The sequence below is a fragment of the Chroococcidiopsis sp. CCALA 051 genome (assembly GCF_003015105.1).
GTDB classification, from domain to species: domain Bacteria; phylum Cyanobacteriota; class Cyanobacteriia; order Cyanobacteriales; family Chroococcidiopsidaceae; genus Chroococcidiopsis; species Chroococcidiopsis thermalis.
This window is the reverse complement of record NZ_PYCI01000014.1, coordinates 1-57,671: the sequence shown is the minus strand read 5'-3', so window position 1 is coordinate 57,671 and position 57,671 is coordinate 1. Positions and strand designations below refer to the sequence as shown.

Below are 57,671 nucleotides of genomic sequence, written 5' to 3'. Positions count from 1 at the left end.
AAGTTGACTAAATTCTTGACTAGCGAAGGATTAGCTACCGCAGCACCATTCGCTCCTACACCGCTCTCAATCACTGTTTCTTCAGTTGTCTCCCCAGACATGAGAGAGGTAGAGACAGAGCCTAATAACCCAACGACCTTCATCCGAAAAGCGATTTGTTGGATGGATTCCAATGGTTGTTGCAACTGCTTGGCGATCGCTTCAATTGAAGTTTTACCATTAACGAGTTCCCATACTTGCCTTTCTTGGGCATCGAGTTGGAATCGTGGCTTAGCAACAACATTCTTATTTAAAATGTCAGATGGGGTTGGCAGTTTTGCCGTAAATGGCTTCCAGTCTCGCAATACCCGCAAACCTAATAAAGTTGCCTCTGCTACTGGTAAGCTCAAACCCGTCATTTCGATTTTCGGTAAAGTCGCTTGCGAATTAAAGCTAAAATGACCCCGCGATAATTTAAATAAAGCGCAGACAGGCTGAATGACTTGAGCGTGAAACAAAACCTGTAATTGTTCGGCATTCAACTGTCCATTTGTTTTCAACTCAACTCCCAGAGGATGTTCTATGCCATTTGGCTCAGACAAGATATTGAGTAATTCTGGTGCAATCCAGCCCCGCTTATCGATCATTGAGAGCAAGTGCTGGTTATCGAGTTGCTCGACTATTGCAACAATACCACCTGCTTGAAACCAGAGATAGCAGCTTTTTCCTAGTTGAGAGTCGTCACTTGGTTCAGGCTGAAGCGAGAGCAAGCCCGTTTGGTGAAATTGCTCGATGAAATGAAAAATATTCAGTAAGGAAAATTCTAATAATTGTCCGGTAATTTCCATAATTGGCTGTTCTCGATTTGATTCCCACCCTTGCCAAGTCTTGTGATGTTATTTACATCTTCACTGCTATGAATGCTGCTAGATAAAAAGAGCTAAAACTTTTATCTAAAAATAGTACAAGCCATTTATAACAACTGTAGTTGTCGAAAATATCCGTGAAATTATTGATATTTGCGATCGCGCTTGGCAGGCTTACGCAGATTGTCCACAATAATATGGCAAAAAAAACAAGCTAGCCGTAATGTGACTAGCTGTGCATAAAAGTAGAAATGAATTCGACGGAAACAGGGAGTAGTCTTACCATCAACGCATAGTGACGAATTCTTCAGCGGTAGAAGGATGAATGCCAACAGTAGCATCGAAATCTTTTTTGGTTGCGCCCATAGTTACGGCGATCGCCACTCCTTGAATAATTTCCGCCGAGTATTCTCCTACCATATGCGCTCCCAAGACTCGTTCGGTCTGAGCATCGACAACTAATTTCATCAGCGTCTTATCAGCAGCACCAGTCAAGCTGTGAAATAGGGGACGAAAACGGGCGCGATAGATTTTGACTCCATCTTCACTCAGTTGGGCGATCGCGTCATCTTCTGTCATGCCGACAGTGGCGGCTTCGGGAGTAGAAAATACGGCTGAAGCGACGATTTCATGGTTAAAAGCGCGGCGTAGATTACCAAATTCTGTATCCGCGAAAGCACGACCTTCACCAATGGCGACAGGAGTGAGGTTAATCCGGTCGGTACAATCACCGACAGCAAAGATGTGTGGCTGTGAAGTTTGACTAAATTCGTTCACCGCGATCGCCTTAGTGGTACTGTAGCCTGGACCTTCTAGGGAACTGGGAACTAAATCTATACCTGCATTTTCTAAGCCAAGTCCTTCAACATAAGGAGTACGACCAGTTGCAGCTAAAACCACATCGGCAACAACTGGTTCTCGATCTTGGTCAGAGAGTGTTAGCTTTAATCCTTTGGGGACGCGATCGATCGCCTTGACAACATTATCAGTGATGACTTGAATTCCGTGATGAATCATGCCTTGCTGAATTTCATTACGGATGTCGCGATCGAATCCTCGTAAAATCAAATCTTTGCGAATAATTTGGGTAACTTCGCAACCCAGACCGCGCATAATACAGGCAAATTCCACCCCAATGTAACCAGCTCCAATAATCGCTATGTGTTTGGGTTTTTCGGGCAGGTGAAACATTTCATTCGAGGTAATGACATGTTCCATACCCGGAATGTCTGGTTTAATCGGACGACCGCCAACGGCAATTAAGATTTTTTCAGCCGTGACTTTGCGCCCATCTACTTCGATCGTGTGGGGATCTATCAAAGCGGCGCGACTGGGAATTAACTCGACTCCAGCTTTTGCTAAAAAGTTGATATGCAACTGAGAAAGACGGTTCACTTCGTTATCAATAACAGTGATGAAGTGTTGCCAATCTAAACTCGTCTCGCCAACGTGCCAGCCATAACCCGCAGCATCGTGAAACAAAGCCGGAAAGCGAGAACCGTAAACCATGAGTTTTTTCGGAATACAGCCTCGGACGACACAAGTACCACCAACGAGACTTTCTTCTGCGATCGCTACTTTTGCACCGTAGCTAGCTGCCCGTTTAGAAGCTGCTAGCCCTCCAGATCCAGCGCCAATAACAAATAAATCGTAGTCGAATGTCATGAGTCAATATGTTCCTATGGTAGTTGGTAGTTGGTAGTTGGCAGTTGGTAGAAAAATTATCTATCACCTATCAACTGATTTGGTCGCGATCTTCAAGTTTGTGGTGAGATATGTTGGAATAGGAGGGGATTTAACAGGCGTACTGTACGGGTTTAAATTTAATCTAACAAGAAGAATTCCTCTCCGGTGGTTGGATGGATGCCAAGGTTTGCGTCAATATCTTGTTTAGCAATGCCTTTTTGGATCGCAACTGCCAGACTTTGAATAATCTCAGCAGCATTTTCGCCTACCATATGAGCGCCTAACACGCGATCGCTGCGCCGATCTACTACTAATTTCATCATCGCTTGCTCGGAGCGATCTGTCATGCTGTAAAACAGGGGTTCAAATTGGGTGCGGTAGCATTGCACGGCATCGCCGAATTTTTCCCGTGCTTGCGCTTCTGTCAATCCTACAGCAGCAGCTTCAGGACGGGCAACGACAGCGGTAGGAACGAGAGTGTAATCAATTTGTGGCGATTGCTTGTCAAAAATTGTTCGCGCTACTGCCCGACCTTCTGTTCGGGCAACTGGAGTCAATTGCTTGCGATTGGTACAATCACCTACAGCAAAGATATGCGCTTGGTTCGTGCGACTATAAGCATCAACCGCGATCGCGCCTTTTTCATCCAATTCTACCCCAGCATTTTCTAAACCTAGATTTTCAGTGTTGGGGCTTCTACCTGTGGCAAAGAGTACGGTGTCGGCTGCGATCGTCTGAGGATCGTTGCCTTCTAAAACAACCTGCAATCCTGTAGCATCTTGTTTGATTTCTTTTGCCGTTGTGTTGCCGAGAAATTCAATTCCTCTTTGACTCAACCCCTGCTGTACGGCAGTACGAACATCGTCATCAAATCCCGATAAAATTGTTTCATCGCGATCCATTAATGTCACTTCAACGCCGAAAGCATTCATCATGCTAGAGAATTCTACGCCAATATAGCCGCCACCAACAATTGCTAAACGTTGCGGTAGTTGGGGAAGTTCAAGCATTTGACGGGATGTAATTGCATATTCTATCCCTAGAATTTTTGATGGTTTAATGGATTTGCCACCCACAGCAATGATAATTTTGTCAGCCGTGACTTTGCGTCCGTCGATTTCTACGGTGTGTGGATCGATAAAAGTTGCTTGACCCCGAATGACATCAATGCCCGCCTGTTGAAACTTTTTAAAAAAAGATTGGCGGCGCTGTTCGATTTGTTGATGGACGGAGGCGATAAAATACGACCAGTCAAACTGACGATCGCATTTACTCCAGCCGTAACTTGCAGCTGCGCGATCGTGTAAGGCAAAATCAGCAGCGTAGACGATAAACTTTTTAGGGATACAACCACGATTGACACAAGTACCACCAACTGCCTCTCGTTCGGCAATTCCAACGCGGACATCGTAAGTTTTAGCTTGTCTTGCAGCGGCTACTCCCCCAGGACCAGCGCCAATGATAAACAAGTCATAATCGAAAGCCATAGTGAATTTGAGGAAAAATTTAAGCACAAAGCTCTAAACTTATCGGATTTTCGGCTTTATTTCCTCTCTCTGCGGTCTGCTTTTCCTACCTATGCCAACTTGACAGATTTGCCACAACCGTAGTTATAGCGGTTTTCAATCAAGGAAAACACACGATCTGTAGGGGCGCACAGCTGTGCGCCCCTACAAATGTCACCCATCCAATTGAAAATTGCTATTACCAGCGGCAGAAACGGTAAATAGTTAATTATTGAGCGATCGCATCTCTCATATCTTATCCCACGAACCCCTGTGGAGTCTAAGTAGCGATCGCCTAAAATCTCGGTATAACAGTAAAGTGACTTTTCGGCATATTTAAGCATTTTTACGTAAACTCACTATTTTGATATATTTGTTTTTACATAAACCAAACAAAATTTAAAGATTGAGTAAAATTACAAATTGTTGAGTAGCCTTTTTAACTTACTTAAACTACGATTGTGGCTGACTATAGCTAACTTATCTCTACATGATCGGCTACTTATCTAAGTTTTTTTATATCCTTGCAGGCAAGAGAAGACAACTATTTTTCCTAATATTCTTCTTTCTCTTGACTTCTCTGATGGAAGCAATAGGAATTGGACTAGTTGGACCATTTATTGCCTTGGCAAGTAATCCGCAGGCAATCTATCAAAATTCCTGGCTGCATTGGTTTTATACTCAGTCTGGATTTCAAAACGACAAACAATTTTTATATTTACTGAGTGCAGCAACTATCGGAATTTTATACTTCAAGTCTGTCCTAAGCTTTTACGGTCAGAAGTATGTGTTCAAATTTTCCTTCAAGCAGCAAGGTGAACTCTCAGCCAAGTTACTCCACTCCTATTTAGCAGCACCCTACACTTTTCATTTGAATCGCAATTCAGCCTTATTAATTCAGAATGTTGTCAACGAAACCGATAAATTCTGCACTCATTTTATGCTGCCTTTCCTTACATCTTTAGCCAATATCACAGTGATATTGGCTTTGATTTTTTTGCTATCAAAAACGAACTTAATAGCAACACTAAGCGTAGCAGCAATTCTTTTACCAGCCTTTGGGTTAATTTACTTTTTTAGATATAAAATTTCGCAATGGGGACAAGAAGCTTCGGAATCTAATACAGAAATGATTCGGATTATCAATCATGGACTAGGAGGACTGAAAGAGACACGCATTATTGGCTGTGAATCTTATTTTGAGAATCAAATGAAAGCCCAGATTGATAAATTTGCTTTTGCACTTAGCTCCTTTCAAGCATTCTCAATTTTACCGCGTATCTTACTAGAAGCTATTCTAGTAACTTTTTTAGTTGGATTTACAATTATATTTTTACTATCTAATCAGAATGCAGAAAACTTAACTTCTGTTTTGGGTGTGTTTGCAATGGCTTCAATTCGCCTGCTGCCATCAGTAAGTAATACAATCTATGCTTTTGGCATCATGAGAAATAGTACTTATTCAGTTGATAAAGTTTATTACGATTTAAAAGAAATAGAAAATCTAGAAGTCGAGCGGGGTCAAAAAATACTAGACGAGCGAAGCTTACGTAAGTTATTTGATTCAAAAAGCTATAGCAAATGCTGTCTGCCATTCGAGCAAGAAATTATTTTAGACAAAATTACTTATCGCTATCCTAGCGCCACAGAAACCAATCTCAAAGAAATTTCTTTACACATCAAGAAAGGTCAGTCTATTGGGATAATTGGTAAATCTGGAGCAGGTAAGACAACATTAATTGATGTCATCTTGGGACTTTTAGCACCGGAAACAGGAAATATTAGAGTTGATGGTAAAACAATTTACAACGATCTGCGCTCCTGGCAAAATTTAATTGGCTACATTCCGCAATCTATTTTTCTGATAGACGACACAATTGAGAAAAATATTACTTTTGGTGTTCCAGACGATCTGATTGACAAGCCAAGATTAGAGAAAGCCATTCAGTCGGCTCAGTTAGAGGAATTGATCGAGCAACTTCCCGATGGAATCAATACAGTTGTTGGCGAACGGGGAGTACGCCTCTCGGGAGGACAACGCCAGCGAATCGGAATTGCTCGCGTCCTCTATCACGAACGGGAGATTTTGGTGCTAGATGAAGCGACTGCTGCACTGGATAACGAAACTGAAAGTCTTGTCAGCGAGGCTATTCGCTCTCTCAGCGGGACTAAAACCATGATTATCATAGCTCACCGTCTTTCTACTCTCGAACATTGCGATCGCGTCTACTCGATTGAAAAAGGTCGAGTCGTTAAATCGGGTAGTTATCAAGAAGTTGTTGCGTGCGTGTAGATTATGAAAAGAGCCAGCGATCGAGCATTTGTCTTAAAATAGGAGATCTTTATAAAGCAAATAAAGAGAGACTTTTGGAGAGATGACGATCGTGGCACAGGCTAGAAATGTTCTCGGTAGCGAACTGAAAACTTGTTGCAGCGCTCCTATGACTGGGTATTACCGCGACGGTAAATGTAATACTGGTGCAGGCGATTATGGAGCGCATGTCGTTTGCGCAGAACTAACGGCAGATTTCTTGAATTTTACCAAGTCGCGGGGAAACGATCTCAGCACACCCGTACCTGAGTTTAACTTTCCTGGCTTAAAACCAGGCGATCGCTGGTGCTTGTGCGCTTCTCGTTGGCAAGAAGCTCTAGATGCTGGTGTCGCACCGCCAATAATTTTACAGTCAACTCACGCATCGGCACTAGAATACGTTTCTCTGAGCGAACTCAGGCAACACGCTCTCGATCGCGATACAACTGAATAAAACGTCAATCTATTCTCTACTCTTTTGCAATGCGCCACTCACCAGTCACAGAAGTTGGGGTAGGACAAGTCTTTTGATTAAAATCACACTTGTAGATGAATGGTTCTTGCCAGTGTAAAGGAATTTCTAGCAAGTCTCGCGTCCCAGTCATCCCCTGTCCGATAAAGAGTAATAGCGCGAGCGAATTTAAAATAGCATGGACGATCCGCCAGCGATGGGAGCGATCCTGATAGATATCTTGCATAATCGCTAAGGAAAAAATCATCAGCATTGCTGCCGTCAATCCGATATAGAAATGAGATACAAACCATTCGTTATCGCGACGGAAGACACCTTCTTGGAAACCCAGAATCACTAAACCCATTCCTGTCAAAGTGGCAAACACTCCCCGCCAAAGTTTTTGTTTGGCTTGATAAAGCAACACCAAAGAGGCGATGGTTGCACCAAACATCAAGGTGATAAAGATAACTTGAAAAGGGTTTTTACTCCAGACTTGGTTAGTTGCAATGTGGTAAAAAATGGGACGGGCAAGCCCTACAAGTGCTAATCCTACTACGCCTCCAGCCAACCACTTGCCAAATTTATTATGTTCCACGCCAACTGTCGGGGGAATTTTACTTTTCTCACCCCCTTTAGCTTGCAATCGGCGCTGGCGCGTCTGCCATGCGAAGTTAGCCACGATCCCAATCAAAGGGAAGATGAAAGTAACGGCGATCGCGGGATGCAAAAGTCTCCAAGCATCGAGTAAGTCTACCATACAAAACCTCTGCAACAATAATGGGTTTAATCTGCTAGTCCACTAAATTACGTAAATTTCAATTTATCTGGATGCTGGTGGCAAACAGGCAATGAGTTAAATTTACAACAACCTTCTCTAAATCAGAAGTACGCAGATAATTGCTAGTTACCACCCCCTCAGTTATGCGATCGCTTCAAGAATTCGACGTTCTCAGCCAGCATTGACTTATATCCCTTTAAATCCCATATTACTTTCGATTTCTTGCTGTTTTTGAATCGAAGCGTTCCGTGTAGCAGCACGAATTGATGCTTTTTGCCGGATGCCGATTTGACTCAGAAAAACTCCAATAACTATGACACTGCCACCTATATACTGCGCCAGTGTTGGAACTTCTCCTAAAATGAAATAAGCTGCGAGAATCCCTGCAATGGGAGTAAAAGAGCTAACTAAAGAAGCTTCAGATATAGAAGTAGCTCTTAAACCAGTCATCCAGAAAGTCTGACCGAGTACGACAATAATAGAACCATAAACTAACATCCATTCCCACAAGAAAGGAGAAAATACATCCATAAAATGTCCCCTGCCGTAGAGTAGTAAAGCAGCGAAAAAGAAAATAACTGTTCCCCAAGCGGTGCGAAAAATGCTGTAAATTCCTAAAGAAACCCGAGAGAGGGTTAGCTTACCAAGAATTGTGGCTGTTGCTAAAGCTATGGCAGCAGCAATAGTGAAAATTTCACCCATGCCTAGCATTAAGCTTATATTATTTACTCCTTGTAGAATTGGAAACAAAAAAATAATCGAAATTACTCCCGTAAAGGCAATAGATGCACCCAAAATTTCCCAAAAATTAACTCTTTCAGACAATAGCCAGACAGACAATAGCAAAGTTAAGGGTGGCTCTAATCTTCCCAAAAACACTACAGTATTGACATTAGTAACAGCTAGTGCCTGAAAAATTAAACTCGGCGCGATCGCTCCTGCTAAAGTTGATACGACTATCAATCCCAACCACTCTCGTCGAGAAAGTCGCTTTAACATAGCTGGTTGTATTTGCCGTCGATAAATAATTAGCAGTACCAACAAAGCGCAGAGATTGCCAACAAATAAAACATTGCACAGAGAAATGGGATTGCGATCGCCCTGAAAATGTCTCGCACCAATTTCGGTCAGCTTGCGCGTGACTGAGTTAGCTGCACCAAAAATAGAAATAGCTAGCCATAGATAAATCTGTGGCTTAACTTTAAAAAGTAATAATCGGCATATCCCAATCTGTAACAAAGCTTTTCCTCATGCGATCGCGACTAGAATGACTTGACTATTACTTCACTTCACTCGGCTCAAACTTCGTCACTCTGCCTTTTCTCAATGCCACGACCACATCGTAGGTAGCACAGTAAGCAAATGTATAATCGTTAGCTTTGTTATAAAGTAGTACGACCATACCCGCACCACCAGGCTGCACCGCTACTGGCAGCAGATCGCCAAAGAAATAGCGTCGTAGTTCGTCACCACCACCTAACTGTCCCTTGTGTGCGGTAATTAATTCAATTTTCTTTTGGATCGGTATATCAGTTGGACCTTTCATTTGCATCTCTTGGGCAGATGCTTGACCTAACTGAGGATCGATCGCTCTCAGCGGCACTTCTGCAACTGCTACTAATCCGAATAAAGCAAAGCCAGCTAAAACAGACGTGAGTTTCACTTGATTCACTCCTAAGAATTTGAGAATAAACAACAATTCGACAATTTCAGCATCTATCGCTTACCTAAGTTACGACTGATGAATTTATGAGTTTTTCCTGAGAACAACGTAAGAATTAGCTCTTAATTCGGCTTTGAGTTCGTGCGTCGAGAAATTACAATAGGCGAAATACGATCGGGCAGTTGTTGATGATGCCTGTCGAGCCAAACTCGGAACCATTAGGACCAGTGAGGAAACCAGATTCAACTAGACCCAGGATGTGGAATTCTTCTCGTAGCTGGGTGCGATCGCCGTTGTTTACTGCATCCTGCGTCCACTCGTAAAGGTTGATATCCCAAAGTGGGCTATAGTCATTCGCGATCGTCGGGATACCTCCTAAAACGTTATTAGGGCGATAACCGTCAGTTAAAGCCGCGTACAGCCCTTGGCGTTGTGGATTCTTACAACCATTTTGCGACGGTCCATTTATGGCAATAAAAATCCGCTCGACAGCACTACTAAAACTATCGTCACCACCTACTTCTATCTTCTGTAAAGCAGGGGCAGAAGTTGCACCTTCAATTGCAGCCACCGTTGGATCGCTGGAATCCATTGAAACGTACCACACCGGACGACCGAAACTGAAACCGTTGACCAAGTTTAAAGTGACAGTCATTTTCTCAGTATCGATCGCCACAACTTCATCGTGTACTAGCTTGTAGTTGGGGTTGCCTTGAGGAAAATTAATCTTATCGGCAGGCACGTTAAAAGCAACTATCGGTGCATTGTAGACCCGACCCCCAGAGTTAAGTATTCTCACTAAAGGACTGTAATCCTTGTCTCCAACCGAGCCAGGTTGGGCGCTAGCGACTGGGAAAGGACGTTCTTTAGACCCTGGCTGTACTTGTCTTTCTGGGCTGAAATCAACTTTCCCCTGGTCGAAAATAATTTCTCCCTGAGAGTTGAAGTTGCCAGTCCGCGCCCCTGGAGTTGAGTAGGATAGTTTGGACGAAAAGTTAAAACCGAGTGCTTCAGCATTTGCCTCGTCGTCTGTGTCGGTGATGACGTACCAAACAGTTTCGCCCGATTTTAAATAACCTTTATACAAGGGTAGAGTCACAGTACCAGGAAAAGAATTGCGATCGAAACTAACCGTTCCCGATCGCAGTGTTTGCACTGGACCAACCAGGCTGGGATCGGTTGGAGGAGGTCCAAAATAAGTTTGGTCAACACGAGTACCTATCGATGCCGATGCAGGGAAAAAATTGCATCCAGGTCCAGATCCGAGGGGTCCAGGTCCAGGTCCAGACTCTGCCAAAGCTGCTAGAGGTAAAACAAGGGTTGCAGCTATTGTTGTGGAAATTGTTTGTACCACTTTCAAGGCAGAGTGTAACCACCGATTTGTATACATCACGTCACATCCTTCAACTAAAATTTTTTTCAGGCAACTAAAATTTTGCAAAGCGATCGCTCGCTAGATATCATCAGATCCAGCGAGAACAGATCGAAGAAGTAAAATTTGTAGGTCACTTCAAGTGCGAGCGCCCTTACTGCACGGTGTAGCCACCATCCACAGCTAAAGTGTGTCCGGTAACAAAAGAAGCTGCATTGGAGGTCAACCAAAGTACCGCAGCAGCGATTTCTTCAGGTCTACCGACTCGTCCGATTGGGTGTCGATCGCCAAAAGCCGCGATCGCTTCTTGACTTCCGCCGACAAAGCGATCGAGCATAGGAGTGTGAATCACAGCTGGAGCCACGGCGTTGACTCGAATTCCAGCTCTAGCACATTCCAGCGCCGCAGCTTTGGTTAGTCCTACTACACCATGCTTGCTAGCTGTATAAGTAGCGACATTGGGCATGGCAATTAGTCCTACCACCGAAGCATTGTTGACAATTGCTCCGCCGCCGTTTTTCAACATGTGGGCAATCTCGTATTTCATCGACAGCCAAACGCTTTTCATATTGGCATCAATCACGCTGTGCCAATTGTCTTCTGTTTCATCAACGATCGCACCCAGTTTTCCTTCGATGCCTGCATTGTTGAAGGCGCAATCTAATCGACCGTAAATCGATACAGTCTTATCCACTAATGCCTCAACTTCACTAGCTTGCGTCACGTCAGTTTTGATAAAGACAGCATCACCACCAGCTGCTTTAATTTGGCTAACCGTTTTCTCTCCTGCTGCTGGAGTGCGACTGGCGATCGCAACTTTGGCTCCAGCTTGAGCAAATGCGATCGCGGTTGCTTGACCAATTCCCGTACTACCACCTGTAACCAAAGCAACTTTATCTTTCAGCTCGTTCATTGGTATTTCTTTTTGAGTAACGATTAGAAAAATAAAGAATTTGGCTAACTGCTGTCTTGTGAATTCTTGCCCTAAATTATGGAAATCTTGCCATTACAACCCTGCTCTGTATTTTTTAGGTGTGACTCCCACAATATGACGGAATTTAGCCGTGAAGCAGCTTTGATCGTGAAATCCGACTTGTCGAGAGATGACTGCAATCGATAAATCTTGCCAGTGCAACAGTTGTTTTGCTTTCTCAATCCGGCATTGGAGTAAATATTGATAAGGTGTGACTCCGAAGGCTTGCTTGAACGATCGCGCAAAGTAAAAGGTACTCATTTGTACCACAGCAGCTAGTTCGGCTAGACTCACATTTTGCTCTAGGTGCGAGTGCATGTAATCGATGACTGGTTGGAATCTGCGGCGAGATAGCGTACCTTGTTTGTACAAACTATGTTTTTGTGCCGAATAGTGTCTGAGTAGATGAGCGGCAAGCATTGTTGCTGCTGACTCGACATAAAGTAGACTGCTCGATTCACCTACTTCGAGTTCTGCTTTGAGTGCCAAACCGATTTGGTGGACGAGCGGATCGGACGTGGCAAAATGTGGTACGAGTTCGATGCGATCGCTATTAACAGATTCATGGGCAATTTGAGCTACGTATGCAGGATCGAGAAAAAGCAAGGTAAATTCAATTTGCTGCCTCCAAGCTGCTTTTTGTGGCACTTTTGCCGGAGTAATCTCAACATACCCGTCGATGACTTGCTCGTTCCGCGTTCTTCCGTCCAGCATCCGTTCTGCTTGCATTGGCTGCTGGCAGTGATGAATTACGATGGAATGGTGGCTCAGAGAATGCTCTATCGCCTCCCAAGGCGGCTGTCGGTGACGATCGACGCGAACTCCGCTCCATCCTATGTCGTGGCTTGTTTGGAAGGGAAAGTAAGGGAGAAGTCGAGTACCTATGTAGCTCTCGTGGGAGGGATCGAAAATAAAAGGGTTGAATTCTGTCATAGACGATTTTTCTCAATCCACAACTGCGGTAAAATTCGTCAGGAGAGAGCCTAGCGCGATCGCGATTTGGAGAAAATGATTAGAATCAATTCTTGTGTTAAAATTTACACGTTAATATATTTAGTTACACGATCTAAAAAATAAGATTAAAACATAACTACAAATTTTTGTTTGAATTTAAAATAGGGAGCCTTAGGAGCATAGTAGGCGATCGCACCTTAAGTTTTTATAATCTCTATAGTTAAAAACTTCTCCGTAGCGAGCATCAAACCCTGAGTTATCAATTTTGACTTTTGATTTTTAACATTTGACTTTCACTCAGTCATTTAAAGTAATTCTTCTCCTCACACGAGTAATTAACCGCTCATTTTGTAGTTGCGTCAGCGTCCGAGAGAAAACTTCAGGGCTAATGCCGATATCTCCAGCAATTTGTTTTAAAGGACGGTTTAAACTGACCGTTTTTTTGTTGGGAGGAGTCATGACGCGCAGGTAATGCAATACTCGTTCGCGGGCAGAACGAATTCCTCGCAGTTCCAACAATAATTTTGTATAGTGCAATCGGCGTGCTAGCTGCTCGATAAAAGCTGTTGATAGATCTGGATCTTGCGCTAGCGCGGTTAAGAACACTTGCTTTGGAAAAGAGACGATCCGCGAGGGAATTTCAGCAATTACTGTACAAACATAAATTTCATTAAACAGGGCAACTTCAGCAAAGTACTCTCCAGTCATCACGGAATAGTGATTGACAGTCTTTCCTGCTTCAGTGTAGTGGATCAAACTAACTCGCCCAGACTCAACCGCAAAAATAGCTGTTGCTGGATCGTTTTGATGAAAAAGAATTTCTCCAGCCGCTAGATCCTGGTAAGTCATTGCATTTGTGAGGTTAGCAGGCAAAATATCGAAGTTGAAAGCAGTCATACGATCGCGTGCAAAACTTCCACTGTCGCTCAAATGTATGTGGGTTGGAGTATACTCCCATTACTCAAGCCAATCCTTGATTGTAATCAAGTTTGAGATGATTCTTGATGCAGCGTAATTTGCTACTGCTGTGTGACGTATGTAGGGAGATCGGACAATATACTCTACCCGTGGGGGAACTTCAGCTATTGCTCTACGGTCATAGAACTATCTGAATATCTGTTTTAGTCTGCTTCTACAGCAATACATCACGCTATTGCTGGCAGATTTCTATTGGGACAGTTAGGAGCAAACAAAATTTCAACTACTAGCTAAAAGTTGACATAATAAACGATAATAAAAATTATAATTATTTTACAATTGTGTTACCTAACATGGATTGCTAACAAAAATCCAGTGTATTTGTTAGGAAAATTATTGGGTAGTAGGAATGACAGTTTCTCAGATTAAAAGTCAGGGGATAGAGCAGAGAGAACTCAGGCGCGTGAGGCGATCGCGTCTCGCTACGCTAGTTATGCTGAGTATCGTGGCATTTTCTAGCCTGATAGTTGGGGGATGGTTTGCCGGAGAAGGCAGAATTAATTCGATTTTTTTACAAATACAAAATTTTCAAAATAATCCTCCTTTCTGGTTAGAAGTACCAATGTTGTCAGGAGGATATTTACTAGCTCCCACAATTGTTTTACTACTAATTGTGATGCTAGTCATGCGAATTTCTCCCCAACCGAAACGATGGTCGCGACAAATTGTAGTAGCAATATTACTGCTTTTGACTATTCGTTATATTATTTGGCGATCGCTAACTACGCTCAATCTTGCTACTCCCCTCAATGGTGTGTTTAGTCTGGGATTATTGTTCTTAGAATTTCTGGTGTTAACTAGCAGTACAATTCAATTATTTTTAATGTTGAATGTCAAAGACCGCAGCCGCGAAGCCGACCGCTTTGCTGTAGCCGTGCTTGACGGTAGCTTTACCCCGAATGTTGATATTTTAATTCCTACTTATAACGAGCCTACTTTTATCCTCAAACGGACTATTATCGGTTGCCAAGCACTGGAATATTCACATAAAAAAATTTACTTACTTGATGATACGAGCCGAGCAGAAGTTAAAGATTTAGCTATAGAATTGGGTTGTAAATACTTAACTCGTCCCGATAATAAGCACGCTAAAGCAGGTAATTTAAATCACGCGATTGCCAAAACGCAAGGTGAGTTAGTCGTTGTTTTTGATGCAGATTTTGTCCCAACCAGAAATTTTCTAAATCGAACTGTTGGCTTTTTTCAAAACGAAAAAATTGCTTTAGTTCAAACACCTCAAAGTTTTTATAACGCCGATCCAATCGCCCGTAATTTAGGGCTGGAAGATGCGGTTACTCCTGAAGAAGAAGTTTTTTATCGTCAAATTCAGCCCATTAGAGATGGAGCTGATAGCGTCATTTGTGCTGGTACTTCTTTTGTCGTCAGACGCAAAGCACTACAAGCTGCTGGCGGTTTTGTCACAGATTCTTTGAGTGAAGATTACTTTACTGGAATTCGTTTATCGGCGCAGGGTTATCGATTAATTTATTTAGATGAAAAACTCAGTGCAGGTTTAGCAGCCGAAAACATCGCCGCTCATGCTACACAGCGGATCAGATGGGCGCAAGGGACGTTACAAGCATTTTTTATCGACGCAAACCCTTTAACTATCAAAGGATTGCGACCTTTACAAAGAATTGCACATTTAGAAGGATTATTGCATTGGTTCACTAGTATTTCCCGTGTTGGATTTTTAGTTATGCCGCTTGCCTATTCATTTTTAGGAGTGATTCCACTCAGGGCAACAGCAACCGAATTGTTATATTTCTTTTTGCCTTACTATTTAGTTCAACTCTCAGTATTTGCTTGGTTGAATCACCGCTCTCGCTCGGCTTTACTATCAGATATATATTCTTTAGTTCTATGCTTTCCCTTGGCTTTGACAGTAATTCAAGTCATGTTAAGACCGTTCGCCAAAGGATTTAAAGTTACTCCAAAAGGACAACAACGCGATCGCTTTTCATTCAATTGGAAACTAGCTTCACCTTTAATTATTATGTTTAGTGTCACAGCTATCAGTCTGTGGCGCAACTTAGGAATGTCTATGGCGAAAGCAGAATGGGCAACAACAGTACCATTAGAGATTGCTCAACAAATTAGAGGCATTGGTTTGGGTTGGCTATGGAGCGGCTACAACTTAATTATGTTGGGTATTGCAATTTTAATTCTGCTCGACGCTCCCAAACCAGATGTTTACGATTGGTTTGCCCTTCGGCGAACAGTAAGGTGCAATATTCAAGGGGAAAATTATTGGGGAGTCACGACGATGATTTCTGAAGTTGGCGCGGAAATTGCTTTGACACAAAAAGCAATAATTTCAGCAGCAGAAATGCAGCCAGTCACGTTAGAAATTATGGAGGAAGGAGTAGAATTAACTGGTCAAGTGATTCGGACTGGATTTCAAAATGAATTTCCTACAGTCAGGATTGTGTTTCAGCAACTCAGTCTCAGTCAACATCGCTGCTTAGTGGAAATGTTATTTTGTCGCCCTGGACAATGGAAGCGCCACAACACGCCAGGGGAATTTAAATCGATTTTACTGATTTTGAAAATTCTATTCCGACCGCGAATCATATTCGATCGCAATATAGATGTCAATGCGACCGCTGTGTCTCAAGGGTAAAAGAGTTATTGATCATTCGTCATTCGTCATTTGTCGCGCACCACTCTCCACTGATAACTGATAACCGATAACTGAATAGCTACCATTTCAGAAAAGCCGCCTCAAGTCCTTGTTCGCGTCTAATCTTGCCATCTTTCTCAAACCAGGCTACCACTTGCTCTGCGGTTAAATCTTCCATCTTTACGCCGTAGTCTTCGGCTATATGTTTCAACAGCCGTAGCGATGAAACTGTCAGTCTGGTTAAAAACTTTTCTGGAGAAGAAAGCAAGGCTGCATCTACCTTGGCTGACTCTTCCGCCGAGAGAAATTGCATTGAAGGTTGTTGGTCTAGATTCATAAAACTAGTTTGGTAATGGGTAATTGGTAATAGGTAGTTGGTAATAGATTTTTATTTTTGACTTTTAACTTTTGTACTGGCGGGTTCACCAGACAACTCTGATGCCGACGAAGATTTTAGATAAACCCGTCCCTACGACTTACCTCTAACCCCTAACCTCTAGCTCTGACTAAATAACCACAACGGTGTTCGCCGTCAATAATCCAGTGGGTACGCTCGACTTGACAATCGGGTAAAACTGTGGCAAACATTTCTAATTCGTGTCCGCAAACTACAGGAAAGGACTCAGCAACGTTGGCAATGGCGCAATTATGTTCGGTAATGATAAATCCCCTAGCCGAATTCTCTTCGTTGACAAAATACCACTCTGCCATGTAGCCTTCAGCTTTCCTCAATTCTACCAAGTTGGCGACTCGCTCTTGCAGCGAACCCTCACCAACGCGATCGCGGTATTCTAGAGCTTTACGCTCCCATTGCATTCGTAAAATCGTCCCCATTTGTTCTCGCCCCACTGTTTGAGCGAGGGTGTCGAGCAGGGAAACGGCAAATTGCCCATGACTGTCTCCCCCTCCATCATTAATAGTACGACGTAGGCGATCGCGCCCGCGATCGCTTAGTTTATATACGTGCTGCGGTCGCCCCATGCCCAGATGAACTGCTTGATATACAATAAGTTCCTCTGCCTCTAAATCCTTTAAATGGCGACGAATCGCTTGTGGACTGACATCAAGCTCTGTGGCTAGCTCCTGCGCCGTGGCTTGCCCCTGCTTCATTAAATATTGCAGAATATCCTGCTTGGTCGAGGGCTGCTGCGTTGTCACCATTGTCATTCCAAAGTTTTCAGCTGAAAATTTTACTTTGACAACATACCTGTTGTTAATGTAGCGTAAAATGGAGACAGGTTAAACAACAAGCGTGTTGTTTTAGTTACGATTTTTACAATGAGGAAGGTGGGAAGGGGTTAGACCACCCGTCTTTCATCCTTAAAGAGCTACTTCAAGCATTTCAGCCCAACCGAGAGAACACTACCAATGAGTGCAACTGTCAAAACCATCGTCAACCAGCCTTACAAGTACGGCTTTATTACCGACATCGAGGCAGATATCATTCCTCGCGGTCTGAGTGAAGACGTTATCCGCCTGATCTCTGCTAAGAAAGAAGAACCAGAGTTCATGTTGGAATTTCGTCTGAGAGCTTACCGTCAATGGCTGAAGATGACAGAACCTACTTGGCACAGTGTCCAGTATCCTCCCATCAACTATCAAGATATTATCTACTATTCCGCGCCGAAAAAGAAACCAAAGCAACTGAATAGCTTGGAGGAAGTCGATCCGGCATTGCTGGAAACCTTTGAAAAGCTTGGTATTCCCATATCAGAACAGAAGCGTCTATCTAATGTCGCAGTAGATGCCATTTTTGACAGCGTTTCTGTAGCGACTACCTTCAAGGAAAAGCTAGCCAAAGAAGGTGTAATTTTCTGCTCGATTTCCGAAGCTTTACGGGAATATCCAGAGTTGGTACAGAAATATCTGGGTAGTGTCGTCCCAACAGCAGATAATTACTTCGCGGCACTCAATTCCGCTGTATTCAGTGATGGTTCCTTCGTTTATATTCCCAAAAACACCAAATGCCCGATGGAACTGTCTACTTATTTCCGCATCAACAGCGGCGATACAGGACAGTTCGAGCGGACTTTGATTGTAGCCGAGGAAGGGAGCTACGTTTCCTATCTAGAAGGCTGCACCGCACCAATGTACGACACCAACCAGCTGCACGCAGCGGTGGTAGAACTTATCGCTCTAGACAATGCCGAAATTAAATACTCTACCGTGCAAAACTGGTACGCTGGCGACGAGAAGGGGAAAGGTGGAATTTACAACTTCGTCACCAAGCGCGGTTTGTGCCAAGGAGTTAATTCTAAAATTTCTTGGACGCAAGTAGAAACAGGTTCGGCAATTACCTGGAAGTATCCTAGTTGCGTGTTAGTCGGCGATAACTCTGTCGGTGAGTTTTATTCTGTGGCGCTGACAAATAACATGCAGCAAGCCGATACAGGAACGAAGATGATCCATGTTGGCAAGAACACCCGCAGCACGATTATTTCCAAGGGAATTTCTGCCGGAAATTCTAGCAACAGCTACCGTGGTTTGGTGAAAGTTAACCCGAAAGCACAAGGAGCGCGGAATTATTCTCAATGCGATTCCATGTTGATTGGAGACAATGCACGGGCGAATACATTCCCCTACATTCAGGTACAAAATAACACTGCCAAGATCGAGCATGAGGCTTCGACTTCTAAGATTGGTGAAGATCAGTTATTCTACTTCGCACAACGAGGTATTTCTTCAGAAGATGCAATCTCGATGATGATTAGCGGTTTCTGTAAGGATGTGTTTAACCAACTACCAATGGAATTTGCTGTAGAAGCCGATCGCCTGCTGAGTCTGAAACTGGAAGGTAGTGTGGGTTAATAAAATAGGGTGGGCAATGCTCACCCTCAATCAAGCAATTCGCAAGTGAATAGAGAGAGTGCAGAGGACGTAGAGAGTAATGATTATTGAAAATAGTGAAATTTTGCTGTCGGTGAAAGACCTGACAGCTGAAGTTGATGGGAATCCAATTTTAAAGGGAGTGAATTTAGAGGTTCGCGCTGGAGAAATCCATGCGATTATGGGACCGAATGGCTCTGGTAAAAGCACTTTTTCTAAAGCCTTAGCAGGACACCCAGCTTATGAGGTGACAGGTGGTGAAGCAATTTTTCAAGGTAAAGATTTGCTGGAGATGGAAGCGGAAGAACGAGCTAGAGCTGGAGTTTTTCTGGCATTTCAGTATCCCTTAGAAATTCCTGGCGTAAGTAATTTGGATTTCTTGCGAGTTGCCTATAATTCTCGCCGAAAAGAGCAAGGTTTAGAAGAATTGGATGCATTCGATTTTGACGATTTGATCCAAGAAAAATTGGATGTTGTCAAGATGGATGCGGCTTTCTTAAACCGCAGCGTGAATGAAGGGTTTTCTGGCGGCGAGAAGAAGCGGAACGAAATTTTGCAAATGGCACTGTTGGAACCAAAAATTGCAATTTTGGATGAAACAGATTCAGGATTAGATATCGACGCGCTGAAGATTGTCGCTAATGGCGTGAATCAATTAGCCAGCCCTGAAAATGCCACAATTCTAATTACTCACTATCAGAGATTGCTCAACTACATCGTCCCAGATTACGTCCATGTTATGGCTGGGGGACGGATTATTAAGAGTGGTGGTAAGGAGTTAGCACTGGAATTAGAGTCTCGCGGTTACGATTGGGTGTTGGAGCAAGCTGCGACTGAGGTAGGAGTGTAATGAATATTCAAGTTTCTCCGACAGTGACGAATGGCAGTCATGGTAGCGTGTCGGGTGGGGATAACTACCTGATAGAGTTGCTGCAACAGTGTCAAAAGGGTGTAGAAATATCCCACAACGTAGTAGAGACGTTACATGTAACGTCTCTACAAGAAATTCGCGATCGCGCTTCTTCCATTATCCGTCAATCTACTCTCCCTACTACCAAAATTGAAGAGTGGCGGTTTACCGATTTATCTGCTTTAAAACAGTTTAACTTTCAAGTGGCGGCTCCCACCGGATTACCAGCAGCACTGGTGACACCACTCACCTTCTCAGAAGCAGCAAATAGTCGTTTGGTATTTATCAACGGGGTGTATACGCCAGAACATTCTGCAATCGGTGATTTACCGAAAGGTGTAGTAGTTAGCAATTTATCAGGATTACCAGCAGAATACCGCGATCGCCTTGACAACTACCTGGCAAAATCTGAGGGAAGAGAAGAAATCTTCACAGCTCTCAATACGGCTGGAATCATGGATGTTGCTGTCGTCTGGATTCCTAAGAATGTTGTAGTAGAAACTCCAATTCACCTGCTATTTATTGCTAATTCCTTCAGAACGCCGACGATTCAACAGCTGCGCTGCTTGGTGGTAGCGGAAACTGGTAGTAGCGTCACGTTGGTGGAAGACTACTTAAATCAATTTAATATTGAAGATCCTGAAGAAGGCGAAGCCGAAGTTGGAGAGACGGTATACTTTACCAACGCTGTTACGGAAATCTGGCTGGGAGAAAATGCCCAAGTTCGCCATACTAGAGTTGAGCGGGAAAGCGTAGAAGCATTCCATATTGGTAAAACTGCGATTACTCAAGCACGAGATAGCCGCTACACCTGCAATGCGATTACTTTAGGGGCGAAACTGTCGCGCCACAATTTAGAAATCTTCCAGACAGGAGAACAGACAGAAACAAATCTCAACGGCTTAACTATGATAGCAGGGCAACAAACAGCTGATACCCATAGCGCGATCGCACTAAATTATCCTTATAGTATGAGCCGTCAACTCCATAAATGCATTGTCGCCGATAAAGCCCACACTGTATTTAATGGTAGAGTCTTTGTTGCTAAAGCCGCTCAACTGACGGATGCAGGACAACTCAACCGTAACTTACTCCTCTCTCCTAAAGCCAGAGTAGACACCAAGCCTCAACTGGAAATTATTGCCGATAACGTCAAGTGCAGTCACGGTGCTACTGTCAGCCAGTTGGAAGACGATGAGATTTTCTACCTGCAAAGTCGCGGAATTAATGCTGCTGACGCTCAAAATTTGTTAGTTAACGCCTTTGCTGCTGAGATTATTAACCAACTACCAATTCCCTCTTTACAACAAACTCTGCTCAAAGCTGTTACCCGCGAAGCTACAACATTAAATCTGGCTGATTGACCGAAAGTGAGGACGGGTTTACCAATATATTTGGTTACAAGTAGAGAACTCTGGTGAACCCGCCCCTACAACATTTGCGTTCTGTTCCTTCTCTCGACTTGAACCATGACTTTTACCCAAGCAAGAACCCTCGCCGATATCGTCCGCGCTGACTTCCCAATCCTGCATCAAGAAGTCAATGGCAAACCATTGGTGTACCTCGACAACGCTGCCACCTCCCAAAAACCTTTACTCGTCCTCAACACCCTACGGGATTATTACGAGCAATATAACTCCAACGTTCATCGCGGCGTGCATACCCTAGCGGCTAAAGCAACCGAAGCTTACGAAGGGGCGCGGGATAAGGTGGCTGCGTTTGTCAATGCGGCGCAGCGAGAAGAAATTGTTTTTACCCGCAATGCTACCGAAGCAATTAACTTAGTCGCTTATAGCTGGGGTAATAGCAATATCCAACGGGGAGATGAAATCATCCTTTCCGTGATGGAACACCACAGCAACTTAGTACCTTGGCAACTCCTAGCCCAAAGAACGGGTGCAGTATTGAAGTTTGTCGAACTAACTCCAGAGGAAGAGTTCGATTTAGCACAATATAAGTCTTTAATTTCCGATAAAACAAAACTTGTGGCTGTGGTTCACGTCTCTAATACTTTGGGATGCATTAACCCAGTACAAGAGATAATTGCGATCGCCCATCAACACGGTGCGAAAGTTTTGATCGATGCTTGCCAAAGCGTACCACATATGCCTGTCAACGTACAGCAAATGGACTGCGATTGGTTGGTAGCTTCCGGTCATAAAATGTGCGCTCCTACGGGAATTGGCTTTTTGTATGGAAAACTAGAATTATTGCGATCGATGCCACCGTTTTTGGGTGGTGGTGAAATGATCGCCGACGTGTATTTAGACCGTTCTACCTACGCCGATTTACCGCACAAATTTGAAGCAGGTACGCCAGCAATCGGAGAAGCGATCGCCCTCGGTGCAGCTGTAGACTATTTAGGGGCGATCGGCATGGATAAAATTTATGCATACGAATCGGAATTGACGCAATATCTGTTCGAGCAACTGAGTCAAATTGCTGAAGTCCGCACCTATGGTCCATTACCTAAAGTAGCAGGTGTGGGTAGAGCTGCATTAGCTTCATTCACGGCTGGCGATGTCCATCCTCACGATTTATCTACTCTACTAGATCAAGCTGGGGTTGCTATTCGCGCCGGACACCACTGTACGCAGCCTTTACATCGTTACATCCACGCTCAATCTACCGCACGGGCAAGTTTATCTTTTTACAATACCCGTGAAGAGATTGACATATTTATTGTTGCTTTGAAGGAAGCAGTAGAATTTTTTGGTAGCATCTTCGGTTAAGGTAAAAGGGTGGGCTTAGCTCACCCAATTGACTCTAAAGCCAGTGGATATGATTACTTATTCAACTCCAGCAGAGTCTAGAGTAGTGCTACATAACATTAGCTGGGAAACCTTTGAAACTTTACTCAAAGAAACAGGTGAAAACAGAGGTTCCCGCTTTGCTTATGACCGTGGCACGTTGGAAATTATGACTCCACTTTTTGAACATGAAAGCTACAAAAGCAATTTAGGTAATTTTATAATTGCCCTAGCTGAAGAACTCAACATTGAAGCTAGAAGCGCTGGTTCAACAACTCTAAAACGCCAAGTAGCTAATCGCAGTATAGAACCAGATTGTTGTTTTTATATTCAAAATGAGTTAGCAGTTAGAGGCAAGCTCAAGTTAAATTTAGAAACCGCTCCACCGCCTGACTTAGCAATTGAAATTGATATTACTAGTAGTTCTGTAAATAAACTTGGTATTTATTCTGCTTTAGGTGTTCCTGAACTTTGGAAATACGACGGAAAAAAATTAAAATTTTATCGACTAGAAGTAGAGGAATATAGAGAGCGTGATGTGAGTCTTGCTTTTCCTCTTATATCTGTTGAAGATATGAGTAATTTTATGCAGCAGATTCCCATACAGGGAGAAGTAGCTTTACTCAAATCTTTTCGAGCTTGGGTAAGGGATAAGATCGTATATTTGAGTAATGAATAGAAAGTCTATCAACATACATGTAAATTTATCGACGATCGCCTAATTTCTATCCTGCCTCAACGACTCAAATTAATGGCGAATAGCATTCCTCCACCATAAAATTGTGCATAACTCGGTGCGATTGTGGCTAATAAACTTTAGCGTGATTCAGCAAGCGCACGCAATAGCCGCGAGGAATGCATTATGAGAGAGCATACAAACGATTGGCAACTAGATAACTCAAAGGAAACGGGTAAGCGATCGCTCGTACAGAAATATTTACAAAATCCTTTTTCTGTTACTTGGTCAAAACTAGCAGATCTACTTTATCCAGAAATTTCGCTCGGCGAATCTGCTGAAGAAGTACAGCCGGACAATTCATCCCAATCGCAGGAATCCAATTCTATTTGCGATCGCAATTTATATCCTCGGTTTACAGATCGGGTCGATCCTTCCCTTTACTACACAGTTTTCTTCCCTCACCAACGATACTGATTTATAAACGGTAGGCAATGCTTACCTTACTCTCATGTCAAATGCCTAAATACCATTTTAAGAATATCTGGTTGGCTAAAAGGCTTAGTTAAGTAACCTGAAGCACCGACAACTCTAGCTTTGACTCGGTTAATAATTCCTGTATTTGCCGTCACCATAATAATCGGCGTATCTTTAAATAGAGAATGATTGCGAAGCAAACGACACAATTCATAACCGTCAATTCCTGCCATATTTACATCTAATAAGATGAGATTTGGCTTGACTTTAATAATCTGCATTAAAGCTTTAACAGGATTGTCAATTGTAAAAACTGAAAATAAGTCGTCTTCTAAAAACTTTTTCAGTTCCTGCAACATTGCTGGGCTATCGTCCACACAAACAATTTTATATTTATTTCTCGGAGCCGGGGCATCGGGAATAACAGTTGGTGGGGATGTAGGAGTCTCTACATGCGTGGGAGGAACTGGGGGTGTCGTCCGCGTAATCGGGAAATTAACTGGCGGTTGAGAGCTATGTTTGACTGGCTCTGAGTGTGGCTGTGGAGACTGTATGGGAAGAGATTTTTCTTGTGTCGTGGGAAGTTGCGTCTCTCTTGCTGGTTCGCGCTCGAAAGCTTTTGGAGTTGCAGCCAGACGGCGATCGCTAATGTGGCGATCGCGGATATCATCTAGCGGTAAGGGGACTTTTTCCGGTATGACAATTGGTGTTGTTGATGGCGATGCAGTCTGTTCAAAAGTTCTTGGTAATTGGTCAAATGGCGCATAGGGGTCTTGCAACAAAATTGTTCCTGCTGCAATATACTGGTGTAGGTTCTGCGCCAATTCGAGTTCGTCTTGATTTAATAGAATTGCCAGATGACGAAAACTGAAACCTTTGAGAATCGTACTAAACTTTTGCTGAATTTCCTGCGGAATTTGCTGTTCTAATTTGTGACGGTTAGAAAAATAAAGCCGCTGGTAGGGTGAGAAAATTTCTGGTGCTAGAGCTTGCCACTTTTGCAGGCGCTTTTGACATAGATCGACAATCGGTTGTAGTTCGAGCCGACAAAAAATTTGCTCTAAGTTTGAGTTGCTGCTAAAGTCGTACTGCCCCGATTTAACTAATAAAAACGACTCGATCGTTTCTCCAACCAATTCTGCAACTAATTCTGCTGCTTGTTCGGCATTTAAATATTGATGGTTAACTAACCAACCAATTGCTTGATATTCGGGATTAGTATCTGACCGCTGTTCTGCTTCAGTTTCAAAAATCAAACTTAATTGCGCTCTAGTTTCACTTGTCAGCGTCGGGACTTTATAACTGAGGCGATGCAAATGACAGTCGAGGCGATCGAAGGCAGCAATTGAATGGGAAGCATAAGTAATCTTTCCCTCTTCAAGATAGACCGACCATGTAACAGCACCGCTAGTCACCTTTAACAAGGCACTATCATAACAACTAGACAAGTGCGCCAATAAACTCAGCGGACTTAACTTCTGAAAGGTTCCACAGCTAGCCATTTAGCACTTAAACCTTTTTCCAAGCGAGCGAATACTTTAACTGACAATGCCTATTTAGCAAAGCCTTAATTTCGAGCAATTTGAGTGTTTTTGTCTGAATCAATTGAGGTAAGAGGATTGAGATAACCTAGTTAAGTTTATTAAAATATTGTAAGCTGTATCTGCTCTTACACCGCTAGAACCCCTGCAAATCATAAAAAATTGACGAAAGGCTAACAGTTTCTATTGACTATAGCGCAATCTATAAAAATTAACCATCCAGTTTACAGTTTTTAGCTATTGGCGTATGACAAAGGATTTGGACATATAGAAAAACAATCTGTGGGAAAGTTAAGTAATTTGTCGCCTTGGTCTTGTATGCGTAGTTAACTGCAACGATTGTCTGAATTTGCTCCTGATTTTTCCCTAGTGAAATGAATGGGAGTAAAATACCGGACTGATGCAGCTGAAACTACAGAGATAAAAGAACTAGTAAAGTCAAAGCTGAACTATCATAGATAAATTGTTGTCAATGCCAGCAGCCCATCTACTCAGTCCACTAGTGAGTAAAAGCTACCACATATGTCAAGTAGCTAAGTCTCCCACCTAAATTGTTAAGTATGTCTGACCAATTAAGACTTGATGAAGCGGTAGAGTTTGCTGAAAATCCAGAACCTCGCTGTCCTTGCGTATTACTTCTAGATACTTCAGGTTCGATGCAAGGAGCAGCAATAGATGCTTTAAATGAAGGGCTGCGGGCATTGCAAACAGATTTATTACAAAACTCTCTCGCTTCCCGACGTGTTGAGGTGGCGCTCGTGGTTTTTGATAGTGATGTCAGAGTTATACAGGATTTTGTCACTCCCGACCAACTCGATCTACCAGAGCTGACAGCGCAAGGCTTAACCTGTATGGGAACTGGAATTCATCGCGCCCTAGACATGATCCAGTCTCGCAAAGCTACATACCGCGCTCACGGGGTAGCTTATTATCGTCCCTGGATATTTTTAATTACAGATGGAGAACCCCAAGGAGAATCAGAGCAATTAATCGAGCAGGCAAGGCAGCGAATTGAGACAGATGAAGTTAACAAGCATGTAGCTTTTTTCTCTGTAGGTGTAGAAAATGCTAATCTGGAGCGGCTCAAGTACATATCTGTCCGCACTCCACTCAGACTTCAAGGGCTGAGGTTTACGGAAATGTTTCTCTGGTTGTCTGCTAGCATCACAGCCGTTTCCCATTCTCGTCTCGACGAACAAGTAGCATTACCACCTGTGGGGTGGGGAGCCACTTGAATTCGGAATTCGGAATTCGGAATTCGGAATTGAATATTTACCTCTTTCCCTTACCCCTTATCCCTAAGTACATAATGAAAGTGTAAAGAGATGAATGAGTAAATTGACGGAACCGTACACATTACCGTATACAAAAGGAGGATTTGTCGAGCGATGCGATCGCTCTGATTGTCCGTTCACCTAAGATAGGCTAGGAATCAGTAAGGAATCACGATGAATGCGTAACGATGCCCACGATGAGCTATATACAACAGGACAGTTAGATGCTCCTGCTAAGATCCGGCAATGGCGAGTTGCATCCGCTTCAGTTCGAGGTACGAGCCACGAAAAGGTCGGACAGCTTTGTCAAGACGCTCATCATTGGGAAAAGTTGCCCACGGGGGTTTTGGTAGCAGCAGTAGCTGACGGGGCAGGAAGTGCAGCTTTAGGCAAAGTCGGGGCAATTGTCGCCGCGCAAACGGCGGTAGAGACGATTTGTGCTGAAGGCTCTAGGCTGCATTTGGTTGACGACGAGCAGGGATGGCAGCGAATTCTGACTCAAGCTCTGGCAGCAGCAAAGACAGCAGTAGAAGCAGAAGCAGCCGTCTGTGGCAAGCAGGCGCGGGAGTTAGCGACGACGTTGATTTTAGCAGTTGCTACCCCAGAATTAGTCGCCGCGGTGCAGGTAGGTGATGGCTTGGCAGTAGCGAGCGATCGCGACGGTCAGATTTTTGCTCTGACTGCCGCTCAAAAAGGAGAATATATTAATGAAACAACTTTTCTAGTTTCCCCCCAAGCCTTGGAGACAGTCCAAGTCAACGTTTGGCGGGGAACGACGACAAATATTGCCGTGTTTTCAGATGGGTTGCAGATGCTAGCTGTGAACATGGGCGATGGTTCACCCTACAAACCATTTTTTTCTCCCCTGTTTCAATTTATGGCAGGTGTGGAGGATGAGAGTGAAGCTAAAGAACAACTGGCGGCGTTTTTGCGATCGCCAAGAATTACGGAACGGACGGATGACGACTTGACTTTACTATTGGCGACGCTTGTGAGTTAATTTTGCCATGCGGTTGCAACGAAGCTCCAACAACCAAATTATCACGTTGGACCCCAACTCTAGCCTCGGACATGGGGGAGAAGCCCGTGTCTTTACTGTACCGCAGAACGAGGCACTAGTAGCAAAGGTTTATCACAAGCCTAGAGAGATTCAGGCATCTAAGCTCACAGCCATGCTTGCTAACCCGCCAGATAACCCGATGGCGGGGCAGGGACATATTTCGATCGCTTGGCCTGAAGAGTTGCTGAGGTCAACTGATGGCAGCAATCGGGTCGTCGGCTTTCTGATGCCGCGAGTCAAAGGGATGCACTCCCTACTCGATTTTTACAATCCCAAAACGCGACGGCAAAAATGCCCGTTCTTTAACTACCTCTATCTCCATCGAACTGCCCGTAATATTGCCGCTGCCATGGGAGCGCTGCACGCACGCGGGTATTGCGTTGGAGATGTGAACGAATCTAACATCTTAGTCAGCGATACTGCTCTCGTCACCCTCGTAGATACGGATTCGTTTCAAGTCCGCGACCTACAAACAGCAGCTATTTATCGCTGCGGTGTCGGCAAGCCAGAATTTACGCCGCCAGAACTGCAAGGAAAGAATTTCGGACAGATCGATCGCGCCCCAGAACACGACTTATTTGGGCTAGCAGTCCTGATCTTCCAACTGCTAATGGAAGGAACTCATCCTTTTTCAGGAATTTATCAAGGTAGTGGCGATCCCCCACCCTATGCAGCACGGATAGCGGCAGGACATTTCACCTATGGCAGCAAGCCAGTACCGTACAAGCCTACGCCGATTGCACCAAACTGGGAGATTTTACACCCTAGTTTGAGGCAGTTATTTGTCAAGTGTTTTGATGCAGGTCATTCTCAACCCAATCTCCGTCCCAACGCCCAAACCTGGCAAGCTGCCCTCAAAGAAGCAGAAAACGCTTTGACAACCTGTAGCGCCAACAATCAGCATCGCTACAGCGATCACCTGCAAAGCTGTCCTTGGTGCGAGCGGGCAGTAAAATTAGGCGGGCGCGACCCGTTTCCGTCCTTGGAGGCAGTCAGACAGAAAAAACACCTCCAACCTTTGCCACCTAAGCGTACTCCTCCTGTATATCGACAGTATCGAGCGCTCGATCGCTCCGCCGCTTATTATTCATCTGCCACGCTCAGCAAACACGCACCACTATTTTTGACACTGCCAAGAAGTAGAAGGCTAAGCCGCAGAAAGTTCAACCTGATGATGATGGGTACGTTTAGTCTAGGAGCTGTGAGCTTGATCCTGTTGATGCAGGTGTTAAGTGACGTGCAACTGCCCTTTGACAGCCGTTTTAGCGTTACCTCGATCCCCGAACCACCAAGTGACGGCAAAGTAGCAGCAAAAAGCGGCAATAATTTTGTTGCCTACTACAAGCAGGGCGATGCTTATTACAAAGTAGGAGACTATGAAGGGGCAATTGATAATTACGATCGCGCCATCAAGCTCAATCCCAAGGATGCTCAAGTCTATTTAAACCGGGGTAACGCCCTCTACGAAGTTGCCCAGCATAGCGGCGACCCCGACCGTACCTATCGCCGAGCGATTGAAGACTTCAATCGTACTCTGGGACTCAAACCCAACCAAGCCGAAGCCTATCTCAGTCGTGGCATGGTACGTTATGAAATTGCTCAGTATAGTAAAAATCCCGAAAAAGAATATCAGCAAGCAATTCAAGACTTCGATCGCTCTTTGCGGCTCAATCCCCGTGCTGCCAAAGCACTGGTCAAACGCGGCATCGTTCACTACAAACTGGCACAGTATAAAGGGGACTTGAGTACGGGCTACAAAGCCGCAATTGCAGATTTTAACCGAGCGCTCAGTATTGACTCCCAAGAAGCAGAAGCCTATCTCAAGCGGGGAATTGTCCGCTACGAGCTAGCTCAGTATAGCGGACAGAGCGATCGCGAAGCAGTAGAAGATTTACAAACAGCCGCTAAACTGTTTCTCAAACAAGGCAATATCGAAGAATATCAACTCGCTTTAGGTAACATCTGCGTTGCTCTTGACAAGAATTGCGATTCCTTCCTGAGAAACCCAGAAAAGTTTATTCTTTCTACCCCGCAATCTCTCCCTGGAGAGGGAAAGCCTAAATGAGGAGCGAGGAGCGAGGAGTGAGGGAAAGAGAGTGGTACGTGGTGTGGGAAGTGTGGGAGGACACTCAAAGAATTTTCGAGAGCGCTCTCCCCCATCTTCCCCCTCTCCCTTGTCTTCCTTGTCCCCTCACTCCTCACTCCTCACTCCTCGCCCCTAGTTCAGCGTTGCTGACCAGAGCTAATCGATCGCTGAATCTGAGCTAAGGCGCGGTTGTAGTTTAGAATCGCATTGACTCGATCGCCTTCCGCTTGAGTTAAGTCATCCTCAGCATCAATCACTTCTGTTTGCGTCCCTACACCTGCTTGAAATCTGAGGCGTGCCAATCGCAGCGCTTCCCGCGATTGTTCTAATGCAACAGAGGTTGTTTGAATGTTTTCTAAGTTGGACTGCAACTGAGAGAAAGCTTGTTCTACTTCAAAGCGAATTAGGTTACGCTGTCCGGCAAAATTGGTTTCAGCGATCGCGATATCTGCCTCTTCCTGCCTAGCTCTCGCTCTTGCTGCTCCACCATCAAATAAACTTAAGTTTAAGTTTCCCTGCAAAGAATAGCTATCTGCAAAATTCGTTTCATCGTCAAATGTATCTTCGAGACCGTAGCGGGCAGCAAGACTAATTCGCGGTCCTAATTCAGCTAAGGCAGCACGCCGTTGTTGTTCGCTAATATTACGCTGTGCTAATTGCTGTTCTAGTTCGGCACGATTTCTAAAAGCCAGTACGATACTGTTTTCTAGGGAGAAGTTCCACTGTCCGGCAACTGCTACCGGATCGGCAGCCGTAACCACGATGGAGTCGTTTAAATTAATTCGCGTTGCAATTTGACGGCGGGCAATCCGCTGCTGGCTTAAGGCATCAGTTAATCTTTGGGTTGCCTGCGCCAACTGCACTTGAGCTTGGAGGACGGCAAAGCGAGTTCCTACCCCAGCTTGTTCTAGGGCTTGGGCATCGCGTAAGCTTGCCTGGGCATTATTTACCGAAGATCGCTGAATTCGTACTTGTTCGTCAGCTCGTTGCAATTCGTAATAATCATTGGCAACGTTGAGGCGCAGTTCTTCTTGCGTCCGTTCTAAATCTAACTGATTAAAACGCAACTGTTCTTCAGCAGCACGAATATTAGCTGGACGCGCTCCAGAAGTAAACAAATCGTAGGTGAGTGATAGATTGCCGCTCACACTAGTATCGTTGTTATCGGTTTGACCTCCACCAAAGAATTGCTCGAATTCATTTTGTTCCGGTTCTTCGCTGAAAAGATTGTTCCCTGAATTAGTGACACCCGCACCCAGATCCAAGCGTGGATATTCTGCTGCTAAAGCCTGTCGTAGCTGTGCTTGACTCCGCTGTACGTTCAGCCTTGCTTCTTGCAGCTGCGTGCTGTTACGCTGTGCTAGGTCTAAAGCCTGCTGGAAAGTAATTGGTTGAGCGCCTACAACCTGTACTTCTTCTGGTTTTGTGGGAAATCGCAATGGATTGGGATTGGGATTGAGATAACTAGGTATTTGAGCCTTGCGATCGTTTACCTGAGCATTAGCAGGCGGTTGGGCTGGTTTAGGTTTAGTTGTTGGTTGTTGGCTGACAGTTGTTGGTAATTGGTAATTGGTAATTGGTAATTGGTGGTTGACGGTAAACGCTGGCGCTACACTCCGTGAAGACGGTTGATGGTTGTTTTTCTCCCTCAGCTCCCTCAGCTCCCTCAGCCTCCTCAGCTCTCTTCCCCCGACTCCCGACTCTCGACTCCCAATTTCCTGTTTTGACAAGAGAACCGAGGCTTGGGAGTGACGAAACGAGCTTTTTGCTTGCAGGTAACCTTGTTTGGTAGCTTTAATGGACTGAGTTTTACTAGGTTCAGATTTCATAGCGATCGCACTATCAACAGATGGAGTTTCGCTCGCGATCGCTGGTGCTGGTTCAATCTTAATTAGCTCGGTTGCTAAGAGTGCTACAGCTAGACTCGAACAGAAGTTACGCACTAGAAATAAATGCTGTTGTTTCACCGCACTTCCTCACACGAAAATTTCAGACACCGAAAGCGACAATGACTCAATCGGTCGCTCCGTAAAAATCATAAATAAAAAATCAGAGCGTAAATATTAAGCTACTATTTGGGGCGCGATCGCCTGTACTCAGATCCGCGAACGAGGGTCGCAGTCGGATCGATACTGGCAAGCCCAGTATCGAGCAAACCAGAGCATTCTACTATATAGTTCGGCATACACCAAAAGGCTTAGCACGCATCAACAGATATTGTGACATGAAACCACAAATTCAGTTGACAGTTATTAGGGAGCAGAGAGTAGGGAGCAGGGGAGCAGTGACCAGTGACCAGTGACCAGTGACCAGTGACCAGTGACCAATTACCAACAACTAATTTCAAAGAAATACTTAAGAAATTTTCTTTCTCTTTACAATAAGTATTTTGGATTACATAATTAATGAACCCGATCGTGTCAAAAATTCCTCATCTAGAGATCGCGCTGAATTTAGCGATCCCCAAGCCGATAGTTAGCCTCTAATGGAGAAATGATGGGAATTGTGGGTTTTTCTCCCTACACGCCAAAACCACGTCTTATCGAGCGCTCTAATCAGAATTAACTTATATGCACACCGTAATAGTACGGGTTCGTTGCTGTTTGTCCCGCAACTGAAATCGGTACTTTCACTGTGGAGGAGCCTGCTGAAGCAGCCCAAAGGGAACTCGATCGCGCACTGTTGCCGCTCAAACTGCTAAAGTTGATGCCGAGCGCGCCTAGGGGTTGTTAGAGGCTGGGAGCGTTTCTCCAGCTACAGCCGAAAAAGATTTTCTCCGCTACGAAGAAGCGCAAGCTGAGGGAAAAAAAGCGCAGGCGCTTCTAGCTCAAGCACAACAGCGATTTAGAGCTGCTCAAGCCGGATTGCAAATTGACGGTTGCCGCACTTTGAGCTATTCCAAGATTCGCCAAAGGGAAATTAATACCGAAATTGCCGACTTACATTCATTCGTCTCGCTCACGAAATGAATGGCAACTGGTATCCTTGGAGTGCAGCTCAAGGCACAAATCGACGACCGATTATGTGCGCATGTGGCAACATATCAAAAGTCTATTCTCCAACAAAGGTGTGGAACGCACGCATTTGCAATGGGTCTGGTGCGTTAATGCTACAGATGTGGGGAACTATAAAGCCGAGTCGTTATAAAAAGACAGATTAGGCTGTTTTTGGTGGCGATCGCGGCGACAGTACATTTGTCAATAATGGCAAAACTTACAAAACTTATTCTGCCTGCAAGTTAGCTATTCGCGATCGCAGTTGGATCTCTGCTAATACAAAAAATCCCCGCCTGATTACAGATGCAGAGTTTACTGGTTTGTAATATGAGAAGGCAGACAAAAGACAGCAATAAGGGATGACCACCGCCAGAATCATCCCCACACGTCAAGCAATATTAATGTTCCGAATCTTTAAGCTACATCAAAAGCTTTAGTCTTTACCAGTAACTGATTCCAAAGCATTTTTCAGTTTGTCTTCTACTGAGGTTGCTTTAGCATTTTCTGGACGACTCATCTTGTTTAAGTCAGCAGCTCCTTGAACTTCATTGAGTCCTTCTTGAGCTTTGGTTTGCGTTTCTTTGCGCGAGTAAGGATCTTTGAGTACTGCTTCTTGGGCTTCTTTCTCAATGCCTCTTAGCTGAGCTTCACCTTGCTGGGGAGCAGTGGGGCTACCACCGGGATTGACAGGAGCGCTGAAAGCGGGAAGCGCTTGAGAGAATACTAGCAACGCGCTGACACAGATAGCAAATAAAATGCGAACTGGGCGCAACGCAGATAAATTGAATCGAACAGAGCGCATACTGGTTTCTCCTGCGATCGACAATTGTAATAACAAACTTGTAATTTATGGCTACGTTTCGCTGAAATTCAGCAAAATTCGGAACCAACCTTCTTTATTTAGCGCTAATCTTTGATTTAGTTACATCTACATCAGGATAGATATATTTAATACTAATCACAGATGAGAAATTCAATCTTTGGTAATAATGGATCGCGTACGATCCCGACACCAATAAAATTCCAACGCTTCAATAACGCTCCTAGTTGAGTACCAGGAATCGACTCAATTGCAAATTGGTCGGCTACACTAGCAGCATGAGTATTCAGATAAGTCAATGCCTCAAAATGCTCGCTAAATAGTAACAAATAGCCTGTGTTTTTCTCAGCTACATCGCGATTTACCCGGGCAACTAAATAGCTGCCATCAGACTTAGAACGGGCAATGTAGTAGATTTGGGACAACATGAATGAGAAGTCGTAAGTCGTAAGTAACTGGTCACTGGTTACTGGTCACTGATAACTGATTAGGGGTTCTCCAACTTAATCCGGGGGTCGGCGACTTTGAGTAGTAGGTCAGCAATTAAGTTACCAACAATTAACATTACGGCTCCCATGACCAAGCTTGCCATGACGAGATACAAATCTTGAGCTAAGACTGCTTGCAAAATTAAGCGCCCTAATCCAGGCCAGTTGAAGAAGAATTCGGCAATAAACGCACCGCTTAACAACCCAGCCAGTTCAAATCCTAAGATGGTGATTAGGGGATTGATGGCGTTACGCAGAGCGTGGACGTAGATCACGCGGTTTTCTGGTAGTCCTTTAGCGCGGGCAGTTTGAATATAATCTTGACGGAGTACGTCGAGAAGTTCGCCACGGGCGATCCGTTGCAAGCCTGCAAAGCTGGTAATGCTTAAAGCTATGGTGGGTAAAATCATGTGCCAGCCAACATCGAGAATTTTACCTAAAGGGGTGAGGTCGGCGTGGTTGATACTAGTCATGTCTCCTACGGGAAATAGGGGAGAGACGTTTTGAGCGAAGATCAGGAGTAACAAAGCAGTGATGAAGCTAGGAAATCCTTGTCCGGTGTAGCTAAGGACTTGTAAAACGCGATCGCTCCATTGATTTTGCTTCACAGCGGCGACAATTCCTAAAGGAATGGCGATCGCCCAGGTGACAATTAAAGATGAAATTGCCAGTAGTAAGGTGGCTCCAACCCGCTCCCACAGCAAGGAAGACACGGAACGCTGATAGACGAAACTCGTACCGAAATCACCCTGAGTCACAATCCGCCACAACCAACGGAAATACTGTTCGATCCAAGGACGGTCTAATCCAAACTGTTGTCGCAGTTGCTCGATCCGTTCTGGGGAAATTTTGGGGTTTTGCCGCAGGGTATCTAGATAGTCCCCTGGAGCAAGTTGAATAATAAAGAATGACAGTGCAGATGCTAGTAATAATGTCAAGAGAGCTTGTGCTAGCCGCTTGATAATATAAATAAATGTTTCGCTTGAGGCTAACCCGGTCAGCCACTGCCGACCAGATGTTAATGAAAGTTTACTAGAAGCCATAATGTGAGCGATCGCGCTTTAGCTTTCTAGGATAATAGCCTTTTGGCTAAAATGTCTGCTCAAAAGGGAATTGCAGAAAACAATTCAATCATCAGAATAACCAGGCGGATGTTGAAAGTTACCCACAACTTGGTTTATTTCTTGAGCGATCGCTAATAATTCCATTTCGCGCCAACGCTTACCCACAATTTGCATTCCAATCGGCAATCTATCCGGTGTATATCCTACCGGAATTACCACGACTGGATGACCTGTAAAAGCAAAGGGAATTGTATAAGCACCCGAAGCCATCAGATAAGGTACTTTTCTACCATCAATCTCAATTGCCGTACCTGTTGGACAATGCTGAAATGCAGGTGTCATTGCTACGGGACAAAGCCATGCATCCCAAGGTTCGAGTTCTGCATCCATTTGAGCAATAAAGCGATCGCGTTGAGTTAACGCAGCGAAATAGCCTTTCATGTTGGGGTTTAATGCCGTTGAAAAGCCAATTTTAGGCACGTTACTGATTTTGCGTAATCCGCGATCGCCTTGAGTTGCTTCGCCTAACATTAAAGTCAGCGAGTCACGCACGTAATCAAAATCAAATGGTTGCGAAATGGGTGAAGTGTAAGCAGAAATTGTTAGGTAGACTTGCCAAGCTGAGATAAAATCAAATTTTGGTATCCATTGGTCAATTTGCGTTCCGGCATTTGATAACTTGTGGGCAACTGCTTGCATTGCAGATTTAATCGATTGAGCCACCGGATACGGATTGACTTCGTCTGTCCAAGCAATTTTTACATGTTGCAGGCTCTTGCAGCTGGGACTATCTAGAGGAACGGGTGGAACTTCTGGTTGGCGCGGATCGGCTCCCGCAATGAGTGAAAAGCATAATTGTAAATCTTCAATGGAACGAGCGATCGGACCTGCTACCAACATTTGCCGAATACAACGAGACATGCCTGGAACTTCGGGAATGTGACCCGCTGTAGATACTCGCCGATCTGTAGGCTTGAGTCCATATACGCCGCAGAAATGGCTTGGCTGGCGAATTGAACCTCCTATATCACTACCAATATCTAATGGTGATAGTCCCGCTGCGATCGCTGCCGCACTACCTCCAGAACTTCCACCAGGCGTATAATTTAAGTTCCAAGGATTATTAACCCGTGCAAACAGATCGTTTGTACTCTGGAAATTACCTGCCAGTTTAGCTGGATTTGTTTTACCCATAATCACAGCTCCCACTCCACGCAGTTGCGCTACTACCGTTGCATCTGTTGCGGGAATATAATCTTTTAGAGGTTTGTATCCGGCAGTAGTGAGGAGTCCGGCAGTTTCAAACGCATCTTTAATCGTAATGGGTACACCGTGGAGAACGCCCCAGTTTTCTCCTCGGGCTAGGGCTTCATCTGCTTCTTCAGCGCGTTCGTGGGCGCGTTCTGCATCCAGCGTGCAAATAGCATTGAGTTGGGAATTGTACTTGACAATTCGATCCAAATATGAATCCAAGACTTCCGCAGCTGAGACAGTGCGATCGCGTATCATCTGGGCTAGCTGGTGAGCAGGAGTAAAGACAAAATCGTTCATATGTTTGTGGGAGATTGAATTTTTAGTTACATGCATGGCATTCGTAGGGGCGCACAGCTGTGCGCCCCTACAGTCTGCGTATTCCATCCCTTTGACAGCATAAGTAGGTAAAATTAATTATATTAACTTTTAGTTAACTATATTAACTAATTAAATATTTCTATGGGTCGTCCGACAAAAGAAAATTCTCTAACGCAACAAGATGTAATTACTGCTGCGATCGTTTGCCTCGATCGCGAGGGAGAATCAGCTCTAGGTGTAAATCGAGTGGCGAGGGAATTAGGGATTAAACCGCCAGCTATCTACAAGCATTTAGATGGCAATCCAGCCCTCAAACGAGCAGTAGCACTAGCACTTTGGCAAGATTTTTTTGCGTTTTGTCAGCCAAGAAGTAAAGCACTGAGCGATTCTAAAGAGTTACTGAAAGCTGGAGGACGAGCAACCCGTGACTATGCGCGATCGCACCCAGCCCGTTATAAGGTGATGATGCAATTTCAGTTGCAACCGTCCGATCCTGAAGCATCTGCAATTATTCAGGAAACTCTGGACTTCTTTCGTAGAATACTAGAACCTTATGAATTTACCTCAGAGCAGCTTGTAGACGCAATGCGAATGGTGAATGCGACAGTCAATGGTTTTATTGCCTTAGAACAAGGGAAAATGTTAACTCTAGAGCGCTCGACTGATGCTAGTTTTGAAGTTATGCTTGAGGCGCTCGTTGTGGCAATCGAGCATATTCGGGATGTTGAGGAATCATAGGTAATTTTTTCATCATTCTCACTAAGCCGATCGCAATTTAATATTACCTTTATCAAAAACTCGACTATCTGTACCGATCGCACTTACTTCTATTCTGTCGGCATAGACTTCATAAGTGGCAAAACTCAACTTGCTTGCAGAAAGCGCCGTCCACTCAGAACGATCTACAGGACGAGTTCCCGCACCACCACCAGTAATCATATATGTCGTACCATTAATGGGGCGCGATCGCTCGTAGTTATGATCGTGTCCGTTGATGTAGAGTTGCACGCCATACTTCTGAAACAGTGGCGTAAATTGTTTAATAAAAGTTTGATTATTGCCGTAATGACCAGAAGAATAAACCGGATGATGTCCAAATACTATCTTCCAAGGAGCATCGCTGCGACTGAGTTCTTTTTCTAACCAAGCTAGCTGAGTATCCCAATCGGCATTACTATTAGTATCGAGAGCAAAAAACTGTACCGGATCGCGGCGGAAAGTATAGAATCGTCCTTGCATATTGAAGCCGGGATAGCGGACTTGCGGATCGCCGTTAGCGGTGCGAATATCGTGGTTGCCAAGACAGGCGTAAAATTTTACCCCTTGTTTGAGTAGGGGTTGATAAGGACGCTCGAATACAGCTTGAATTTTTTCGATCTCGCCGTTGTTGTAAATATTATCTCCCGCCAAAATTGCTAAATTAAACTTGTTTTGACGGTGATAGACAGTCATTGCCTCAGCTACAGCATATTGTCCGCGATCGCCCGTTCCCGTATCTGCTACCGAGATAAATCGCAACAAAGGTTTTGTAGATGGCTTAGGCTTTAGATCGTCAGCACCAGAAGCAATTGCCGATCTCTCCTGTGTCGGAGATTCACGTCCGTGGATTTTGTTCCACAGCGCCACACCAAAAAAGCTCAATGTACTCAGGAATAGAAATTTACGGCGTTTGAAACTCATAAGATGGTAATTGGTAATTGGTAATGGGAACAGTGTAGAGACGTTACATGTAACGTCTCTACACTGTTCCCTGTTAACTGATAAGCTAGGTGCAGCACCCGCTAAGAATTTAACTTATCTTCGACTGTTTCGCTGCCTGGGAGGAAGAAATTTATGTCACAGGAACCGTCTAATTCCCAAAAGTCACCTTCCCCTGAACGTAAGCTAAAAGCAAATTCCTTTCAAGCAGCGGTAAAAACCCAAACAATTAAACTGCTGCGTGGCACAATCGGAGTTATAGAAGGAGCGATCGCTCAACTAGAAGCAGAACCCACAACCACGACTGAAGCAAGTTGGTGGGAACCTTTACAAGATGGCTGGGGTTCTGTTTTGGGAAAAATTCGCTCTGTGCTACCAGCAAATCTTTCAGGTAAGCTGTCTAACTCTGCTTTGACCGGAATTATGGCAGGAATTGTCGTAGTTTTGGTGCTGACAACCTCAAATCTATTTTTAGGTAAACCTACAGAGGTTGCAGTTGCTCCTACTCCCAGATCGGAACTACCAGCAGTTACAGCAATTCCTTCCCCTACAGCACCAGAACTACCAGCAGTTACAGCAATTCCTTCCCCTACAGCACCGGAACCGTCAGTAGTGACAACAACTCCTGCTTCTGAACCAGAAATACCAATCGCGACAACGCCTCCTTCCACACCGGAACCGCCAAAGGTTACGACTCCTTCCCTTACAGATGAACCATCTTCCGCAGTGGAAGTTGAACCAAAAATAGCTATTCCTAGTGAGTTAACTGCAACCGATGTACCGCAGCCAGTAAAGACTGTCACACCTCCTGAGTCAATGCCTACCCTAGTTGCACAACTGACACCAGAAGAGATTTTAGTCGCCACAATTCAAAAACAAGTTGAAGAAATTAGCGATCGCGTTGCGGATGGATTAATACAGTCTATTCAACCCAATTTTGGGGGTAGCAATTTGGTACTCACGCTTGGCGATGACTGGTACGATCTCCCGTCTTCCGAGCAAGACAAATTAGCAGCTCAAATGCTAGAAAGATCCAGAGAACTCGATTTCAGTCGCTTGGAGGCGATCGATCCTAAAGGAAATATAATCGCTCGTAGTCCAGTGGTTGGCAAAGATATGATAATTTTCCGACGACAAGATTTAAGTAGCAACCTCTAAAAGGCGATCTGCTCCCTTTGAAGACAAACTCAGCCTTTATTCTTAAGAAAAATTAAGTCATTTTAATTTATGAATAAAGAAATAAAGAAATTGTTTTATTTATATGAATATTCAACTTTTTATCCTTAACTGTTAATTTTGTATCGTTTGTAGCGCTCGATTATGTATCGTATGTAGCAATTCGTTTTGAATTAGATACACCTAATAACTAAGAGTATTAAATGACAATGGATTGAGCCTGCTAATTGTTAAAGTTTCAGATTAGATTTAAAGTCTGTAAATTTTACTAGACAGTTACGCTCTTACATTTGTGTTTATATATTATGACCGTGCTAACCAAGTCAGATTAGCTTGTTACAATTTAATCCAAATTAGCAATACCTGTACTAGTAAGCTGGTTCGATACAGGTCGTTTTAGTATAAGTAAGTTATTACATTTTGCTATCGTTCTAGTCAAACTCAATCTCCAAATTCTGAGGTATCAATGACTTTTTATCAAGAGATAACACAAGATGAAGTTCTCGATCGCAGCAAAATCTTAACCAGACAGATGAAGAAAGAGATCAACCCCTACGAGGAGGCTAACACACACCCTAACGGTGAGCTATTAGATACCTTCAGTCGGGGTCGAGTCGCTATTTTTATCGATGGCTCTAGCCTCTTCTATGCTGCTTTACAGCTAGGAATTGAAATAGACTATACTAAACTGCTGTGCCTGTTAACAGCAGAAGCCCCTCTCTTACGTGCTTTCTTCTACACGGGTGTCGATCCGATCAACGATAAACAACAAGGTTTTTTACTTTGGATGCGTCGTAATGGTTATCGCGTCGTTAGTAAAGACTTAATTCAATTTCCTGACGGTTCTAAAAAAGCCAAGTTAGATGTAGAAATAGCCGTTGATATGATGACCCTAGCTGGCTGTTATAATACAGCCGTTTTAGTTAGTGGAAATGGAGACCTTGCCTATGCAGTTGATGCAGTTTCTTATCAAGGTGTACGGGTAGAGGTCGTCAGTCTTCGGTCTATGACTAGTGATAGTCTGATCAATGTTGCCGATCTCTACATCGATTTAGCTGGAATTAAAGAGCAGATTCAAAAAATATTTCCTTCTGAGTCAAGTTAAACTCGGTTGAAATGACGATTAGACTTTGAGTGTCAATAATTCTCGATTTCGTCTTGCGAGAACCTCTGTAATTAAGGTTGGCATTTCTTGATAGCAAGCCGGACAAAACCAATAAATGCCTTTAGCACTAATGTGGCGTAGTAATGTTTGAGAACAACAAGGACAAGTTGGTGTAGACATAGCTAATGATTGGGGTGAAAGTGTGGAAACTGACGTACAACAGAAGCAAGATTGAGTTTATTTATGCAGATCTATCGGAGGCACATCGTCACAATTCTAAATTTTGAATTTAGAATTCAGAACTGACTCTAACCAAACCAGTGGGAAGGTGCTAATCCAGATTCTGTTTCTGAGGGAATATGATGAACGATCCATTCCCAATATTGCTGTAATATCTCTTGAATTCCTTGCTTTGCTAAGTTTTCGATCTGCAATTTTCGGTAAGAACTACAATCTCCGAAAGTAGTGCAATTTTCTCCTTCTTCCAAAACTGTATAGGAGTTAGCAACTCTGCTTAAAATATAAGCGATCAATTTTTGGCGTAAGTCTGGAATTGCAAAAGCTTTTTGATAGGGGTAATGAGGATAATCCTCTAACGCAGTTTCAATGTGTTCGACAACCATGGGTAATGTTAAGTTCACAACTGCTTTAGTCATTTTTTATACCTCAATCTATCAATCTCTAAAATCTGCATAAATCGTCGTAGTTTTAATCTAAGTGATAAATATGAGGAACTTGTGAGAAAATAAAAATTTTTTAAAACTTCTAGTTAAGTTTGTTAACAAAAATATGAACTGATGTAAACTAGTTTTCCTATTGTGGCAGCACAATTCACTCTGGCTAAGCGATGGCAAATAATCACAACTATTTTGCTTCAACCGTTCTTCTTGTAATCAAGCCTGTTAGTTAGTTGCATCTCGACCATTGGTCAAGAGATTCTCTATCCAAAGATAGATTGACACAATATAATGAAAACCGCATGGATGTCTGTTAGTTTGCAGACAAAAACCTAAATTTGTTAGGCGATCGCATCAGTTATCGTAGGGATGGGTTTAGCAAAAAATTGGCAGTTTACAGCAATAATCTTCACGCGAAACCCGCTCCTACAGCAGTCAGAAACCGTAGGGGCGGGTTTAGTAAAGTCTCGATGGTTAGTGACAACAATCTTCCTACAAAACTCGTCTGTACAGGAATTATTTTGATCGTCTTAACCCCTAATTTCTAACCTTTAATATCTCTGCATTTACTATGCTTTAGAACGGTGTTTTTTATCGTTGATATCACCTTCAAAAGGCTGAACTCCTGTATTTGGATACTGGTCGTCGTTCGGAGCAAAAATTCGCTTGACCGCAGCTCCTAAATAAGTTACCAGTTGTGCTAAAGCATTCCATACAAACTGTACGACTTGCCGTGATGTTCTACTGAGCGACATATTTTTTCCTCCTAATTCAACTAAAATTCACTAGCAAGCTATTGCGTTTGAACAGATGGGTCTGTTTGGGTGGGTAGACCTACCTCAGTAGCAGAACGGCTTAACATAGACTGCTGGAGATGTTCTTCTTGTTGCCTTTGTGCGGTCATGCGTTCTCTGGCTGATTGTTGGATTTCCGACTCTCCAGAGTCAGCTAACTCTGCTTCTGTACGCTGCAACATAGACTGCTGCAAATTTTCTTCCTGCTGGCGCTGCTGCGTCATTGCCTCTCTTGCTTCTTCTCGCGTACTCATGGGCAAGTCTCCAAAATTAGTTGTTGGTTGTTAGTTGTTGGTTGTTAGTTGTTGGGTCTTGCTGAAATATCTATAAATTGTGAAAAATTGCGAATGAGTTTGTTAAATCTGTTCTTACAGGATTGGTGCTGAGCAAGCAGAATTCGGTTTCTCATATCTGAGGGTAACCGATCTGCTTCTATTGTTAGAATAAGCTGACAATTTGAGGAACTTGTGAGGAAACAGCGATCGGTTATCGTAGGGGCGGGTTTTGAGCCAAAATTTATCGCTTTGGTGGTCAATCTAGCTTGCTAAACCCGCCCGTACAGTTGTCAGTTATCGACGAATAGTAGCGAATTGGTAATGATTTAATTCCAGCCCAAAGTAGTAGCGACTTGAGAGGCTAGCTGAAGAGGATCGAAGGGTTTGGCGATCGCATCTTTCATACCTAACAGAGCGTAGCGGCGGCGATCGGCTGGTTGTACCTTGGCAGTCAAGAAAATCACGGGAATATGTTTTGTTGCTTTGTTTGCCTGCAACTCTTTATAAGTTGTTAATCCATCCATCTCAGGCATCATCACATCAAGGAGGATAGCATCGGGTTGTTCGGCTGCGGCTTTGGTCAAACACTCGCTACCAGAACTAGCCGTGCTAACTTGCCAACCCGCTACCATCTCCAAACAAATTTGGGCAACCTCTTGGATATATGGTTCGTTGTCAACTACTAATATGCGTTTGGCTGTCATTGGTCATTGGTGAGTGGCTGGTGGCTGGTGGCTGGTGGCTAGTGACTAGACTCAATTCTTGTCACTAGCCACTAATCACTAGCCACTGATAACTGGTCACTGGTCACTGTCTCCTTAGATGCAACCACACGCCCGCGCCCATTTTTCTTGGCGCGATAAAGAGCTTTATCTGCCACACGATACAAAGTTTCTAGATCTGCACCGTGTTGCGGGTAATGGGCAATTCCAGCGCTAAAGGTGATGGGTATGTTGCATTGAGGGTGTGTAGACTGCTGTTGCTGCCATCCGATCGAGATATCTGTCAATCGCTGTACTCCGTCTTGGCTGGTCATACCGTACAAACCGCAGATGAATTCTTCACCACCCCAACGAGCTACTATATCTTCTCGACGCAACGAATGCAGTAACCACTGTCCCAGCTGACGTAACACCGCATCGCCCACTGCATGACCGCAGGTATCGTTGACTAGCTTAAAGCGATCGATATCTAAAACTGCCAAACAGAGGGGTTGATGATGCCGCTTTGCTAGATTTAGCAAGCGTTCTAAGTCTTGAGTAGATTTATGGCGATTAGCAACTCCCGTCAGCGGGTCAATTTCTGCTAAGTTGCGCAAAAGTTCGATCCGGTCGAGCCGATTCATGATTCGGTTTACGAGTTCCGGTCCAACAATCGGCTTGCTGACAAAATCATCCGCCCCAACTGCAAACACTTGATTTACCGTATTGGCATCGCTGTAGGCAGTCAGAAATAAAATTGGCAATCCGCACCAGTGCGAATCTTGGCGCACGATCTGACACAGCTCTAAGCCGCTGAGATGGGGCATATTGATATCTAAAATGAGCAAATCTGGAGCTGAGGCTTCTAGTGTTTCCCAAAAACGACGCGGATCTTCGATACAAATCGTCCTCAAACCCCACGGTTCTAGCAGGCTGCGTAGGGTAGCAAGGATCTGAGGATCGTCATCCACTACCATCACCTTAGCTGCTGTCGCTTCCTTTGGTAGTAATTGGGTGACTGCCTGTAAAACTTGGGCTGGCGGTACGGGCTTGGGTAAAAAGGCATGTCCGCCACAACGGGCAACTTCAAGTCGCGTCATCAAATTATCTCGATCGCTATGGACGAGAACGGGCAAGGAGGGATAGCGATGTTTGAGTTCGACTAGGAGTGCTAAGCTGTCTGCTGTATTGCCATCAAGATCGAGTAATACGACTTGGGGTGGCGATAAAGCGATCGCTTTCCTAGCTGATTCTAGGTGAGTGGCTATTTCTGCTTGAATGCCCCACACTCCCGCTTCTTCGATCAATGGCTCTGCCAAATGGCGATCGCTATTAAAGATTAACAATTGCGGCAACTCTTGTTTAACTGCGACAGGTGTTGTCAGTTCGGGAGGAGTTAGTTCTATCGAGTGGCGTAAAGCCGCTACGAGTTCTCGCAAATGTTTTGTTTCTGTTTGACTCATCGGCTTTTTGGCTCGCAAACTACGTTCGATTTTCCGTGCTAGTTGCGAACCTGTGGCAAAACCAAAAGTACCTAAAGAACCTGCTAAAGTGTGAGCAGCTTGTTCTGCATGGTGACGTTGCTCTACTGTCAGTTGAGCTGGCAAGATTTGAGTTGTAGCTTGTTCTAATAGCGTTACCTGCTCGTTTACCCTACCCTGAAATCGCTCCCATACTCCTGCTAAAGCCGTTAGAGTTTGTTGTCGCGTCTGCTCGCTTGGCTCATCTGAGGACGGTAGTGTAAGTTTATTGACCGATGGCGACTTAAGACGATAGCCGATCCCGTAGACGGTTTCGATCGCATCTGCGGGTGCGCCAACTGCTTTTAATTTCTGCCGCAGTCCTTTAATTTGCGTCCTTACGGCTTCTTCCCCTGGGGTTTTATCAAACGACCAAACACGATCCAAGATGGCGCTGCAACTGAAAACCCGGCGATTGTTCCGTAAAAACAGTTCTAGCAAGGCGTACTCTTTGGGAGTCAATTGTAGCGATCGCCCGCTATAAGTCACTTCACAGCTACTCGGGTCGAGTCGTAGCTCTCCCCACTCTAATACTGGCGAAACACTCGTATTTCCACGCCGCAATAAAGCTCGCACGCGGGCAAATAATTCTTCTTGGTCAAAGGGTTTGACCAGATAATCATCTGCACCAGCATCTAAGCCGATTGCCTTATCGTGACTGCTATCTCGTCCGGTCAGCAACAAAATTGGCATTTTGTAACCCTGCGATCGCACGCGACGGCAAAGCTCGATTCCGTCCAACTTTGGCAACATGACATCTAACAGGATCAGGTCATATTCGTAAGCTTGAACTAGTTCCCACCCTGATTCGCCATCAGCTGCTATTTCTACAGCATAATTTTGCTCGGATAGCACCAGATCTAGGGCATTAGCGATAAACTCGTCATCCTCTACAACTAAAATGCGCATTGTCTAGCGATCGGTTGTCAGTTGTCAGTTATTATCAGTTATCAGTTATCAGCGGAGCGTGGTGCGTGATGCGTGATGAATAGGGTGTAGGGTGTAGGGTGTGGGGTGTAGGAAATTGGTAGTTGGTAGTTGCCCCTCTGCTCCCCTGCTCCTCTGCTCTCTTCACTTCCTCCGCTTCCTCAGCTCCCTCAGCTCTCTTATCTCTCAGCCTCACTCAAGCCGATCCTAAAGCAAAATTACAGAAAATTAAGGTTTGTTTGCAAATTTAAACCAAGATCGAGCTGAACTAGTTACAAAAGTTGATTGTTGAATTTGTCATTTGTTATTTGTCATTGGTCGTTGATAACTGATAAGTACAGACGTTACATGTAACGTCTCTACACTGATAACTGATAACTGATAACTGTCATCCCTTGTACAAAATCTCGTTTCGACCCGCTGCACCCAGGGGAGTAGGGGTAACGCCGATCGCGTGGGGAGCGATCGCAGTAGGAATGACGGGGGAGGCGTGCCATTCATGGAGGAGATTTTGCAGGAATTTGTCTTGTCCTGCGCGCAGACTTTCAAGCTGCCATCCTCGATTGATAATGACAAACCAAACCAAACCGCGATCGCGGGTGGGTAAAACTCCTGCTAAGGCGCTGACTTCGTTCAAGGTTCCGGTTTTGACGACAGCACCCGCAGGGACGTGGCGTAGTTCTAGCGTACCTCGGCGATCGCGTCCCGATACGGGAAACAAGTCGGCAACGCTCAGTTTATAGGGAAGTAATTCTCGTTGTACTGCCATAAACATCGCACAAGCTGCCCTGGGAGAAATTTGATTTTCCATCCCTAGTCCAGAAGTATTACCCAACAAAATTTCTGAGTCTGGCACTCCCGTGGTTGTTGCCGCTATTTGGCGCACGCTTGGCGCTCCACCTAACATTTGCCCTAACATTTGTGCCATTTCATTATTACTGTAAACATTCATTTCCTTCAGAATTTCTGCCAAAGACAAAGAATGATGACGTAGTAATAAGATTTGCTTGGGATTGGGAATGGCTGCGACTTGTACGGTTCCGGCGATCGCGACACGCGGTTTTGGCGTACCTGGGGGTAAGGTAGAGTATTGCATTTTAGCAGCAGCTTTCCAGGTAGAGGCATTTAGTCCTTGTTTGAGCAGTTCTCCAGCCTTGAGGGGATCGGATTGATAGTTCATGGCAAAATTACCAGTCACGACCAAATTGCCCGTAACGCGAGAAATTCCCAATCGATTCAGACTGTTACCCAGGGCGATCGCTTCCTCCCAAACAAACAGCGGGTCTCCCCCACCTGTAACGATTAAATCTCCTTCGAGAACTCCTTTTTGAATCGGTCCTGTGGCACTAATCAACGTTTGGAAGCGGTGATTTGGTCGCCAAGTTTTTAAAGCAGCTAGGGATGTAGCTATTTTTGTCAACGAGGCAGCCGGTAAGGGGACTCGACCGTTATTTTCGCTCAGTAGTAACGGTCCCGACTGTATCCAAATTCCCTGCTCGGTGCTGGCTATTCCTTTAGTTTTCAACCCTTGTAAATACTGCTGTAAAGTTGTCGCCGCCACGCTATCTGGTGCTGAGTTAAGCACTAGTGCCGGAGCAGTTTGTAGCGCCAATAATTCCCATGCTGCTGATGCTTCAGGGTGTATCCCTGCCACACCTAGCCAAAAACTAACCAACCCCGAGCTAATCAGATCTAACATATGAGTGGTGCGTGGTGCGTAGACAGAGAATTCGGAATTCGGAATTAATTGCGACTTGTGACTTGATTTTATTCCCTACTTCTTGGTTCACTTTCACTATTTTGAATAATGAATGCCCGATTGTCTCTACTTTGGAGTGGTTGGCGATCGGTAAATAATGTTAAGAGTTTGAGCGAATAGAATTCGCTGCTACACAGACAAAACCCGCCTGCGCGGGTTAAAACTGCCATTTTATAGAGGTTTTCAATTGGGTACAACACATAATAAGTAGGGGCGCACAGCTGTGCGCCCCTACTACTGTCACGCACGCAATCGAGAATTGCGATCGCATCAGTCTGCGCAGGCAGACTTAGTTTGTGTAGCCGCGACTTACAGTCGCAAGAGTGCGAGATAGACTACATTGTCAAAGACTGAGCGTTCGTTTCAATTAACTTCGCCAAATCTTGCAAGAAAGCTGCTGCATGAGCGCCGTAAATAATCCGGTGGTCGCTGGTCATATTGACCTGCATTTGCTGGCGCACGCCCAACATTCCATCAGCCGTAGCTACAACCTGGGGACGCGACGCACCGATCGCCAAGATTGCTCCTTGTCCTGGGGGTAAAATAGCATCGAAACGGTCTACGCCAAACATCCCTAAATTTGACAGCGTAAACGTGCCGCTGTTATATTCCTCTGGTTGTAACTGCTTGGCTCTGGCACGGTCTACTAAAGACTTCCAATTGCGAGAAAGTGAATAGATATCTAATTTGTCGGCGTTTTGCAGCACTGGCGTAATTAAGCCACCGTCATCCATTGCTACAGCCACAGCAATATTAATGTTAGGGTGATAGACAATTCCCTGTTCTGAGTAACTAGCATTCACTAATGGATGCTTTTGTAGTGTCACCGCTACAGCTTTAGCTAGTAAAGCTGTCATTGTTACGCCCTTGGACTTAATTTGCTTGTAAAGCTTATCTAGTGCATCGGTAGTGATGGTATAACCCACCCGAAAATCAGGTGCTTGCAGGCTAGCAACCATATTCCGTACCACAGCGTTTTGTAATGTGGTGAGGGGCTGCACGGAGCCAGCAACGGTACTTACAGGGGTAGGGGTAGCAACTGGTTGAGGTGCTGGGGCTGCACTGGGAATCGTCACTTGCGGTTGTGCTGGAGCCGATGGAGCTTTACTCTTGCCAGCAAAAGCTTCCACATCCTCCGCTACAATCCGACCGTGAGGACCGCTACCTTTAAGAGTATTTAGATCGACTTTTAAATCCTTCGCTAACTTGCGAGCGCGGGGTGAAGCGATAACCCGCCCATCACTACGACTTGCACCATTTTGAGACTCAGCTTGAGAGTCAGTTGCAACTGCACTGACTGGAGTTGGAGTAGGGGCTGTATTTTTTACATCTGCTGTCTGCCCTGGGGAAGTTGTAGCAGCAGGTGCTGAAGTTGTTTGATTTCCCGACTGCGCTTGTTGTTGCGCGATCGCAATTTCTGCTTCTGTCTCGGCAATTAAGGCGATTGTAGCTCCTACAGGGGCAGCTTCTCCAGCGGGGACGAGGATGGTGGCAAAATATCCTTCGTAAAAGGATTCCACATCCATGTCTGCCTTATCGGACTCAACTACTAGGACTGTTTCGCCTTTTTCTACCTTGTCACCAGGCGATTTGACCCAAGAGACAATTTTGCCTTCGGTCATTGTAGAACTGAGAGCGGGCATGAAAACTTCGTGTAGAGTCATGGAGTGGTTTCCCAACAGAGCGCGATCGATTAGTTTTTAGAAATAAACTAGAAGGTTATTTTACCTTTAGTGAGATGGTAATTGGTAGTTGGTAATTGGTAATTGGTAGTTGGTGGTTGGTAGTTAATTTTCATCAACTATTAACCATTCACCATTAACGATCCACATTTTCCATTACCCATTACCCATTACCCATGCTTAAATTTCACCGCGAATTTCTTCTACAATTCCGTCGCGCAACAGAATTTCAACTTGAAGTTTGGCGATCAAGTTGTCCCCTGGCTGGACGCTGAAGATCCCTTCTAATTGAAATTGGCTGACTTCTTGATTCATTTCGAGCAGTTGCACCTGCTGAAGGTTCTGCAAACTCTGGTTTTTTTGCTCCAACAGTTCGCTTTTCTTCTCGTTGACTTGCAGTTGAATGCTTTCGATCTGCTGGCGAGTTTCTGGACCTGGAGGCTGTATGCTTTGTTTTTGGATCTCGGCGATCGCCCGTTGTCCTTGTTTTTCTAATTGTTGCAATTGCTGGTCAACGGCGTTAATTTGTGCTTGTAGCTGCTGCTGGACTTCATCTTTCCAGCGGGGAGTCACAACTGCTTTGACGTTGATCGGGCGCTTTAACAACATCTGTTGAGGGTTTGCGGCATCCATAGTTGATGATTGGTATTTGTTACATAGTTTGCGGTAATCCTAAGATTACCTAAACATCCCGTCAATCATATCGTGATAGCGCTCCATGACAACGGGTCGGCGAATTTTTAAGGTTTGGGTTAACATTCCATTCTCAATTGAAAATGGCTCTAAAATCAGCCGATATGTACTGATGCGATCGTCGGGACGATACCCTGGACGGTCTTGAACTTCCCGCGTTAACTCTTGGCGGAATAGGTTTTGGATTTGTGGGTGGTCGAGATCGATTGGTTGGAGTCGAGAGTTGGGAGCCGTAGGGGCGCACTGCTGTGCGCCCGTACCAGAGTCGGGAGTTCCCCCTTGTCCCCCTTGTCTTACCTCTGGTAAATTCAACTGCAAATTCTGAGAGACAGCCCACTGCTGCAATGCTTCTAAGTTAGGGACAATTAAAGCTCCAAGCGATCGCTGGTCTTGTCCGACTAGCATAATTTGGTCGATGTAAGGACTGCGCAGACACGCATCTTCGATTGGCTGCGGTTCGATATTTTCACCGTTAGACAAGACAATCGTATCTTTTGCCCTACCTGTTAGCACGATGTCGTTTTTCGGTGTAACTAGACCTAAATCGCCAGTATCGAACCAACCTTCAGGATCGATCGCTTTGGCTGTCGCCTCTGGGTTTTTGTAGTAACCCTGCATCACCTGGGGTCCTCGGATCAAGACCAAGCCGCGCTGCATCGATGGTAGGGTTTGGCGAGTTTCAGGATCGACGATTTTGGCTTCCGTGCCTGCCATTGGCAACCCAGAGGAACCGCGTAGATTGCACCAAGGGCGACGAACGTGGGTCACGGGAGAGGTTTCGGTTAAACCGTATCCTACTAAAATTTCGACACCAACAATTTCAAAAAAGTTTTCGAGGTGCATGGCAAGGGAACCACCACCGCTAATCACCTGCCTAATTCGTCCTCCCGTTGCTTCTCGTACCTGTTTGTAAACTAAACGATCTGCAAGATTGTGAATCGGTGCTAAAACTGCGGTTTGAATCCCAGCTTGTAGGCGTTGTAATGGAGAAGGATAGAGGTTATCTAATGCTAATCCTCGAACAATTCGCCGTGCTTTTATGTAACGTTGACTAATATTCAATAGGGAATAAATTAGACGTTGTTTTTTAACGGGTTGGTCGCGGAACTGTTTTTGCACCCCTTCGTAAATCGATTCCCACAACCGAGGAACGCCCACCATGAGGCGAGGTTTGAATGCTTTTAAGTCTGCTTTGACGTGACGAATATTCGTGTATATCTGCGTACAACCTTGAGAAAGGAGGAAATATTCGACACTCCGCTCGTAACAGTGCCAGACAGGTAAGATACTGAGAATGCGATCGCCAATTTCTGGTTGTACGACTGCGCCAAATGACGTAACTTGATGCAGTAAATTTCCGTGAGACAGCATGACACCCTTGGGTTTACCTGTCGTCCCAGAAGTGTACATCAGGGTGGCAAGAGTATCCCGATTCTGCGCCACTGGTTGGAGTGGTTGATTTTCTCCCACCGCCATCAGTTGGGAGAAATTCATAATTTTGAGCGAGTCGCTTTCGTCTAGGATTTCATCTGAGAGTAACACCACCAACTGAATTGGTAGTCCGTCCAAGCCTTCGCGCACTTTACTTAAAGTCTTGCGGTCTTCTATTACCAGTGTTGTACTACCGCTATGTTCCAAGATGTATAGTAATTCTTGTTTCTCCGCTTGGGAGCTACGCACGACATCTACTCCCCCAGCGGTTAATATTCCTTGATCGGCAATCATCCAGCGCGGACTGTTATCAGCTATGAGTCCCACTCGATCGCCTGCTGCTACCCCCAGCGCTTGCAACCCTGCGGCAAAAATTTGAATGTGCTGGTACAGCTGGTTGTAGGTAAAAGTTATCTCCGGTTCGACGTGGGGATCGTGCAGCGCCACGGTATTGCCAAATTTTTTGACCGCGATCGCCCAAATTTCTGGTAATGACTGCACGCTGGAATAATCGACCGTGCGTTTTAAATTGGAGCGTTCTCGCTCGGTTAGGTTGAAATAGAAGTTAGAGGGGCGGTTGTGCGACATAACTCGTGCGACAAACTCAATCGCTGGTAAAGTTCGTTTGCAGTCCTGTATACATACAACTTACCTTGCGATAGATGCATTTGAGCTATTAAGTTAGGACACAAGCATTGCTGTCTACTAATTCAGTTGTCGGTAGGGGCGCACAGCTGTGCGCCCCTGCCAACTCCCGCCTCATCACCCACTACTCAAGAGCGATCGCGAGTAAAAAGACCAATGCGATCGAAAGGATAGAAACGGACGATCGCCTTACCGATAATGCGATCGCGTTTTACAAAGCCCCATTCGTGTCCGTCACAACTATTGTTACGATTATCTCCCAAGACTAAATAAGAATTCGGCGGGATGACTCGAACAGGTCGTTCGTAATCTGGTTTGCTGGCAATATAGTTTTCTGTTAAAGGGCGATCGTTGATATACACTTGTCCCGCTTTTACTGCGACTCGTTCCCCAGGAAGTCCCACAATTCGTTTAATAAACGAGTCTTGCGAGTTAGATGGCAATCCACACGCAGAGATTGCAGCGGGAGGTGGTTGAAATACTACAATGTCGCCTCTTTGAGGTGCTTGAAAGCGGTAGCTGAGTTTATCCACCATCAAGCGATCGTCAACTGCTAGAGTCGGTTCCATCGAACCAGAAGGAATAAAAAAAGACTGGGCGACACCAGCACGAATTCCAAATGCTAAAAACAAGCTCAGACCTACAGTTTTCAGTCCCTCTATCCACAAATTCTCTGGCTTTGGCTGTTGGAGATTCCGTTTAGGCATTGGCAAACGCAGGCTAAATGCAAGTTATAAGTACAATAACTGGTTAGCTATGACTGAAGTTATATTTCTTGGTTCCCGATTGCAGTTATAGCAATCCTATTTGATTCATGAACGTGGAGCAGGCTTCTAGCCTGCCGCAGGCTAGAAGCCTGCTTTACAGATCATTTAGAACTGCTATATCAGGGTAATTGGTAGTTGTTAATTGGTAGTTGGTGGTTGTAGTTATCCTCCTTGTCCCCCTTGTCCCCCTTGTCCCCCTCTCTATGATTGACTCGACTCCAAATCCTAGTTTTAGTTTGACACTGCGCTTGCAGATTCCCAATCGCGTTGGGATGTTGGCTAGCGTGACTCAAGCGATCGCCTCTTGTGGTGGAACTCTCGGTCAAATCGATCTGGTGGAACGCACGCGATCGCAGGCAATTCGCGATTTGACCGTAGGTGCTTCTAGTACGGAACAGGCTGAGGCGATCGTGCAGGCAGTACGGACATTACCAGATATTGAAGTGATTAATGTCTACGATCGCACTTTTAATTTGCATCGCGGTGGCAAAATCTCTGTTAGCAGCAGAATTCCGCTCAAAAGTCAAGACGATTTGGCAATGGCATACACGCCAGGAGTGGGGCGAGTTTGTATGGCGATCGCCCGCGATCCAGAACAGGTGTACAGCCTGACAATTAAACAGAATACCGTGGCGATCGTCACTGATGGGAGTGCAGTTTTAGAATTGGGAAATCTGGGTGCGGCGGGGGCATTACCTGTAATGGAAGGCAAAGCCACGATCTTTAAAGAATTTGCTGGAATTAATGCTTTTCCAATTTGTTTGGCGACTCAGGATACACAAGCAATTATCGCTACTGTGAAAAAAATTGCTCCCGTATTTGGTGGCATAGACTTGGAAGATATTGCTGCCCCGCATTGCTTTGAAATCGAACGACGGCTGCGGCAAGAATTAGATATTCCCGTGTTTCACGGCAACCAGCAGGGGACGGCGATCGTGACGCTGGCGGCGCTGACTAATGCTTTGAAGTTAGTTAATAAGTCAATAACGGAAGTGAGGATCGTTATTAACGGTGCGGGGGCGGCGGGAGTCGCGATCGCGCGGCTTTTGAAAAATGCTGGTGCTGTCCATATTTTGCTGTGCGATTCTAAAGGTATTCTTTCCACCCAGCGTCAAGATTTAACTGCCCAAAAGCAAGAATTTGCCGTCAGTCAAATGGGAACTTTGGCAGGTGCTTTAGTCGGTACTGACATATTTATTGGTGCTAGCGCCCCAGGTATATTAACGCGAGATATGGTGCGATCGATGGCAAAAAATCCAATTGTGATGGCGATGGCAAATCCAATCCCTGAAATACAGCCAGAACTAGTAAATAATGATGTTGCAGTCATAGCAACGGGGCGCAGCGACTACTCAAATCAAATCGATAGTATTCTGGCATTTCCTGGGGTATTTCGCGGCGCTTTAGACTGTCGTGCCACGACAATAACTACCATGATGTGTTTAGAAGCAGCACAGGCGATCGCCTCTCTAGTAGCACCCACAGAACTCAACCGCGAACATATTATTCCCTCTATATTTGACGCTAGAGTTGTTCCTACTGTAGCAGCGGCTGTGCAACGCGCCGCCCGTCAGGAGGGAATTGCACGTTGTTAATATTTATATTTCGCTTTATGAGAGTGGGAATTATATATATGTCAACACAAGAGATTTTCTATGACTGGTGGCATTTATTTAATTCAGGATGACGAGCAATTAGTAGAAATGACGGAACAAGCCTATAATTCAGAAGCTTTACTACAAAAATTGTTAGTGGATTATCCTAGCCTTCTAGCTGGAGATCAAATAGACAGCACCACACCGCGACGCTGGTTATTAATAAAACCAGAAATGGAAGTTCCTTCAGAAGAAGATGGATATGGACGCTGGTTTGTCGATCATTTATTTCTCGACCAAGACGGAATTCCTACAATTGTGGAAGTCAAGCGTAGCTGTGATACCCGAATTCGGCGAGAGGTTGTCGGTCAAATGTTAGATTATGCATCTCATGCTGTAGTTTATTGGTCAATTGAAAAAATTATTACTCAGTTTGAAGCAAATTGTCAGATTAGAGGTTTAGAACCTAACACATTGTTATCGCATTTCCTTGTACCCGATCGTCCAACATTATTCGATCTTATTGAAGATGATATTCAAATCTCTAGTTTTTGGCAAAGAGTTAAAGATAATTTGCAGACAGGTAAAATTCGTTTAGTATTTGTAGCTGATAAAATTCCATCTGAACTTCAGCGAATTATAGAATTTTTAAATAGGCAGATGAACCCAGCAGAGGTTATAGGAGTTGAAATTAAGAAATTTGAAGGGCAAAATTTAAAAGTTCTCATTCCTAGAGTTATCGGTCAGACAACAGCAGCAAAAGGTACAGAAATTAGTAGTGTCGCGCGAGAGGTTAGACAGTGGAATGAAATAAATTTTATTGAAGAAATAGAAATAAAACAAGGAGTTGACATAGCAAAGACTACTCAAACAATCCTTGATTGGGCGAGCTGTAAAAATTTATCTCCTACATGGGGTCAAGGAAAGCAATCTGGTTCTTTCACACCAAGAATCGTCACTGCCAAAGGAGAAAAGAAAAAGTTTTTTGTAGTTTGGACAAGTGGCACAGTTGAAATTTCTGCAAACGAAGCTCCGTTCAATCTGCCAGAAATCAAGAATGAACTGCTTAATCGTCTGACTTCTCTTGTAGGCAACGCAATATCTGTAAACCCGTACTATTGGTATATTCCGTTATCAGTACTAACAGAAGAAAGTATCTTAAAACAATTTTTAGAAGTAATTGAATGGGCAATAAGTGAAATACAATTATTGTAAAATTTGAAGATTTCTATTACATAGCTTTGAATCTTACTCTTATCTTTTTAGCATTAGTATGGTTAATCATATAAAAACCCTAGATGAATCGTGAATTTGATTGCCCGTGTAGAGACGTTACATGTAACGTCTCTACACGGAAAACGATCGCAAATCAATTTGGATTGCTATATATCCTAGTGTTAAACTAATTCATCTGTTCGACTTTCGCTTTTAACCCGTTACTAGTAAGTAACTGCGCGACTTCATCAGCCTTAGAGCGATCGCTAAATGCGCCCGCTTGCATAATTGTTTTACCCTTAGCAATAACCCGAAACGAACCAGGAACGAGCGATCGCACTTTTTCTTGTGTAGGTGCGTTTTCTGCTTCTACCAAGACTCGATAGCGCAAACTTCCCACTTGAGAAGAGTTATGCGATGATACCGCAGCAATTCGGGCAGGGCGATCGCTACCAGAAGGTATGTCACCATCAGGAACGGGTAACAATTCGTTAGGATTGACGGCAGCTGGTTTTAAAGTTGGTAAGCCTTGAGTTATCGTATCGCCTTTTGCTGGTGGCTGCGATCGGCTGACAGGAATTTCCACCTCAGTTTGAGGGTTGGCAGCAAGTGGTTGCTTCTCATTTGTAGCAGGGGCTTTTGTTGCTTCAGGCTTGGGTTTAGTTGCAGGAGCTTTTGCTACTTCGGGCTTAGGTTTTGTCGTTGATGTCGCAATTTTTGGAGATTGGTTTTGTGATGCAGGTTTGCTAGGCTTAGATGCTGAAGGCTTCTTTGGCTTTTGAGCGGGCTTCTTTTGAACTGGCGCTGATTCCGACTCCGGTAGCGGTACGGGAATTTCTACGACTTGTAATGCTGGAGGAGAATTCGGAATTCGGAATTCGGAATTCGGAATCAAAGATTCTCGTGCGGGCGAGTTTGATGGAATTGTAGGTTTGCGCACAGGATCTTCTGGTAAACTCGCCCCTACGACTCCTGTACGGGCGAGTTTTGAACCAAGATTTATCGCTTCATCGGTGGCACTTTCGCTAAACCCGCCCCTACGATTCTCGACTCCCGCATTTGAGGCAAGATTGCTTGTCCCTGCAAAATCGATATTACCAATGGAACGATCTGCGGTAACTTGATTGCCTACCGCTGAAATTGTGACTCGCTTGGCTGCACTGCTATTGATGTCATAGCGTCCGTTTTGGCGAAATTGATTGTTACCTGGTTCGGTTGGCGTGCCTAAATTGGGTTGACTGTTGGCGATCGCCACGACACCATCTTCTTTATTACCCTCGATAATGTTATTGCGTAGGACTGGTTTTGTAAAAGCTTGAGACACAACACCAGCCCGATTATTTATAATTTGATTCTCTATAATTAACGGTGCGGCTCGTTGAGCAACATTAATGCCATAACCCGTTTGCTCAAAGACATTAGCGCGGATCTCTGGTTTGGAAATTCCGTAAACTGTAATTCCGTTCGCGCCATTTTGAGTAAAGCGATTGTTACGGATGATTGGCGCACTATCACCCGTGATGGAAATTCCATCGTGGCTGCTACCAGTAAAAGTATTATCCGCGATCGCGGGACTGCATGACTCAATCCACAATCCATAACCGCGTGGGTTGGGATTCGTGACTGTTATTCCCGTCAATCCAGCTTCATCCGCCCCTAAAATTGCTACATCTTGACGCGCAAAGGTAGGACTCATATACGTTCCCCCACCTTTGATAACAATGTTGCTACCCTGGCTGCTAGAGTCACCTTCAAGAGTGACTCCTGGTTTAAGTCTAAGCGGAAATGTCTCACCAGATTCTCTGCTATAAGTTCCCGCCGCTAGTTTAATGATGCTATTGGATTCAGCTTGTTGAAGGGCTTGAGCGATCGTTTTAAAAGGACTGCTTTCACTGCCATTGCCATTCTCACCAGCTGTAGGATTGACAAATATAACTTTTTTCGCAGTTTGAGATTCGCTAGTTGGGGTTTGCGTCAGTTGCAGTGGTGGGATAGCAACACCTACATGACTGAAACACAGCCAGAAAAATATAGTTAGACTAATTCTAGTGGCACTGAAGAATAAACCGTGAATGCAAGTTTTTTGCGCCATCATCTGGAAGGATAAATAGGGATGGCGATCGCTACGGAAACTTTTCATACTCACGTCACTCCTTCTCACACAGACACAGAATTTTACTGCCAAATTTTAAATGGCAATAAAGTTTAGCTTTTTTCTACTTTGACTTGTTCTGCCTCCTTATATAGCTAAAGAGTCTAAAAGTCAAGAGGTAATTGGTAATTGGTAATTGGTAATTGGTAATTGGTAGTTGCTCCCTTGTCCCCCTTC

51 protein-coding genes (1 of these 51 running past the window's edge) are annotated in these 57,671 nt (G+C 44.5%); 18 read left to right on the top strand and 33 right to left on the bottom strand.

Annotation, left to right across the window (positions count from 1 at the left end):
• The 4 genes from C7Y66_RS05365 to C7Y66_RS30430 all read right to left on the bottom strand — a co-directional run.
• Nucleotides 1-827: the 5' portion of a DUF4388 domain-containing protein gene (locus C7Y66_RS05365; protein ID WP_106544768.1), read on the bottom strand. 22 nt of this gene lie to the left of the window's left edge; the window shows 827 of its 849 coding nt (coding positions 1-827); the start codon lies at nucleotides 825-827; its stop codon lies off the left edge, out of view.
• A gap of 303 nt (nucleotides 828-1,130) precedes the next feature.
• The gene (gene gor / locus C7Y66_RS05360; RefSeq protein ID WP_015154074.1) at nucleotides 1,131-2,510 is read right to left on the bottom strand and encodes a glutathione-disulfide reductase; all 1,380 of its coding nucleotides are present in this window, start codon (nucleotides 2,508-2,510) and stop codon (nucleotides 1,131-1,133) included.
• Nucleotides 2,511-2,668: 158 nt separating this feature from the next.
• Entirely contained in the window at nucleotides 2,669-4,018 is a 1,350-nt protein-coding gene (gene gorA, locus C7Y66_RS05355; protein ID WP_106544767.1) for a glutathione-disulfide reductase, read from the bottom strand.
• An 89-nt stretch (nucleotides 4,019-4,107) separates the two neighbouring features.
• Nucleotides 4,108-4,380 (bottom strand): hypothetical protein, encoded by a 273-nt coding sequence (locus tag C7Y66_RS30430; RefSeq protein WP_146149736.1) that lies wholly within the window; start codon nucleotides 4,378-4,380, stop codon nucleotides 4,108-4,110.
• Between the two features lie 146 nt (nucleotides 4,381-4,526).
• Here C7Y66_RS30430 and C7Y66_RS05350 point away from each other — a divergent pair, with 146 nt between their 5' ends.
• Nucleotides 4,527-6,329: an ABC transporter ATP-binding protein gene (locus C7Y66_RS05350; protein ID WP_106544766.1), complete on the top strand. Its 1,803-nt coding sequence runs from the start codon at nucleotides 4,527-4,529 to the stop codon at nucleotides 6,327-6,329.
• A gap of 91 nt (nucleotides 6,330-6,420) precedes the next feature.
• Nucleotides 6,421-6,801 carry a DUF2237 family protein gene (locus C7Y66_RS05345; RefSeq protein WP_106544780.1) on the top strand — a complete coding sequence of 127 codons (381 nt, stop codon included), beginning with the start codon at nucleotides 6,421-6,423 and terminating at the stop codon, nucleotides 6,799-6,801.
• A gap of 16 nt (nucleotides 6,802-6,817) precedes the next feature.
• On the opposite strand, the gene C7Y66_RS05340 is transcribed toward C7Y66_RS05345, so the two are convergent.
• The 7 genes from C7Y66_RS05340 to C7Y66_RS05310 form a co-directional block, all read right to left on the bottom strand.
• Nucleotides 6,818-7,558, bottom strand: a complete 741-nt coding sequence (locus C7Y66_RS05340) for a DUF4079 domain-containing protein (protein ID WP_106544765.1) — start codon at nucleotides 7,556-7,558, stop codon at nucleotides 6,818-6,820.
• Nucleotides 7,559-7,765: 207 nt separating this feature from the next.
• Nucleotides 7,766-8,818 (bottom strand): DMT family transporter, encoded by a 1,053-nt coding sequence (locus C7Y66_RS05335; protein WP_106544764.1) that lies wholly within the window; start codon nucleotides 8,816-8,818, stop codon nucleotides 7,766-7,768.
• A 40-nt stretch (nucleotides 8,819-8,858) separates the two neighbouring features.
• Nucleotides 8,859-9,242, bottom strand: a complete 384-nt coding sequence (locus C7Y66_RS05330; protein ID WP_106544779.1) for a hypothetical protein — start codon at nucleotides 9,240-9,242, stop codon at nucleotides 8,859-8,861.
• Between the two features lie 154 nt (nucleotides 9,243-9,396).
• Nucleotides 9,397-10,632: a hypothetical protein gene (locus C7Y66_RS05325; protein WP_106544763.1), complete on the bottom strand. Its 1,236-nt coding sequence runs from the start codon at nucleotides 10,630-10,632 to the stop codon at nucleotides 9,397-9,399.
• A 136-nt stretch (nucleotides 10,633-10,768) separates the two neighbouring features.
• The gene (locus C7Y66_RS05320) at nucleotides 10,769-11,527 is read right to left on the bottom strand and encodes an SDR family oxidoreductase (RefSeq protein WP_106544762.1); all 759 of its coding nucleotides are present in this window, start codon (nucleotides 11,525-11,527) and stop codon (nucleotides 10,769-10,771) included.
• A gap of 93 nt (nucleotides 11,528-11,620) precedes the next feature.
• Entirely contained in the window at nucleotides 11,621-12,520 is a 900-nt protein-coding gene (locus C7Y66_RS05315; protein WP_106544761.1) for an AraC family transcriptional regulator, read from the bottom strand.
• A gap of 318 nt (nucleotides 12,521-12,838) precedes the next feature.
• Complete coding sequence (locus C7Y66_RS05310) at nucleotides 12,839-13,390, bottom strand: Crp/Fnr family transcriptional regulator (protein WP_233222537.1); 552 nt, start codon at nucleotides 13,388-13,390, stop codon at nucleotides 12,839-12,841.
• 478 nt (nucleotides 13,391-13,868) lie between these two features.
• Between C7Y66_RS05310 and C7Y66_RS05305 the strand changes: the two genes are divergently transcribed.
• Nucleotides 13,869-16,142: a glycosyltransferase gene (locus C7Y66_RS05305; RefSeq protein ID WP_106544759.1), complete on the top strand. Its 2,274-nt coding sequence runs from the start codon at nucleotides 13,869-13,871 to the stop codon at nucleotides 16,140-16,142.
• A gap of 79 nt (nucleotides 16,143-16,221) precedes the next feature.
• Here C7Y66_RS05305 and C7Y66_RS05300 read toward each other — a convergent pair whose 3' ends face one another.
• Complete coding sequence (locus tag C7Y66_RS05300; RefSeq protein WP_106544758.1) at nucleotides 16,222-16,479, bottom strand: hypothetical protein; 258 nt, start codon at nucleotides 16,477-16,479, stop codon at nucleotides 16,222-16,224.
• Between the two features lie 152 nt (nucleotides 16,480-16,631).
• The gene (sufR, locus tag C7Y66_RS05295; protein WP_106544757.1) at nucleotides 16,632-17,303 is read right to left on the bottom strand and encodes an iron-sulfur cluster biosynthesis transcriptional regulator SufR; all 672 of its coding nucleotides are present in this window, start codon (nucleotides 17,301-17,303) and stop codon (nucleotides 16,632-16,634) included.
• Between the two features lie 207 nt (nucleotides 17,304-17,510).
• On the opposite strand from sufR, the gene sufB reads away from it, so the two are divergent.
• From sufB to C7Y66_RS05265, 6 genes are all read left to right on the top strand, one after another.
• Nucleotides 17,511-18,950: a Fe-S cluster assembly protein SufB gene (sufB, locus tag C7Y66_RS05290; protein ID WP_106544756.1), complete on the top strand. Its 1,440-nt coding sequence runs from the start codon at nucleotides 17,511-17,513 to the stop codon at nucleotides 18,948-18,950.
• 79 nt (nucleotides 18,951-19,029) lie between these two features.
• Nucleotides 19,030-19,818, top strand: coding sequence for a Fe-S cluster assembly ATPase SufC (gene sufC, locus C7Y66_RS05285; protein WP_015154062.1), 789 nt, complete (start codon nucleotides 19,030-19,032; stop codon nucleotides 19,816-19,818).
• A complete protein-coding gene (gene sufD, locus C7Y66_RS05280; protein ID WP_106544755.1) occupies nucleotides 19,818-21,242 on the top strand; it encodes a Fe-S cluster assembly protein SufD in 1,425 nt (474 codons plus the stop codon). The genes sufC and sufD overlap by 1 nt, the downstream gene beginning before the upstream one ends.
• A 105-nt stretch (nucleotides 21,243-21,347) precedes the next feature.
• A complete protein-coding gene (locus tag C7Y66_RS05275) occupies nucleotides 21,348-22,610 on the top strand; it encodes a SufS family cysteine desulfurase (RefSeq protein ID WP_106544754.1) in 1,263 nt (420 codons plus the stop codon).
• A gap of 49 nt (nucleotides 22,611-22,659) precedes the next feature.
• On the top strand, nucleotides 22,660-23,307 hold the full coding sequence (locus C7Y66_RS05270) for a Uma2 family endonuclease (protein WP_106544753.1): 648 nt from the start codon (nucleotides 22,660-22,662) through the stop codon (nucleotides 23,305-23,307).
• A gap of 183 nt (nucleotides 23,308-23,490) precedes the next feature.
• Nucleotides 23,491-23,781 (top strand): hypothetical protein, encoded by a 291-nt coding sequence (locus C7Y66_RS05265; RefSeq protein WP_106544752.1) that lies wholly within the window; start codon nucleotides 23,491-23,493, stop codon nucleotides 23,779-23,781.
• A 32-nt stretch (nucleotides 23,782-23,813) separates the two neighbouring features.
• Here the strand turns inward: C7Y66_RS05265 and C7Y66_RS05260 are convergent, their stop codons facing one another.
• Entirely contained in the window at nucleotides 23,814-25,283 is a 1,470-nt protein-coding gene (locus C7Y66_RS05260; protein ID WP_106544751.1) for a response regulator, read from the bottom strand.
• A gap of 599 nt (nucleotides 25,284-25,882) precedes the next feature.
• Here C7Y66_RS05260 and C7Y66_RS05255 point away from each other — a divergent pair.
• From C7Y66_RS05255 to C7Y66_RS05245, 3 genes are all read left to right on the top strand, one after another.
• Nucleotides 25,883-26,557: a VWA domain-containing protein gene (locus tag C7Y66_RS05255; protein ID WP_015154056.1), complete on the top strand. Its 675-nt coding sequence runs from the start codon at nucleotides 25,883-25,885 to the stop codon at nucleotides 26,555-26,557.
• 217 nt (nucleotides 26,558-26,774) lie between these two features.
• Complete coding sequence (locus C7Y66_RS05250; RefSeq protein ID WP_199197255.1) at nucleotides 26,775-27,596, top strand: PP2C family serine/threonine-protein phosphatase; 822 nt, start codon at nucleotides 26,775-26,777, stop codon at nucleotides 27,594-27,596.
• 7 nt (nucleotides 27,597-27,603) lie between these two features.
• A complete protein-coding gene (locus tag C7Y66_RS05245; protein ID WP_106544750.1) occupies nucleotides 27,604-29,721 on the top strand; it encodes a tetratricopeptide repeat protein in 2,118 nt (705 codons plus the stop codon).
• 158 nt (nucleotides 29,722-29,879) lie between these two features.
• Here C7Y66_RS05245 and C7Y66_RS05240 read toward each other — a convergent pair whose 3' ends face one another.
• Nucleotides 29,880-31,709 carry a TolC family protein gene (locus C7Y66_RS05240; RefSeq protein WP_106544749.1) on the bottom strand — a complete coding sequence of 610 codons (1,830 nt, stop codon included), beginning with the start codon at nucleotides 31,707-31,709 and terminating at the stop codon, nucleotides 29,880-29,882.
• Between the two features lie 759 nt (nucleotides 31,710-32,468).
• Between C7Y66_RS05240 and C7Y66_RS05235 the strand changes: the two genes are divergently transcribed.
• Nucleotides 32,469-32,711 (top strand): hypothetical protein, encoded by a 243-nt coding sequence (locus tag C7Y66_RS05235; protein WP_106544748.1) that lies wholly within the window; start codon nucleotides 32,469-32,471, stop codon nucleotides 32,709-32,711.
• A 460-nt stretch (nucleotides 32,712-33,171) separates the two neighbouring features.
• Here C7Y66_RS05235 and C7Y66_RS05230 read toward each other — a convergent pair whose 3' ends face one another.
• From C7Y66_RS05230 to C7Y66_RS05215, 4 genes are all read right to left on the bottom strand, one after another.
• Nucleotides 33,172-33,540 carry a low temperature-induced protein gene (locus C7Y66_RS05230; protein ID WP_106544777.1) on the bottom strand — a complete coding sequence of 123 codons (369 nt, stop codon included), beginning with the start codon at nucleotides 33,538-33,540 and terminating at the stop codon, nucleotides 33,172-33,174.
• 152 nt (nucleotides 33,541-33,692) lie between these two features.
• Complete coding sequence (locus tag C7Y66_RS05225) at nucleotides 33,693-33,986, bottom strand: hypothetical protein (RefSeq protein WP_015154050.1); 294 nt, start codon at nucleotides 33,984-33,986, stop codon at nucleotides 33,693-33,695.
• A gap of 59 nt (nucleotides 33,987-34,045) precedes the next feature.
• Nucleotides 34,046-35,089 carry an ABC transporter permease gene (locus tag C7Y66_RS05220; RefSeq protein WP_106544747.1) on the bottom strand — a complete coding sequence of 348 codons (1,044 nt, stop codon included), beginning with the start codon at nucleotides 35,087-35,089 and terminating at the stop codon, nucleotides 34,046-34,048.
• Nucleotides 35,090-35,173: 84 nt separating this feature from the next.
• Nucleotides 35,174-36,661: an amidase gene (locus C7Y66_RS05215; RefSeq protein WP_106544746.1), complete on the bottom strand. Its 1,488-nt coding sequence runs from the start codon at nucleotides 36,659-36,661 to the stop codon at nucleotides 35,174-35,176.
• Between the two features lie 162 nt (nucleotides 36,662-36,823).
• Here C7Y66_RS05215 and C7Y66_RS05210 point away from each other — a divergent pair, with 162 nt between their 5' ends.
• The gene (locus tag C7Y66_RS05210; protein WP_106544745.1) at nucleotides 36,824-37,420 is read left to right on the top strand and encodes a TetR/AcrR family transcriptional regulator; all 597 of its coding nucleotides are present in this window, start codon (nucleotides 36,824-36,826) and stop codon (nucleotides 37,418-37,420) included.
• Between the two features lie 21 nt (nucleotides 37,421-37,441).
• On the opposite strand, the gene C7Y66_RS05205 is transcribed toward C7Y66_RS05210, so the two are convergent.
• Complete coding sequence (locus C7Y66_RS05205) at nucleotides 37,442-38,362, bottom strand: metallophosphoesterase (RefSeq protein WP_106544744.1); 921 nt, start codon at nucleotides 38,360-38,362, stop codon at nucleotides 37,442-37,444.
• A gap of 153 nt (nucleotides 38,363-38,515) precedes the next feature.
• On the opposite strand from C7Y66_RS05205, the gene C7Y66_RS05200 reads away from it, so the two are divergent.
• On the top strand, nucleotides 38,516-39,538 hold the full coding sequence (locus C7Y66_RS05200) for a hypothetical protein (RefSeq protein ID WP_106544743.1): 1,023 nt from the start codon (nucleotides 38,516-38,518) through the stop codon (nucleotides 39,536-39,538).
• A 484-nt stretch (nucleotides 39,539-40,022) separates the two neighbouring features.
• Complete coding sequence (locus tag C7Y66_RS05195) at nucleotides 40,023-40,661, top strand: NYN domain-containing protein (protein WP_199197253.1); 639 nt, start codon at nucleotides 40,023-40,025, stop codon at nucleotides 40,659-40,661.
• An 18-nt stretch (nucleotides 40,662-40,679) separates the two neighbouring features.
• Here the strand turns inward: C7Y66_RS05195 and C7Y66_RS31595 are convergent, their stop codons facing one another.
• The 12 genes from C7Y66_RS31595 to lepB all read right to left on the bottom strand — a co-directional run bounded on the left by C7Y66_RS31595 (nucleotide 40,680) and on the right by lepB (nucleotide 52,472).
• Nucleotides 40,680-40,841 (bottom strand): hypothetical protein, encoded by a 162-nt coding sequence (locus C7Y66_RS31595; RefSeq protein WP_015154043.1) that lies wholly within the window; start codon nucleotides 40,839-40,841, stop codon nucleotides 40,680-40,682.
• Nucleotides 40,842-40,969: 128 nt separating this feature from the next.
• Entirely contained in the window at nucleotides 40,970-41,317 is a 348-nt protein-coding gene (locus C7Y66_RS05190) for a hypothetical protein (RefSeq protein ID WP_015154042.1), read from the bottom strand.
• Between the two features lie 590 nt (nucleotides 41,318-41,907).
• Nucleotides 41,908-42,093 (bottom strand): hypothetical protein, encoded by a 186-nt coding sequence (locus C7Y66_RS05185; RefSeq protein WP_015154041.1) that lies wholly within the window; start codon nucleotides 42,091-42,093, stop codon nucleotides 41,908-41,910.
• Between the two features lie 38 nt (nucleotides 42,094-42,131).
• Nucleotides 42,132-42,386 carry a hypothetical protein gene (locus tag C7Y66_RS05180; RefSeq protein ID WP_106544742.1) on the bottom strand — a complete coding sequence of 85 codons (255 nt, stop codon included), beginning with the start codon at nucleotides 42,384-42,386 and terminating at the stop codon, nucleotides 42,132-42,134.
• Nucleotides 42,387-42,733: 347 nt separating this feature from the next.
• Nucleotides 42,734-43,111, bottom strand: coding sequence for a response regulator (locus C7Y66_RS05175; RefSeq protein WP_015154039.1), 378 nt, complete (start codon nucleotides 43,109-43,111; stop codon nucleotides 42,734-42,736).
• A 71-nt stretch (nucleotides 43,112-43,182) separates the two neighbouring features.
• Entirely contained in the window at nucleotides 43,183-45,537 is a 2,355-nt protein-coding gene (locus tag C7Y66_RS05170; RefSeq protein WP_106544741.1) for a response regulator, read from the bottom strand.
• A gap of 34 nt (nucleotides 45,538-45,571) precedes the next feature.
• Nucleotides 45,572-45,751, bottom strand: coding sequence for a hypothetical protein (locus tag C7Y66_RS30425; protein ID WP_146149735.1), 180 nt, complete (start codon nucleotides 45,749-45,751; stop codon nucleotides 45,572-45,574).
• Between the two features lie 192 nt (nucleotides 45,752-45,943).
• Nucleotides 45,944-47,254, bottom strand: a complete 1,311-nt coding sequence (locus C7Y66_RS05165; RefSeq protein ID WP_106544740.1) for a D-alanyl-D-alanine carboxypeptidase — start codon at nucleotides 47,252-47,254, stop codon at nucleotides 45,944-45,946.
• 395 nt (nucleotides 47,255-47,649) lie between these two features.
• The gene (locus C7Y66_RS05160; RefSeq protein WP_106544739.1) at nucleotides 47,650-48,978 is read right to left on the bottom strand and encodes a dihydrolipoamide acetyltransferase family protein; all 1,329 of its coding nucleotides are present in this window, start codon (nucleotides 48,976-48,978) and stop codon (nucleotides 47,650-47,652) included.
• A 198-nt stretch (nucleotides 48,979-49,176) separates the two neighbouring features.
• Nucleotides 49,177-49,629: a YlqD family protein gene (locus tag C7Y66_RS05155; protein ID WP_015154035.1), complete on the bottom strand. Its 453-nt coding sequence runs from the start codon at nucleotides 49,627-49,629 to the stop codon at nucleotides 49,177-49,179.
• A gap of 45 nt (nucleotides 49,630-49,674) precedes the next feature.
• Complete coding sequence (locus tag C7Y66_RS05150) at nucleotides 49,675-51,708, bottom strand: long-chain fatty acid--CoA ligase (protein WP_106544738.1); 2,034 nt, start codon at nucleotides 51,706-51,708, stop codon at nucleotides 49,675-49,677.
• A 185-nt stretch (nucleotides 51,709-51,893) separates the two neighbouring features.
• Nucleotides 51,894-52,472 (bottom strand): signal peptidase I, encoded by a 579-nt coding sequence (gene lepB, locus C7Y66_RS05145; protein ID WP_106544737.1) that lies wholly within the window; start codon nucleotides 52,470-52,472, stop codon nucleotides 51,894-51,896.
• A 263-nt stretch (nucleotides 52,473-52,735) separates the two neighbouring features.
• On the opposite strand from lepB, the gene C7Y66_RS05140 reads away from it, so the two are divergent.
• The gene (locus tag C7Y66_RS05140) at nucleotides 52,736-54,127 is read left to right on the top strand and encodes a malic enzyme-like NAD(P)-binding protein (RefSeq protein ID WP_106544736.1); all 1,392 of its coding nucleotides are present in this window, start codon (nucleotides 52,736-52,738) and stop codon (nucleotides 54,125-54,127) included.
• 60 nt (nucleotides 54,128-54,187) lie between these two features.
• A complete protein-coding gene (locus tag C7Y66_RS05135; RefSeq protein ID WP_106544735.1) occupies nucleotides 54,188-55,342 on the top strand; it encodes a hypothetical protein in 1,155 nt (384 codons plus the stop codon).
• 187 nt (nucleotides 55,343-55,529) lie between these two features.
• Here C7Y66_RS05135 and C7Y66_RS05130 read toward each other — a convergent pair whose 3' ends face one another.
• Nucleotides 55,530-57,482, bottom strand: coding sequence for a DUF1565 domain-containing protein (locus C7Y66_RS05130; RefSeq protein WP_106544734.1), 1,953 nt, complete (start codon nucleotides 57,480-57,482; stop codon nucleotides 55,530-55,532).
• Nucleotides 57,483-57,671: the final 189 nt, after the last annotated feature.

Coding starts and splice junctions, on each gene's coding strand:
- C7Y66_RS05150 (WP_106544738.1), bottom strand. CDS start 51,708: ATGTCGCACAACCGCCCCTCTAACTTCTATTTCAACCTAACCGAGCGA.
- C7Y66_RS05130 (WP_106544734.1), bottom strand. CDS start 57,482: ATGAAAAGTTTCCGTAGCGATCGCCATCCCTATTTATCCTTCCAGATG.
- sufD (WP_106544755.1), top strand. CDS start 19,818: ATGAATATTCAAGTTTCTCCGACAGTGACGAATGGCAGTCATGGTAGC.
- sufB (WP_106544756.1), top strand. CDS start 17,511: ATGAGTGCAACTGTCAAAACCATCGTCAACCAGCCTTACAAGTACGGC.
- sufR (WP_106544757.1), bottom strand. CDS start 17,303: ATGGTGACAACGCAGCAGCCCTCGACCAAGCAGGATATTCTGCAATAT.
- C7Y66_RS05350 (WP_106544766.1), top strand. CDS start 4,527: ATGATCGGCTACTTATCTAAGTTTTTTTATATCCTTGCAGGCAAGAGA.
- lepB (WP_106544737.1), bottom strand. CDS start 52,472: ATGCCTAAACGGAATCTCCAACAGCCAAAGCCAGAGAATTTGTGGATA.
- C7Y66_RS05275 (WP_106544754.1), top strand. CDS start 21,348: ATGACTTTTACCCAAGCAAGAACCCTCGCCGATATCGTCCGCGCTGAC.
- C7Y66_RS05200 (WP_106544743.1), top strand. CDS start 38,516: ATGTCACAGGAACCGTCTAATTCCCAAAAGTCACCTTCCCCTGAACGT.
- C7Y66_RS05265 (WP_106544752.1), top strand. CDS start 23,491: ATGAGAGAGCATACAAACGATTGGCAACTAGATAACTCAAAGGAAACG.
- C7Y66_RS05215 (WP_106544746.1), bottom strand. CDS start 36,661: ATGAACGATTTTGTCTTTACTCCTGCTCACCAGCTAGCCCAGATGATA.
- C7Y66_RS05305 (WP_106544759.1), top strand. CDS start 13,869: ATGACAGTTTCTCAGATTAAAAGTCAGGGGATAGAGCAGAGAGAACTC.
- C7Y66_RS05165 (WP_106544740.1), bottom strand. CDS start 47,254: ATGTTAGATCTGATTAGCTCGGGGTTGGTTAGTTTTTGGCTAGGTGTG.
- C7Y66_RS05245 (WP_106544750.1), top strand. CDS start 27,604: ATGCGGTTGCAACGAAGCTCCAACAACCAAATTATCACGTTGGACCCC.
- C7Y66_RS05190 (WP_015154042.1), bottom strand. CDS start 41,317: ATGACTAAAGCAGTTGTGAACTTAACATTACCCATGGTTGTCGAACAC.
- C7Y66_RS05160 (WP_106544739.1), bottom strand. CDS start 48,978: ATGACTCTACACGAAGTTTTCATGCCCGCTCTCAGTTCTACAATGACC.
- C7Y66_RS05260 (WP_106544751.1), bottom strand. CDS start 25,283: ATGGCTAGCTGTGGAACCTTTCAGAAGTTAAGTCCGCTGAGTTTATTG.
- C7Y66_RS05315 (WP_106544761.1), bottom strand. CDS start 12,520: ATGACAGAATTCAACCCTTTTATTTTCGATCCCTCCCACGAGAGCTAC.
- C7Y66_RS05170 (WP_106544741.1), bottom strand. CDS start 45,537: ATGCGCATTTTAGTTGTAGAGGATGACGAGTTTATCGCTAATGCCCTA.
- C7Y66_RS05220 (WP_106544747.1), bottom strand. CDS start 35,089: ATGGCTTCTAGTAAACTTTCATTAACATCTGGTCGGCAGTGGCTGACC.
- gorA (WP_106544767.1), bottom strand. CDS start 4,018: ATGGCTTTCGATTATGACTTGTTTATCATTGGCGCTGGTCCTGGGGGA.
- C7Y66_RS05325 (WP_106544763.1), bottom strand. CDS start 10,632: ATGTATACAAATCGGTGGTTACACTCTGCCTTGAAAGTGGTACAAACA.
- C7Y66_RS05320 (WP_106544762.1), bottom strand. CDS start 11,527: ATGAACGAGCTGAAAGATAAAGTTGCTTTGGTTACAGGTGGTAGTACG.
- C7Y66_RS05340 (WP_106544765.1), bottom strand. CDS start 7,558: ATGGTAGACTTACTCGATGCTTGGAGACTTTTGCATCCCGCGATCGCC.
- sufC (WP_015154062.1), top strand. CDS start 19,030: ATGATTATTGAAAATAGTGAAATTTTGCTGTCGGTGAAAGACCTGACA.
- C7Y66_RS05210 (WP_106544745.1), top strand. CDS start 36,824: ATGGGTCGTCCGACAAAAGAAAATTCTCTAACGCAACAAGATGTAATT.
- C7Y66_RS05140 (WP_106544736.1), top strand. CDS start 52,736: ATGATTGACTCGACTCCAAATCCTAGTTTTAGTTTGACACTGCGCTTG.
- C7Y66_RS05195 (WP_199197253.1), top strand. CDS start 40,023: ATGACTTTTTATCAAGAGATAACACAAGATGAAGTTCTCGATCGCAGC.
- C7Y66_RS30430 (WP_146149736.1), bottom strand. CDS start 4,380: ATGCTTAAATATGCCGAAAAGTCACTTTACTGTTATACCGAGATTTTA.
- C7Y66_RS05185 (WP_015154041.1), bottom strand. CDS start 42,093: ATGTCGCTCAGTAGAACATCACGGCAAGTCGTACAGTTTGTATGGAAT.
- C7Y66_RS05180 (WP_106544742.1), bottom strand. CDS start 42,386: ATGAGTACGCGAGAAGAAGCAAGAGAGGCAATGACGCAGCAGCGCCAG.
- C7Y66_RS05310 (WP_233222537.1), bottom strand. CDS start 13,390: ATGACTTACCAGGATCTAGCGGCTGGAGAAATTCTTTTTCATCAAAAC.
- C7Y66_RS05270 (WP_106544753.1), top strand. CDS start 22,660: ATGATTACTTATTCAACTCCAGCAGAGTCTAGAGTAGTGCTACATAAC.
- C7Y66_RS05250 (WP_199197255.1), top strand. CDS start 26,775: ATGCGTAACGATGCCCACGATGAGCTATATACAACAGGACAGTTAGAT.
- C7Y66_RS05255 (WP_015154056.1), top strand. CDS start 25,883: ATGTCTGACCAATTAAGACTTGATGAAGCGGTAGAGTTTGCTGAAAAT.
- C7Y66_RS05155 (WP_015154035.1), bottom strand. CDS start 49,629: ATGGATGCCGCAAACCCTCAACAGATGTTGTTAAAGCGCCCGATCAAC.
- C7Y66_RS05225 (WP_015154050.1), bottom strand. CDS start 33,986: ATGTTGTCCCAAATCTACTACATTGCCCGTTCTAAGTCTGATGGCAGC.
- C7Y66_RS05300 (WP_106544758.1), bottom strand. CDS start 16,479: ATGAATCTAGACCAACAACCTTCAATGCAATTTCTCTCGGCGGAAGAG.
- C7Y66_RS05135 (WP_106544735.1), top strand. CDS start 54,188: ATGACTGGTGGCATTTATTTAATTCAGGATGACGAGCAATTAGTAGAA.
- C7Y66_RS05230 (WP_106544777.1), bottom strand. CDS start 33,540: ATGCGCTCTGTTCGATTCAATTTATCTGCGTTGCGCCCAGTTCGCATT.
- C7Y66_RS31595 (WP_015154043.1), bottom strand. CDS start 40,841: ATGTCTACACCAACTTGTCCTTGTTGTTCTCAAACATTACTACGCCAC.
- C7Y66_RS05175 (WP_015154039.1), bottom strand. CDS start 43,111: ATGACAGCCAAACGCATATTAGTAGTTGACAACGAACCATATATCCAA.
- gor (WP_015154074.1), bottom strand. CDS start 2,510: ATGACATTCGACTACGATTTATTTGTTATTGGCGCTGGATCTGGAGGG.
- C7Y66_RS05205 (WP_106544744.1), bottom strand. CDS start 38,362: ATGAGTTTCAAACGCCGTAAATTTCTATTCCTGAGTACATTGAGCTTT.